The following is a 57671-nucleotide window of genomic DNA, read 5'->3' on the forward strand; positions in this document are numbered from 1 at the left end:
GCCCTTTGGGCGACCATGGGAAATCGCCTTTGAGCGGGTTCATCGCCCTCCCCGCCTTGGGGAGTCCAATGGGATCCCTCGGGCTTCCCGGTTATAAGGATCCACCATGTATGATCAAGGAGGATCCGATCTTTGGAGGGGAACCTGTGTGCCGATGGCTGTATCGTGTCCGGCAATTCGGGTGGGCGATCACAGCCCGGATCGGGGAGGAAGACCGGGCGCTGGTGGCGCGGATCCTGCCTCCGGAAGCCCAGGCGCTGTTCTGGCGGATGGCCCCGGGGGATCAGCGGCACAGTCTGGCGGTTCTGCGCACCCTGCTAGCCTGGGGGGAGACGCACCCAGCCCTCTTGAAGGCGGCGTTGTTGCACGATGTGGGGAAGGCGGCGGCGCCGCTCCCACCGTGGGAGCGAGCGCTGATCGTTCTGGGAGAAGCCGTGGGGATCCAGCCCGATCGTTTCGGGTGTTTCCGATGGCCCATCTTCCGATGCTGGGTGAATCGGGTGTGGCGTTATCGGGCTCACCCTGAGATCGGGGCCGCGTGGGCCATGGAGATCGGGTGTGATCCCCTCACCGTCGCCCTGATCCGCCGGCATCAGGATGCCCTGGGTCCACCGGAACCGGAAGAGGATCTGGAGACACGGCTGCTTCGTCGTCTCCAGCAGGCGGATCGAATCCATTAGCCAGCCCCTGAAAACGGAGAGGGATGCTTTGTCCGCTGGGGGATTCCCGAGGATGGGGGGCTGCCGAAGATGGCTCCTGCCTTTTTGTGGAGGGGGTCGCCGGGAAGGATGTTCCGACAGCCAATCGCGCGGCTATAATTGAAGTTGTGGACAGGGCATCTGTGTTGGGAGGATCGTTGAACCGGCTTCGCCGGCTTATGAAAGCGCTTCGGGGACGAGAGGCTCCTCCCGCTCGGATGAGCGGATCCGCAGTCATCCTCAATCAGGGGGAGGCGCGATGAAAGTCTATCGAACCGAGGACCTCCGCAATGTGGTGCTGGTGGGTCATAACGGTTCAGGCAAGACCACGCTGGTGGAGGCGATGTTGTTCCTGAGCGGGGCGACCACCCGTATGGGCCGTGTGGAGGAGGGCAACACTGTCTCCGACTTCGATGAGGAAGAGATCCGCCGTCGTCTCTCCATTTACGCTTCCCTTGTTCCTGTGGAATGGTCAGGCCACAAGATCAATCTTCTGGATGCGCCGGGCTATCTGGATTTCGTCGGCGAGATGAGGAGCGCGGTTCATGTGGCCGATTGTGCGCTGGTGGTCGTGGATAGTGTGGCGGGCGTGGAGGTGGGCACAGAACAGGCATGGGCGGCGCTGGAGGAACGGGGGGTGCCGCGTATCGCAGTCATCAGCAAGATGGATCGGGATAATGCGAATTTCGAGAACGCCCTGGAAGGTCTGCGCCGCGTTTTTAAGGCCCATTTCGTTCCCATTCAGCTTCCCATCGGCAGCCAGTCCGCGTTTGAGGGGGTAGTGGATCTCATCGCCATGAAGGCCCGGCGGGGGCCGCGCGGCGAGATCGGGGAGATCCCCGCCGGCTTACGGGATGAGGCGGAGGAGGCTCGGATGCGCCTGATGGAAGCCGCGGCGGAGGCGGATGATGAACTGATTGTGAAGTATCTGGAGAGCGGCGAGCTGACCGAAGAGGAGATCCGACGAGGGTTGAAGGCGGGCTTTCTGGCCGGGCGCATCGTCCCAGTGGCATGCGCGGCCGGGTTATCGACCATTGGCGTGGGTCCCTTGCTGGACCTCCTGGTGCAGCTGGCCCCTTCGCCGCTGGAGGCTCGGCCGGTCGAAGCGCTCCCTGTTTCCAACGGACAACCGGAGATTGTCCAGCCAGACCCCATGGGCCCGACCGTGGCTTACGTATTCAAGATCATGGCAGATCCCTTTGTGGGGAAGCTCGCCTACTTCCGGGTCTTCCGGGGCACGGTGCGTTCCAACTCCCACCTGTTCAATGCGAATCGGAATCAGGACGAGCGGCTGGCTCAAATCTTTGTGATGCGGGGGAAGGAGCAGATCCCTGTTCCAGAGCTGGCGGCGGGAGATATCGGGGCGGTGCCGAAGCTGAACGTCACCGGCCACGGGGATACCCTATGCGACCGCAGCCATCCGGTTCGGATCGCCCCACCGATCTATCCGACGCCGCTGTATGCGGTGGCGGTGGAGCCCAAGACCAAGGCGGATTCGGCCAAATTGATCCCCACGCTCCAGCGCCTGTGCGAGGAGGATCCCACCCTTCACCTCCGCCAAGAGCCTTCCACGCATCAGACCATCCTCGAGGGTATGGGAGATACCCACATCGATGTGGCGATCCGGCGGGCCTCCACGAAATTTGGTGTGGAGATCATGACCAGCGTCCCCCGGGTTCCGTATCGGGAGACGATCACCAAAGTGGCGAAGGCCCAGTATCGTCATAAGAAGCAGACCGGGGGCGCAGGGCAGTTTGGGGAGGTTCATTTGCGGATCGAACCCCTCCCACGGGATGGCGGCTTCGAATATGTGTGGGAGGTCTTCGGCGGGGCGATCTCCTCGAACTTCGCCCCCTCGATTGAGAAGGGGATTCGGAGTGTGATGGAGCAGGGGTTGCTGGCCGGGTATCCCATTGTGGATGTGCGGGTGGCGGTTTACGATGGCAAGGAGCATCCGGTGGACTCCAATGATATCTCCTTCCAGATCGCCGGACGCGAGGCCTTCAAGCTGGCATTCCAGCAGGCGGGCCCGGTGCTCCTGGAGCCGATCATGCAATTTACCATTATTGTCCCCGAGCAGTTCACCGGGGATGTGATCAGCGATCTGAACACCCGTCGGGCCCGGGTGCAGGGGATCGAGCAGCAGGGCGATAAGAGCGTCATCATCGCCCTTGCCCCCTTGGCGGAGATGCAGCGTTACGCTACCCAGCTGCGCTCCCTCACCCAGGGGCGCGGGGTGTTCCGCATGACGTTCAGCCACTATGAGGAGGTTCCACCGCATATCGCTCAAATGATCATCGAACAGGCCCGTCGGGAGCGCGAGGCGGCCAGGGAAAAGGCGTAAATTCCGGGGATGGCGCCGTTGGGCTCGACGGTGGGGAAGGGCAAAGGATTCGGCGGGGCTGGAAACCCGCTGCGCAACCCTCCATGGATTTCGGCCACCGCCTCTGGAGGAGGTGATCCAATGGGGATTCTTTTCCCATCCGATGCGTGGATCAAGGCCCTGATGGGGGAAGTCAATCGAAGCCCGGGCTACGCGGAGGCGGCGAAGAACTGGGAAGGGGATTTCTATTTCGTAGTGGAGCCCGAGGGCCCTCTGACGAAGCCGGTGGTGCTGTATATGGATCTCTGGCATGGTCAGTGCCGTGAGGCCTTTGAGGTAACCGACGAATCCATCCGGAACCCGGCTTACCGGATGTCCGCGCCCTATTCCGTATGGAAGCAGGTCATCCAGGGGAAGCTGGACCCGATCCAGGCGCTGGTCACCGGTCGCATCAAGTTGAGGGGAAATATGGTGAACATTATGCGGAACGTGCGGGCAGCCAAGGAGCTGGTGCTCTGTTGCACCCGGGTGCCCACGGATTTCATCGCTTAGAGAAGGCTGGGGGGAAAGATCTTCCCCGGGCCCCTGCGAAGATCCATGAACGAGGTTGAAGTCCATGTGGTTCTTCAAAACCCCGGAGATCGTATTCGGCGAGGATGCCCTCTCTTACCTCGAGCAGCTCGAGGGGCGACGCGCCTTCGTGATCACGGATTCCCAGGTTCGGCGTCTGGGCCTGGTCAAGCCGGTGGAGGATCGGTTGCGCCGCGCTGGATTCGAGGTCCACGTCTTCGACGCGGTGGAGCCAAACCCCACCATCCATTTGGTCCGGATGGGGTCGGATGTGATCCGCGCTTTCAACCCGGATTGGATCGTGGCGGTGGGCGGGGGTTCGGTGATCGACGCGGCCAAGGCGATCTGGGTGTTGTTGGAGCGGCCGGATCTGGATCCGTTGGCCATCAACCCGATGGAGCCCCTGGGCCTGCGGCGGCGTGCCCGTTTGATTGCCATCCCCACCACCAGCGGGACAGGCTCGGAGGCGACCTGGGCGATGGTCCTGACGGACCCGGAGGCACGGCGCAAGCTGGGAGTGGGATCCCGTGAGAGCATGCCGGATATCGCGATTGTGGATCCAGTCATGGTGATGCAGCTGCCGCCCCGTCTGACCGCCGATACGGGGATGGACGCGTTGACCCATGCGGTGGAAGGATATGTGAGCACATGGCGGAGCCCTTTCAGCGATGCGATGTGTCTGCATGCCGCCCGTCTGATCTTCACCTATCTCCCCCGGGCCTATCGAAAAGGGGCGGGGGATTCAGAAGCCCGAGCCCAGATGCACCTGGCGGCCACGATGGCGGGGATCGGTATTGGGAACGCGTTGGTCGGCCTGGCGCACAGCCTGGGTCATGCGCTGGGGGCACGCTTTGACATCCCCCACGGCCGAGCGGTGGGCCTCTTTCTTCCTTATGTGATTGAGTTCAACGCGCGGATTGCGGCAGATCGCTATGCGGATCTCTTGCGGGCCATCGGCTGGCCCAGCCCGAACGGCCCCGAGGCCGCTTTCCAGCTTTCCCGGGCGGTTCTGGAGATGCTCGAAACGCTGGAGCAGCCCCAGACCATCGCCGCCTGCGGGATCCCCCGGGATGATTTCGAGGCGGATCTGCCAACCCTGGTGGAATACGCCTTAGCGGACCCCAGCACGTTGACCAATCCTCGATCCCCGACGGCTGAGGAAATCGAGCACCTGATGATGTATGCTTATGAGGGGAAGATGGTGGACTTTTAGGGCCGCCGGCTTGACGGGACCCTGGCGCCTTACTCTCCGGCATGCGGGGGGATGGGATGCTCACCCATCTGGATGAGCGCGGCCGGGCGCGGATGGTGGATGTGGGAGAGAAACCCGAAACCCATCGGGTGGCCATCGCCCGGGGAGAGGTGTGGATGGCTCCAGAAACCATGGCGGCGATCCGGGAGGGCCGCCTTCCGAAGGGGGATGTGCTAGCGGCCGCCCGCATTGCCGGCATCATGGCCGCCAAGCGCACTCCCGAGCTCATTCCCTTGTGCCATCCTCTGCCCCTCACTCGGGTTCTGGTTGATTTCGCCCTTCGGGAGCCGGATGAAGCGCATCCGCTCCCATGGGTGGAGATCACCGCCCAGGTGGAAACCGTGGCCCGCACTGGGGTGGAGATGGAGGCGCTCACCGCTGTGACTATGGCCGCGCTGACGATCTACGATATGGCCAAGGCTATGGATCGGCGTATGCGATTGACCAACATCCGCCTGATCGAGAAGCACGGCGGGAAAAGCGGCGATCTGGTTCTGGAACCGTGAGGATAAGGATCGTCCCTCCCCTGAGGGCTTTGGGGAAAATGGGCATCCCGCACCCTGGATTCCGGCTCGGCTGCGCGACCCCTAACCATATCTCCGTTGTTTCAGGAATCTGTGAGGAAAGGGCGATGGAGGTGCAGATCCGTCTGTTTGCCACCTTGAAGGACCGTGCCGGCCAGGAGCAGATCTCCGTCTGGCTTCCGGACGGCGCCTCCGTAGCGGATCTTCTGAGGGCCGTCGGGGAGACGTATCCGACCCTTCAGCCCTATCTCTCCTCCGCTGTTGTGGCCATCAACCATGAGTTCGCTTTCCCAGAAGATCGCCTGCGCCCGGGAGATGAGATAGCCCTGTTCCCGCCGGTCAGCGGAGGGGAGGGGGATCCCATGCGGCCGGAGCTTGTGGCTCTCACGAGCGGGCCCATCGATCTGAACGCCCTGGTGCGGGCGGTGACCACTCCCCGCTCCGGAGCCGTGGCGTTGTTCACTGGGGTCGTGCGAGGCGAGGAGGGAGATCGGCGGGTGGAGTTCCTGGAATACGAAGCCTATCGGCCGATGGCCGAGGCCAAGATGCGCCAGATCGCGGCCGAGATCCGGGAGCGCTGGCCGCTGATTCACGGCATCGCCATGGTGCAGCGCGTAGGGCGCATGGAAGTCGGAGAGATCACGGTCGCTGTGGCGGTCTCCTCTGGACATCGCCATGAGGGTGTCTTCGAGGCCGCCCGCTATGGCATCGATCGTCTGAAGGAGATCGTCCCCGTCTGGAAGAAAGAGATCGGCTCTCACGGCGAGGTGTGGATCGAAGGCCACTACCGGCCCTCGCCGGCCGACGTCTCCCCATCCTCCTCGTAGCCGAAGACGGCCTGTGTCATATGAAGAAACAAGGGCAGGGCCAATCCGCCTGGGCGCAACGACCGCTACGATTCCCCGGAGCGATATCGCTAAAATCTTGCGTTTTTCAGAGCAATGAATGCGGCGATATGTTATACTGAATATGGGAATCCTGCGCCCGGAGGTCTTCCATGGCCAGTGTCCTCAAGCAATACAAGGTGCGGGACTGGATGACCCCGAATCCCATTACCATCTCCCCACGCACAACCCTGCCGGAGGCCCATCAGATCATGAAGGAGAAACGCATCCGCCGCCTTCCGGTGGTGGATGAAAACGGCCATCTGGTGGGGATCGTCACCCTGGGGGATGTGCGCGAGGCCTCCCCTTCGGATGCAACCTCCTTGAGCATCTTTGAGCTCAACTATCTCCTGGCCCGCCTCACGGTGGATAAGATCATGACCCGCAAGGTCATCACGGTCACGCCCGATACGCCGATCTACGAGGCGGCGCGCCTGATGCTGGAGCACAAGATCGGCGGCCTGCCCGTGGTGGAGAATGGCCGCGTGGTCGGGATCATCACGGAGTCCGATATCTTCAAGATGGTGGTACGCCTGGCGGCCGAAGAATAGCACCCCGTCCGGTTACGCCTTCAGGATGCGAGCCCCCCGGACCCGGAAGGGTGTGGATGGCTCCAACAGGCTGCCGGGAGGAAGGGCCTGGGGGGCTCGCGGCGTGACGCCAACGGTCACAATGCGCAAGGAAAGCAACGGATAGATCCAGGGGGATCGGCACCCCCCGAACAGGATCCAGTAGCCGGGCGGGCTCTCCGCCCACCGGCAGAAATCCTCAAAACCCGGGCCTCCGGTGAAATTCATTCCCGTTTTGCCTCCAGTACAAAGCCGACCCTCTAGCCCCACAGATTGGACGGATTTGCGACTTGCGGTATAATTTTGGGAAATCTTTCACGGAGCCAGGGGAATGGGGGAGGGGCCGGCGCGCTGGGTTTCGTGCACCCATGTTTTTCTGGATTGCGATGGGACCCTGGTGCGGGTGGAGGGGATCGTGGAGCTGGCTCGACTGCGGGGCCAGGAGGCGATTGTGGCAGCCCTTACGGAAGCCGCGATGGCGGGCCGTCTGCCTCTGGAGGCGGTGTATGAGCAGCGCCTCGCCCTGATCCGTCCCACCCGGGCGGAGATCCGCCACCTGGTCCGGATTTACCGGGAGAACCTGATCCCCGATGCCCCTCAGGTCCTTCAGGCCCTCCACGCCGGTGGGATCGCCGTTCATCTCTTGAGCAGTGGACTGGAGGAGGCGGTGCGAGGGCTGGGATGGCTTCTGGGGATCCCACCCCAGCGCGTCCACGCAGTTCGCGTCCGCTATGATCCGTTCGCCGGCGCATGGTGGCAGGGGGAGGAAGGACCGGTGGCCGGAGTGGAGCCCTCTCCGCTTCTCTATCAGGATGGCAAAGCGCGCCTCCTATCGGGTTTTCGAGCCCCGGGCCGACGGTTGATGCTGGTGGGGGATGGCGCGACCGATCTCCTCGCCCGTCCCGCGGTCCATCTCTTCGTCGGGTTCGGTGGCGTGTTCCATCGGCCCGCCATCGCCGAAGCCGCCGATGTCTATATCGCCTGCGATCGCCTCGCGCCGGTTCTCCCGCTGGCCCTCTCGCCGGAGCGGGCGCGCCGGCTGCAGGGCACGCCGGCCGAGGCCGTGCTCCGAGAGGGATTGCAGGCGTTCCGGGATGGCCTGGCGCGCTTTCGGGATCCCGAGCGCCACGAGCGGTTTCTGCGGGCATGGGCGAGCATGCCCTGAGGCCGTTGGCCGTCTAGGTTCCCCTTTAACCTCGCGGGAGGCGTATGCGATGGAGCAGGCTCCCATGCTGTTCATTCCAGGCCCCACCTACGTTCCCGAGGAGATCGCGCGGGCTCAGGCCCGGCCGATGATCGGCCATCGGAGCCGGGAGTTCACGGCGCTCTTTGAGCGGATCCTCCCTCGCCTGCAGGCCATCTTCCGCACTCGCGGCCGCGTCTTCTTCATCGCCGCTTCGGGAACCGGTCTGTGGGAGGCCGCCGTGCGCAACCTGGTGCGCCGTAAGGTGCTGTGCCTGATCAATGGTGCCTTCGGAGAGCGCTGGTATCAGGTCGCCCTGGCCAACGGCAAAGAGGCCGTTCCCGTCTCCGTCGAATGGGGAAAGGGGATTCGTCCCGAGCAGGTGGTGGCAGCCCTGGAGGAGCATCGGGATGTCGAGGCCATCACCTTGGTACACAATGAGACCTCCACCGGGGTGATGAACCCGCTCCGGGAGATCGCCGGGGCGGTGCACCAGACCTTCCCGGGGGTGCTGATCCTGGTGGATGCGGTCTCCTCGCTGGGCGGGGCTCCGCTAGAGACGGATGCATGGGGGCTGGACTTCGTGCTCACGTCTTCCCAGAAATGCTTGGCCCTGCCGCCCGGGCTGGCCTTCTGCGCGGTCTCTGAGCGGGCGCTGGAGAAAGCGAAGGAAGTCCCCCATCGAGGCTATTACTTCGACTTGCTCACTCTGGCCCGCTATGCAGATCGGGGGGAGACGCCGGCCACGCCGGCCATCTCCCTGCTTTACGCAGCCGATCTCCAGCTCGCGCGCATCCTGGAGGAAGGGCTGGAGGCCCGCTGGGAGCGCCATCGCCGGATGGCCGAGCGCCTCCAAGCGTGGGCGATGGAACGCTTCGGCCTCTTCGCCGAGGACGGCTATCGTTCGTGGACGTTGACATGCGTGGCCAATACCCGGGGCATCGATGTGGGCGCGTTGAATGAATTCCTGCGGTCCCGGGGGAAGGTGATTTCCTCCGGATATGGCCCTTTGAAGGGGAAGACCTTTCGCATCGCCCATATGGGGGAGATCCAGCCTCACCACCTTGAGGAGCTCCTCGCCGACATCGAGGAGTGGCTCGACGCCCAGCCATGAGACGCGAAGATCGGACAGGCAACCTCGCTCACATCCGCTGGGAGGTTCACCCATGGCCTGGCGGATCGGGCTGACCGATCCTTTGGATGAAGAGGGGTTCGCCCTGCTGCAGGAGGATCCGGAAGTGGAGGTGGTGGAAGCCCGGCGCCCCTCCCCGGAAAAGTTGCGGGAGCTGGTTCGGACGTGCGATGCCCTGATCGTTCGCAGCGGCGTGCGGTTGGATTCCGGGATCCTGGAGCAGGCGGAGCGGCTGCGGGTGATCGCCCGTGCCGGCATCGGGGTGGACAACATCGACCTGGAGGCTGCCACCCGGCGGGGGATCCTGGTGATGAACACCCCGGGGGCCAGCACGATCGCGGTGGCCGAGCATACCTTCGCCCTGCTCCTGGCCCTCGTGCGGAAGATCCCGCCAGCCTGGCTCTCCTTGCGGGAGGGACAATGGGAACGGGAGCGTTTCCTCGGCGTCCAGCTCGCGGGCAAAACCCTCGGCCTGGTGGGCCTGGGGCGGATCGGGGTGGAGGTGGCCCGCCGGGCCCGGGCCTTTGAGATGCAGGTGATCGCCTTCGATCCCTATATCCCGGAGGAGCGGGCCGCAGCCCTACAGATTGAGCTGGTCCCGGACCTGGAGGAACTCTTTGCCCGGGCGGACGTGATCAGCCTCCACGTTCCCCTGACCCGTGAAACGCAGCACTTGATCAACCGCCAGGCCTTTGCGAAGATGAAGCCCGGGGTTTACCTGGTGAACACCGCGCGGGGCGCGGTGGTGGATGAGGAAGCTCTCCTGGAGGCGCTGAACAGCGGCCGGGTGGCCGGCGCCGCCCTGGATACCTTCAGCGAGGAGCCGCCCCGTTCTCCGATCCTGCAGGCCCTGATCGCCCATGAACGGGTGGTGGCTGTGCCCCATCTGGGGGGCAGCACCCGGGAGGCCCAGCGCCTGATCAGCCGTCAGATCGTCCAGCAGGTGCTGGATGCGCTGCGAGGGCGGGATTACCGGAATGTGGTGAACCTGCCTTTCCCCGAGGGGGCCGATTATCGCGCTCTGGCGCCGTTCATGCGCCTCGCCGAGGTGATCGGGCGCCTGCAGATGCAGCTGATCCGCGGGCGCATCCATCGGGCCGAGATCGATGTGCGCGGAGAGGAGCTGCGGGCAGCCCTTCGTCCTCTGGGGGTGGCCTTTCTCAAAGGTCTCCTCACGCCGATCCTGGGGGATGAGGTCACCTTTGTAAACGCGCCCCTCCTGGCCCAGGAGCGAGGGATACAGATCGCGGAGGCCGCCCAGCCGATCCTGGGAGCCTACGCGCAGGCCATCGCATGTCGGGTTTTTTCCACCCGGGAAACCCGACTGGTCGTGGGCGCGCTGTTCGCGGGGGAACCGCGCATCGTCCAGGTGGATGATTTCCCGATGGAAGCCCTGCCCCGCGGGGCGGTGCTCTTCATGCGCAGCCGGGATGTGCCCGGTGTGATCGGCCGCGTGGGGACGCTGCTGGGGCAGCATGGGATCAATATCGCGGAATGGCGCCTGGGTCGAGATCGGCCAGGGGGCACTGCCCTTTCTTTTATTAATCTGGACACTCCCGCTCCTCCCGAGGTTCTGGAAGCCCTACGGGCGATGTCGGAGGTCGAGGACGTGCGCCAGGCGTTTTTGCCGGAAATCATCTGATTCTCCTCAGGATCGAACGCTGCAAGCCCCCATCTCAGAAGGCGGTGTCTGCGATGGTGAAACCAGAAGACCGCATTCTGATCACGGACCTTTATGAGCTGACCATGGCTCAGGCCTACTGGGTCCATGGCGTCACGGGTCAGGCCACGTTCAGCCTGTTCGTGCGCGATCTCCCCCCGGAACGGGGATTTCTGGTGGCCGCCGGGCTGGAGGATGTGCTGCGCTTTCTGGAGGATTTCCATTTCCCTCCAGAGGCCCTGGCCTATCTGGAATCCACCGGGATCTTCTCCCGCCCCTTCCTGGATTTCCTGGCCACCCTTCGCTTCACCGGGGAGGTGTGGGCGGTCCCCGAGGGGACGCTGGTGTTCGCCCATGAGCCCATCCTGGAGATCACTGCTCCCATCATCCAGGCCCAGATCGTCGAGACCTATGTGATCAATCAGATTCACCTGCAGACGATGATCGCCACCAAGGCCGCCCGCTGCATCGTCGCCGCGCGAGGTCGCGGCGTGGTGGATTTCGCCCTGCGCCGGACCCATGGGATCGACGCCGGCTTGAAGGTGGCCCGCTGCTCTTACATGGTCGGATTCCAGGCCACCAGCAATGTCCTGGCCGGCAAGCTCTATGGCATACCGATCACCGGGACGATGGCCCACTCGTTCGTCATGGCCTTTCCGGGGGAGGAGGAAGCCTTCCGAGCCTTTGCCGAGACGTTCCCGGAGCGCTCGATCTTCCTGATCGACACCTACGACACCCTGGAGGGCGCCCGCCGGGCGGCGCGGGTGGCGCTGGAGATGAAACAGAAGGGCTGGCGCTTGAGCGGCGTCCGTTTGGACAGCGGGGATCTGCTCGCCCTGAGCCGCGAGGTGCGTCGCATCCTGGATGAGGCCGGGCTACCGGAGGTTCGGATCCTGGCCAGTGGAGGCCTGGATGAATATCGCATAGATGAGCTGGTGCGCGCCGGGGCGCCCATTGACGCCTTCGGCGTGGGAACCCGGATGGGGGTCTCGGAGGATTGGCCGTGGCTGGATATGGCTTACAAGCTGGTGGCCTACGAGGATCGCCCGGCGTTGAAACTCAGCCCCGGCAAGGCGTCTCTCCCCGGCCCGAAGCAGATCTTCCGGTTCTATGAGGAAAACGGCCAGATGCGGGAGGACGTCCTGGCCCTTCGGGAGGAGCAGGTGGAGGGAGGCGTTCCGCTGCTGGAGAAGGTGATGGGGGGAGGACGCTTGCTTCGGCCTCATCCTGCCCTGGTGGAGATCCGCGAGCGGTTCCAGGAGGCATTCCGGCGGCTGCCCGAGCGGTATAAAGCGCTGCGGGACGCCCCTCGCTATCCGGTGCGCCTCAGCCCGGCCCTGGAGACCCTGGCCCATACCCTGGCCGCTCGGAAAGGAGAATTGGGGGAGAGCTGAGAGGCAATGCCCCACCGGGGTGGAAGTCTTAAGTTCAGCGCAACTTCCGTTCCCGCCATCGCTCGATATCCGCCCGGTGTTCGGCGTCATGCTCAAAGGTGTCGGCAGCGATGAGCTTCCAGAGCGGCTCGGGGACGCCCGGGAATCGGCCGGGGCGAGTGAGGTCCTCGTCGGAGAAGCGCTCCAGGCGCTTCAGCAATTGCTGATAGGTTCCATGGAAATCAGCCAGCACCCGCTCCAAAGGGCGATCCTTCTGTTCCCGGTAAAAACGCGCGTTCAGGGCATCCACCTCTTCTTCGGAGAGGTCTTTAGGGCGTCGCCCCTGTTCCAGCTGGAAAAGGGCGGTGATCAGACGGCCCTGCCACACGGAGATGTGGGCCAGGATGTCTTTGACAGTCCACTCCCCGAACACCGGCTCCTGAGTCATCTCCTCCGGGGTGAGCCCCTCGAGGGCTTTCAGAAGGCGTTCCCGCTCTTCCCGGATTCGCTGGATCAGGGCGACCTTGTTCATGGAAGCTTCCCCCATAGCGAACGATTCAGAGCGAACATGCCGGGCCTTCCCCTTGAGCAGCGTTGTTGGATTCTCCTTGCGAGGATCCCTCTTCATTTTTCCGGGCCTCGGCCTCTTTTCGTTCCGGGCGCTCCTCGCGGCCGAAGCGCTGCAGCGTTTCCGCCATCTCCCGCAGCCGCTGATCCACCCGCGCGTTGATCGTCCCCTCCGGATACTTCCCGTCGGGCCCCCGCTCTCCGGCGGGCACGCCGGTCAGGATCTCGATGGCTTCGTCCACAGTGCGGGCGGCCCAGATGTGGAACTTCCCCTCGCGGACGGCCTCCACGACTTCCTCCCGGAGCATCAGGTTGCGGACGTTGGCCTCGGGGATGATCACGCCCTGCTCGCCGGTGAGCCCTTTGACCTTGCACGTGTAGTAAAAGCCTTCGATTTTCTCGTTGACCCCGCCGATGGCCTGCAGCTCTCCCTTCTGGTTGATAGAGCCGGTGATGGCGATGCCCTGGCGGATGGGGACATCGGCCAAGGCGGAGAGCAGGGCGCAGAGCTCCGCGCACGAGGCGCTATCCCCTTCCACGCCCGAGTAGGACTGCTCGAAAACGAGGCGGGCAGAGAGGGTAAGGGGCTTATCCTGGGCGTATTTGGAGGCGAGGTAGCCGCTCAGGATCAGCACGCCCTTCGTGTGAATAGGGCCGCCCAGCCGGGCTTCCCGCTCGATGTCGATCACCCCTTCCCGCCCCAGGGCGATCGTGGCCGTGATCCGGTTCGGCCGCCCGAAGCGGTAGTCGCCGAGATCGAGGACGGAGAGGCCATTGACCTGCCCGACCCGGGCTCCCTCCACATCGATCAACAGGGTGCCCTCGGCGATCAGCTGGCGGATGCGCTCCTCGATGAGGTTGGAGCGATAGATCTTGGCCTCCAGGGCCTGCCGGACGTGCTCGGCCGTCACCATGGGGGAGCCGGCCTTGCGGGCCCAGAAGGTTGCTTCCCGCACCAGATCGGCGATCTCCGCGAACCGGGTGGAGAGCCGGGTCTGGTCCTCCGCCAGCCGGCCTCCGTATTCGATGACCCGAGCCACTGCCTCCGCGTCCAGATGGCATAGCCCTTCCTTGCGGCACAGGGTGCCGATCAGGGCGATGTAACCCCGCATCCCGTTCTCGTCCCACGGCATCTCGATATCGAAATCGGCCTTCACCTTGAAGAGCTCGCTGAACTCCTCATCGTAGAGATAGAGCAGGTGATAAAGCAGGGGGCTGCCGATGAGGATGACCTTGGCGTTCAGGGGGATGGGCTCCGGATCCAGGGTGCGGGTGGTGATCAGGCCCATCCGCTCCCCGGGCTCCTCGATCTCGATGGCCCGCTGGCGCAGGGCGCGCTTCAGGCCTTCCCAGACGAAGGGATTGAGGAGCACGCCCTCCACGGGCATCACCAGGTAGCCGCCGTTGGCCCGGTGAAGGGCCCCTGCGCGGATCAGCGTGAAATCGGTGTGCAGCACCCCCAGCAGGCTCTCTTTCTCTAGGCGGCCGAAGACGTTGGGAAAGGTCGGGTTCCACTCGATGATGACCGGCGCGCCCTGTTGCTCGGCATTATCTACCAGGACGTTCACCGTATATTTGCGCAGCGCCAGGTCCGCGAAAGCCGGCAGAGGAAGCGGGAAGGGAAGGGCCTGGCCCTCCTCCCGGCCGCGGAACTGATCCACGTTCTCTACAACATCATCCCGGACCGCCTGGAGATAAGCGAGCACCTCCGGGAGATCCCGGTATTTCTCGAAGAGATCGTCCATCAGCCCTTCCACGACGAAGAGGGCAACCTCCCGATTCAGCTGGCGCAGCCGCTCCTGGGCCGTTCGCTCCAGCTGGCGGATCTCCTTGATCGCCTGTTTCACCTCCTCCTCAAAGGCCTCTCGACGCCGGCGGAGCAGCTCCTGCATGGCCGGGGGCAGGGCGGTGAACTGCTGGTCTGTGATCGGACGGCCGCCCAGTAGGGGGATCACGGCGATCCCCATAGGGGTCACCTCCACCATCATCTCCTGGGCCCTGGCGCGCTGGTTCAGCCGCTGGAGGATCTCCTCGCGCTGCTGGTTGACTTCCTTGAGGATCGCCTCCCGACGGGCGTTGTATTCATCGCTCTCGAACACCCGGGGGATCTCGCGGCGGATCCCCTCGATGAGTCGTTGCATATCGCGGCGCAGCTCGCGCCCTTTCCCGGGGGGCAAGCGGAGGGCGCGGGGGCGGGAAGGATCCTGGAAGTTATACACATAGCACCAGTCCGGAGGCGTAGGCTGGGCTTTGGCCCGGGCTTCCAGGAACATCTGAACGCCGGTCATCCGGCCAACCCCTGGGGGGCCGGCCACATAGATATTGAAGCCCTGATCGGGGATATCGAGGCCGAACTCCAGGGCGGCCACTGCCCGGGGCTGCCCGATCAGGCCGGCGAGGGGCGGCAGCTCCTCGGTGGAGCGCAGAGGAAGAAGGAGGGGATCCACCGTGCGACGCAGGGCCTCAGGGGGAAGGGAGCGCGCCATCGATGGCCTCCTTCGCGCCAAGGTTGGGATTGCATCCGGTTGCCATCCGGGCATCTCAAAGGGAAGACGGGGAGGGCGCAGATGGCCATCCTCCCCTGGGTTCTATCGCCTGGAGTCTATCTTTAAAACATAGGGAGGGCAAGCCGGGGCCTAGCTGGGCCTTTCAATGAGCGGTGGATCCGCGTCTCCGGGGGCCAGCGCAGTCCGTTTTTTGATCCGCGAGAGGGCGATATAAGGAGCCGGGCGGCCCACGGCATAGCCTTCTCCCCTAAAGAACCGGCTCCCGGGGGATGGCCGTCCGGCGGCGGGCCGCTTCCATGGCGGGGAGATACATCTCGTGGAGATATTCCTTCATCATCCGGCGTGTGTTAAAGAAGGGGGCTAGGGAGCGAATGGATTCCTTCACCATGCGCAGCCAGCGATGGGGAATGCCATCGGTTTCCACATCGTAATAAAGGGGCACCACGGCGTTCTCCAGCAGCTCGTAGAGCGAGGCGGCGTCGGCTACATCCTGGGCCTCTGGGTCCTCATAATCCCGATCTTCCCCGATGGCCCAGCCGTTGGCTCCGTTGTATCCTTCCCGCCACCAGCCGTCGAGCACGCTCAGGTTCAACACGCCGTTGAGAGCGGCCTTCTGGCCGCTGGTGCCGCTGGCCTCCAGCGGCCGGCGTGGGGTGTTCAGCCAGACATCCACTCCCTGCACCAGATAGCGAGCCACTTCCATATCGTAGTCCTCAATGAAAACAATCCGCCCGCCGAAGGAAGGATCTTTGATCAGGCGATAGATCTCCTGGATCATCCGCTTGGCCGGCTCATCGGCCGGATGCGCTTTCCCCGCCAGGATGATTTGGACAGGGCGGTGCGGATCGTTCACCAGCCGCCGTAGGCGGTCGGGATCTCGAAACAGCAGGTAAGCCCGCTTATAGAGGGCGAACCGTCGGGCGAAGCCAATGGTGAGGGCGTAGGGATCCAGGAGCACCCCCGAGGCCACGATCTGGATGGGAGGAACATGGTTGCGTTGCCAACGCCGTCGTGCCCGCTCGCGCATGAAGGCGACCAGCTTGCGCTTGAGATGGCGCCGGACCGCCCACAGCTCCTCATCCGGGATCTCCAGAACCCGTTCCCAGAGGGCGGGATCGTCCACCCGTTCCATCCAGTCCGGCCCCAGGTAGCGCTGATACAACGCTCGCATCCGGCGCGCCAGCCAGGTTCCAATGTGCACACCGTTGGTGATGTGACGGATGGGAACCTCCTCCACCGCGCGGTCCGGCCACAGGTGCGCCCACATCCGACGGGTCACCCGGCCATGCAGCTCGCTCACCGCGTTCCGGTGGTTCGAGAAGCGAAGGGCCAGGGCGGTCATGTTGAACGTCGGCCCCCATGGTTCGTCCTGGCGGGCTAGCTCGCAGAATTCCTCGAAGGAGAGCTTGAGCTGCTCCCAGTAGCCTGCGAACGCCTTCTCGATCAGCGTCAAGGAGAATCGATCGTGGCCCGCGGGGACGGGGGTATGGGTGGTGAACACCGTGGTCTCCCGGACCCATGCGGCGGCTTCCTCGAAGGGGAGCCCTTCGGCGATATGCTCCCGCAATCGTTCCAGGATGGAGAACGCGGAATGTCCTTCGTTCAGATGCCAGACGCCAGGGCGTATCCCCAAAGCGCGCAGCGCCCGCACCCCTCCGATCCCCAGGATCATCTCCTGAGCGATGCGTCGTTCGGGATCCCCATCGTAGAGCCGGGCGGAAAGCTCCCGGTCCGTAGGGAGGTTCTCCGGAAGGGCAGTGTCCAGGAGATAAAGGGGGATCCGCCCGATCTGCAGGCGCCAGATCTGAGCCCGAACCAGGCGACCTGCGATAGAGACTTCCACCTGCAGGGGCTGTCCATCAGGACCGGTCACCCGTGCAAGGGGGAGGTTTTCGAGATCCAGGTCTTCATACAGCGCCTCCTGCCAGCCGTCCTCGGTGATGCGCTGGGTGAAATAGCCATGCTGATACAGCAAGCCAATCCCCACCATGGGGAGCCCGAGATCGCTGGCTTCCTTCAGGGAATCTCCGGCCAGCACTCCCAGGCCGCCCGCGTAAGCGGGGAACGCTTCGTGGATGCCGAACTCGGTGGAGAAATACGCAATGGTAGTCCCCGCGTGCTCCGGGAAGGACCGTTCGAACCAGGTCTCCCCAGCGACCGCCCGATCGAACTCCGCCAGAATCCGATCGTAAAGCTCCAGGTAAACCGGGCTCTGGGCCGCCGCGTTGAGGCGGATCCGCTCGATCCGTCGGAGCAGGGCCACCGGGTTATGCCGCACCTCCTCCCAGAGCACCGGATCCAGGCGTTGAAACAACCGCTGGGCGTCCGGCTGCCAGGTCCACCAGAGATTGCTGGCCAGATCCCTCAGACGGGCAAGGCGCTTGGGAATCATCCCCTCCTTCGGAAGAGCGCTCATCCCTCCCTCCTGAAAGAATGGAGATCAGGGGCCTGGTTCCCTATCCAACTTCTCCAGACGGCTGTTTCCTCCAGGGATTCGCCAGGACACCCATGCTGGATTTCCAGTCCCCTTAAGTAAAGCGCTTCATCATTTTATCGGGAACGGGTATGCGTGCAAAACCTTCGAAGGCCCTCCAATCACCGGACCGCGAGCATGCTATAATGCGACTGCTTTCGCTCCGCGCCTCCGGGTTGAGCCGGATGCGGGGATCGATGGACCGGTTTGGCCCGGACGGTGATTTCGTTCCCTGCAGGAGGGATCCAGATGCGTCATCTGGACGATGTGGCGCGCCTGCGGGCGCTGGATACCAGCCGGATGCTGGATCGGGTGGCGGATCTCCCACGACAGTTGCGGGCCGGTTGGGAGCTGGCGATGGCCACGCCGCTGCCCCGCGAATGGGAGGCTTCGACTTTCCACGCCGTTGTGATCGCCGGGATGGGCGGGTCGGCCATTGGGGCCTCTTTGGTCGCTGCCCTGACGGAGGGGGAATGCTCGATCCCGCTCGTGGTGGTGCGGGATTATACCCTGCCGGCCTTTGCGCGGGGACCGCGGGTTCTGGTGGTTGCCTCCAGTTATTCGGGGGAAACGGAGGAGACGCTGGAGGTCTTCGAAACCGCCCGGAAGCGCGGGTGCGCCCTGGCGGCGGTGGCCACGGGAGGCCGGCTGGCGGAATGGGCCCGAACGTGGGGGGTCCCGCTGTTCCTGTTCGAGCCGGTCGGACAACCCCGGGCCGCTCTGGGTTATTCCTTCGCCATCCTCCTCGGCCTGCTCCACCGGCTGGGGCTGATCCCGGATCAGCGGCCGGCGATCGATGAGGCGGTCGCCATCATGCAAGCGGATCTCCCCCGCATGGCCCCCGAGGTCCCGGCTGTCCGGAATCCGGCTAAACGGATGGCCGGGCAGCTGGTCGGGCGCCTTCCGGTGATCTTCGGAGCGGGGCTCCTGGCCGAGGTGGCCCGCCGCTGGAAGACGCAGATCAACGAGAACGCGAAGGCGGCGGCGGTCTTCGAGGCCCTGCCGGAAGCCGATCACAACACAGTGGTCGGCACGGAATTTCCTCCAGAGCTGTTGCCCCATCTGATGGCCCTTTTCCTGACTGCCCCTTCGGATCATCCGCGCAACGCCTTGCGGGTGCGGATCACCCGCGAGCTGTTCATGCGTCAGGGGGTGAACACCGATCTCTTCATCGGGCGTGGGGAAAGTCCGATCGCTCAGGCGTTCTCCCTGATCTTCCTGGGCGATTTCATCAGCGTATATCTGGCGCTGGCGTATGAAATCGATCCCACGCCGGTTCAGGTGATCGCGGAGTTAAAGGCCCGCCTGAGCGGGTGAGGCGGGCTGTCCGCCGAGGGAGGGGGAATCCATGGCCTGATTGCGCGAGCTCTGCTGGCAGACTCAGCTATTGCCCTTGTCGGATCCAGAAAGCCGGGCGGAGTTCCACATAGGAGGATCCCATGCCCCAGTATGACGTGGTCATCATTGGAGGCGGGCCGGGCGGGTATGTAGCGGCTATCCGGGCGGCCCAGCTGGGCCTGAAGACGGCCCTGGTCGAGCGGGAGCATCTGGGTGGGGTGTGTCTGAACTGGGGTTGCATCCCCACCAAGGCGTTGCTGCGCAATGCTGAAGTGATCGAGCTCCTGCGCCGGGGGGAGGAGTTCGGGTTCTCCTTCGAAAATCTGAAAGTCGATTACGAGGCGGCCTACCGCCGTAGCCGTCAGGTGGCCGATCGGCTGGTGCGGGGCGTTCAGTTCTTGATGCGCAAGAACCGGATTGATGTCTACGAGGGGGAAGGGCACCTTCGCTCGGCCCGGGAGGTCGAGGTGCATCCGACGCAGGGGGCGGCCGTCGGCGGCCAGAAGTTCGAGGGGGTGCTGGAGGCGAAATACATCATCCTGGCCACCGGCGCCCGGCCGCGGCTGCTGCCGGGCCTCTCCCTGGATCCACCCCGCGTGATCACCTACCGCCAGGCTCTGGAGCTGAAACAAGTCCCCCCTTCCATTGTCATCATCGGCGCGGGGCCGATCGGACTGGAGTTCGCCTATCTCTTCCGGGTTTATGGCGCGGAGGTGACGCTGATCGAGATGCTTCCCCATCTGGCGCCGCTGGAGGATGAGGAGATCAGCGTCGAGCTAGAGAAGCAGTTCACCCGCCTGGGGATCCGCTTCATGACAAACACCCGGGTGGAGGCGGTGCGGGCGGCGGGCAATGGGGTGGCTGTGGAAGCCGGTGGGCAGACCCTTCAGGCGGAGACCGTGCTGGTGGCCATCGGTGTCCAGCCCAACATCGAGAACCTGGGCCTGGAGGCTGTGGGGGTGCAGACGGAGCGGGGGGCGATTGTTGTGAATGAATTCCTTCAGACCTCGGTGCCCAGCATCTATGCCATCGGCGATGTCACCGGGAAGCTGGCCCTGGCCCATGTGGCCTCGGCCCAGGGGATTGTGGCGGTGGAACACATCGCTGCCCGCGAGGGGAAGGGCCCGATGCCCCCGACCCTGGACTACCTGGCCATGCCGCGCTGCACCTACTGCCGCCCTCAGATCGCCTCCATGGGGTTGACCGAGAAGCAGGCGAAGGAACAGGGATACACCGTGAAAGTAGGGAAGTTCCCCTTCCAGGCCAACGGGAAGGCTCTGGCCTTCGGCGAGCACGCGGGGTTCGTCAAGCTGGTGGTGGACGCTACATACGGCGAGATCCTGGGGGTCCATATGATCGGCCCCGAGGTCACCGAGCTGTTGCCGGAGCTGGTCCTGGCCCGGGTGGCGGAGCTCACCCCCGAGGAGATCGTCCGCGCCGTCCATGCTCACCCCACCCTCAGCGAGGTCCTGGCCGAGGCCGCCCATGCCGCCTTGGGGGCGGCTCTCCATATCTGATCGCTCCGGATGCTCGCGGGCCTTTATTCGGGGGGATAGCAGAGGCCTGAAGCTCTTGAATCGAGATCCAGAGGAGTTGGTTCGACGCGTTCCGCGAGGGAGGGGATCCTCGTTGCAGAGTCAGATAGCGGCGGATAGAGCCGAACCTTCCCTCGGGATTCCCACACAGAGTTGCGGACGGATTGGGCTTTTCCGCTGGCAGGATCTTCCGGAGACGTTGAAAGGGTAGCAGACAGAAGGCAGGGGACAGGCGATGTGACTCGCCTGTCCCCTTTGGCCGTCGTCAGGGGATGTCGACGACCACCCGCCCATCGAGATCCACCGGCTATGCTCCGGTGTTCTTCATGGTGAGGCGGGCGCAGCCGACGTTCCCGCCTCCCTGAGGCCCTTTCCGCCAGGCTAAGGCGCTGGAGCAACGTTTCCCGCCTCGATCCACCGCTCGCATGTTTGGTCCGGATTGGAAATCGGCGCAGAACCCGTTATTCATACCGTAACGCGATAATCGGGTCCAGGCGGGCAGCCCTCCAGGCAGGGTAAAGCCCGAAGAAGAGACCAACGGCCGAACTGAGGCCCACCGCCAGCATCACCGCCCCCGGGGTCACCATCGCCCGAAACGTGCCTCCCGCCAGGGCGGAAATCAACTGCGCCACCCCGATCCCCAGCAGGATGCCCAGCGCGCCCCCGGTGAGCGAAAGCAGCACCGTCTCGACCAGAAACTGGAGCATGATATCCCGCCACCGGGCCCCTACCGCTTTGCGCAGGCCGATCTCCCGGGTGCGCTCCCGCACCGAGACCAGGGTGATGTTCATGATCCCGATCCCGCCGACCAGCAGAGAGATGCCGGCGATCGCGGAAAGAAAGGCAGTGAGGATCGCAGTGAGATTGCCGAAGAGGCTCAGGATCTCTTCCTGGGAGACAATGGTGAAATCCTCATCTTCCTGAAAGCGGATCCCATGGCGTTCCCGCAGGATCGTGATCGCCTGCTCTTGGGCGATTCGGATTCGCTCATGGGAGCGGGCGACCAGCACAATGGCGGTGAGGCCTGGCTCCCCCCCACGCCCCCGCACGCTGTAAAGATACTGATGCATGGTGCTGAGAGGGATCAGCACCACCTCGTCCTCGTTCCCGAAGGAGGTCCCACCTTTCCGGCTCAACAGGCCGATCACCCGGAAGGGGACATCCCGGATCCGGATCAGCTCCCCGACCGGGTCCCTTTCCCCGAAAAGGGTCCGAGCGATCTCCGTGCCCAGCAGGGCGACCCGGGCGCGGGTTCGTTCGTCTTCAGGTTCAATGAACCGCCCGCGATCCACCTGCCAGTTCCGGGCGATGCGATACTCGGGGGTCACCCCGCGCACGGTCGCAATGGCACGCTCTTTTTCTGAGGCGACCGGGAAGGTTTGGGCCACCACGGGGGCGACCATGAGGATATCGGGCGCCCGGGCCGGATCCTGCAGGGCCCGGGCATCGCCCAGTGTCAGGGTAGGACGCATCGAACCGGATTGCTGGGCGGCGGCCCGTGTGAACCCGCTCTGAGAGAATCCCCCGGGGAAGACGAACAGGACGTTGGGTCCAATCGCCTGGACCTGGCGCTGGATGTAATCCTGCACCCCTTGGCCCGCCGCCAGCAGGGCGATCACCGCGCCGACCCCGATCAGGATCCCCAGGAGACTGAGGGCCGTGCGAAGTTTGTTAGCCATTAAGCTCTGGATAGCCGTCTGCAAGTTCTCCTGTAGACGGGCCAGCATCCGGAACGACCTCCGCGGATCTCACGGCTCTGCATCATGATGGATGCCCTTCTATTCTACCTTTCTGCCTTTTGTTCCAACCAGGGGTGCCGCCGAAGCGGCTCCTACGAAGGCATTCGAGGTCTCTACGCCGTCATGCCATTCGGGCCCCGCCGATATGTTCGAAGGAAACTCGAGGGCTTTGCAAGAGGTTTCAACGTCTAACAACCTCCATCGAGGGATACAATCGCGCCTGTCGATCGGCTGCATTGACAGCTCTGGAGGATTGTATTATTCTAACATCGCTGAGATCGGCGCGCCCATTGCGCGGAAGGCTTGCACTCCTCACGCATTTGGGGCGGAGCGGCTCAAAAACTGAAGAACCCGCTACGGAACTCCGGCCAAACGAAAGGATTCGATGGGATGGCCCTATGGGGTGGGATTTTGGGACTGGCAGGCCTGATCCTCGCCTATGTAGGCGGGCGGCGAACGCGAACCCCGGAGGCTCGCCTGTGGACGCTGGCCCTAGCGGCGCTGGCCTGGTGGGGAATCAGCGAGAGCCTCATCGTCGCGCCGGTGGATCCGAAGATCCGGCTCCTCGGGGTCCGGGCTCATGTAATAGGGGTGGTGGGGATTGCCCCGTTCTTCCTGCTGGGCGCTATTCAGTATTCCGGCGCGGTCCTGCGCTTCCATCTCCGCTATCGAATTGGGATTTTCATCATCCCCGTCCTGACCATCCTCCTCGCTTTCTCGAACGATCACCATCATCTGATCTGGTCCACGCTGGAGTTACGCCCCGATGGAGTGCTGCAGATCGCTTACGGGCCATGGTTCTGGCTCCATACGTTGTTTGCGATCATGGTCTTTCTGGTCGCTCTGGCGCTCATGTTTCATGTCCTCATCCATGTCTCCCGCGAATCGCTTCCGGTGATCGCGGGATTGTTCCTGGCCACGGCCCTGATCTTTGCTGCTCTCCTCCTGAGCCTCTATGATCCCTCCTATGCGTATCGATCCGCTCCATGGCGAGGGGCAAGCGCCTTGATACTGGGGCTGGCGGCGGTACTGCTGGGCTTGGTATTCCAGACCCTCCCCTCTTTCCACCCGATCCCGATTGCCCGAAGTTTGATCGTGGAGACCATGTCGGAAGGCATGATGGTTCTCGATCTGCAGGGGCGGGTGGTCGATGTCAATCCTCCGATGGCGCGCTGGCTCCACCGAGCTCCCACTGCGCTGGTCAGGGCATCGATGGAAGAGGCGCTGGCTGCGTGGCCGGATCTCCGCGAGGCGCTACGGTTATGGTCGCGGGAGGGACAAGGAGGGATCGGGGAATTCCGCCATCCGGAGGAGGATCGTTGGTTTCTGATCTCCTTCCAGCCAATTCTGCAATTCCAGGAGCGAGCGGGATGGTTGGTGCGGGCCAGCGATATCACAGAATACAAGCGGCAATCCCTTCGGCGCGTCCGACAGCAGGAAGCCCTGATCCGCCTGGCAACCGATCCCCGCGTCCAGGCCGGGGATCTGGAGGAAGCGCTGTCGCGGATCGCCTGGGTGGCGGCGGAAACCCTTCAGGTCAGCCGGGTGAATATCTGGCGCCTGAATGAACGGAGCGGATGGCTCGAATGCCTGGCCCATGTCGAATGGCCGTCCGGTACATTCCACAAGGGGGCGGTCCTGCGGGCTGCGGACTATCCGGCTTACTTCGAGGCGCTGCGGCAGGGCCGGGCGGTGGATGCGACGGACGCGCGTCAGGATCCCCGAACCCGGGAGCTGCGGGAGTCGTATCTGGAGCCCCTGGGGATTTTCTCCATGCTGGACGCGCCGATCCGTCGGGAAGGACAGGTTGTGGGGGTCATCTGCCATGAGCAGGTAGGTGAGATCCGTCACTGGACCCCCGAGGAGATCGCTTTTGCCGCTGAGCTGGCAGACCTGATCGCCTCGGTTTGGACGAACGCCGAGCGTCGGGCGGCTGAGGCGCGGGCCCAGCGGTATGCCGGGCAGCTCCAGCTGCTCCAGCAGCTCACCCAGGAGCTCTTTCAGACGGTTGATCTGGAGCGCTTCTACGATTGGGTTCTCCAGGGGATCTTGGAGATCGTGGGAGCGGATCGCGCGGCCATCCTGCTGCGGGATCGGGATGGGGTGGTCCGGTTCAAGGCATGGCGAAATCTCTCCGAGCCATACCGTCAGGCCGTCGAGGGACACTGGCCCTGGGATCCCTCAAATCCGGATCTGCAGATCCTGTGGATCTCGAATGTCGAGCAAGCGCCGGAACTGGAAGGGGTCCGCGAGGCCGTGCTTCAAGAAGGGATCCACGCCCTGGCCTTCGTCCCGATCCAGAGTAGGGGGCAGGCCCTGGGCAAGCTGATGCTGGCTTATGATCGGTCCTTAGATCCGGATGAGGAAACGTTGCGCCTAACGAAGACCCTGGCGGATGTCGTGGCGGCGGCGCTGCGGCGGCGTTGGGAAGCCTGGATATGGGAGGCCATGGCCGGAGCGTTGCAGGAGATTCTGGCCAGTCCGCCGGAGTTCCAGGCCCGGGTGCAAACCATCCTGCGGGCGGCGCGGCGGCTGCTGCGGGGCGATCGGGCGGGCCTGTGGTTTTATGAGCCGATCCGGAAGCAGGTGGCCTGCGCCGGTGTGGAAGGGCTCTCGGAGGCCTACGTTCGGTGGCTACTGGAAAGCTACCAGCAGGTTCCCGGGGTCCGTGCCATTGAGATCCCCACGGTGATCCACGTATCGGATGTCCTGCGCGATCCCCGCACTGAGGGCGTTCGGGACCGGTTGATTCAGGAGGGGTTCCGCGCCTACGTGGTGTTCCCTCTATGGGCGCCCGTGATGACCTCCGGCCAGTTCCCCTTTCGGGGCGTATTGACCGTCTACTGGGACACTGTGTGGAAGCTGGAGGCGGAGGAATTGCTGGTCGGGCAGGCGTTCGCCAACGCGGCTGCCCAGGCGCTGGCGAACGCCTATCTCTTCGAGGAAACCCAGCGGCGGGCCCGCCATGAGGCCGCCATGAATCAGGTGGTGGTCGCGATCCTCCAGGGGGAGGATCTGGAGGATGTTCTGCGAATCGCTCTAGAACAAGCGCTCACGGGATTCCGGATGGGAATGGTCCACCTGTGGGATGAAAGTCAGAAGGTCCTGCGCCTTCGGGCGGCAATCGGGATCCCCGAGGACGCGCGGGGGCTGCTGGAGGAGTACCACCCGGGAGAGGAAGCAGCCGGCCTGCTGATCGAGCAGCCGGTTGTTTACAGCGATCTCCCCCGTGAAGCGCCGGAGCTCTATCGGCGGATCCCCTTTCTATCCGCACGCGCCTGGGTGAGCGTCCCGCTCCGGGCGGGCTCCCGCTGGATGGGCGTTCTCAGCCTCTGTGATCCGGCGCCTCATCTGTTCACAGAGGATGAGCTGACCCGTATCCGGACGCTGGCCGATCATCTCGCGCTGGCCGTGGAGCGCGCGATGTTGGTGGAGCAAATGGCTGAGCAAATCCGCGAGGTCTCGCTTCTATACGAAGCCAGCGCCAATTTACTGGCCGCCCGTGATGTTGGATCCGTGGTCAAGTTCCTGGGGCGGTTCCTCTCGGAGATCACGGGAGGCATCTACGCGCGCTTTTACTGGTATCGATGGGAAGCGGATACGCTGGAGCTGCTTTCCGAGTATGTCGCCCCGGAAGCCGCTTCCGGGCAGTGGCTCTCCTGGCTTGAGCAGGTCCGCGGTGCTTCTCTCTCCATCCGGAACGCGGTGCTCCGGGAGCGCAAGCCGTATGTTCTGTGGATCCCCAAGTCGGGCCGTTTCGAGGGAACGCCGCTGCCGCCAGGAATCCAGAAGGAGGATGGGCAGGTGCTGGAGCGGCTGGGGGTGCGGCGTCTGATGATTCTGCCGCTGGCTATGGGGGGCCAGGTGCTGGGCCTGGCAGAAGTGTGGGACCCGCGCGGCGATCACGGCTTTTTGTTGAATCAGATCGCCCTGAGCCAGGCCATTGTCAACCATGCGGCTGTGGCGCTGGGGCATATCCGGCTGTTAGAGCTCCTGGAGGAGGAACGTCACCGTCTGCGGACGCTGATCAGCGCCGCGGTGGATGGCATCATCCTGATCGGCACCGATGGTCGGATCATGGAGCTCAATCCAGCCGCTGTGAACCTCCTCGATCTGAAAGAGGAGCCTGGGGCGTGGATCGGCCGGCCGGTCGCTGATGGGATCCGCAATCTGCGAAAGGTCCGGCCGGCGCTGGCCCGCGCGCTGATCCGCCAGCTCAGGAAGGGGCGCCGGGATCCCTCGGGCGCCTGGACAATGGAGCTCGAGACGGAGACGCGGAGCCTGCGCATGCAGATCGTTGGAATCCAGAGCGAGGGCGCGGCGATGGGCTGGCTGGTGATGATCTACGATATGACTCCTGCCCGGACCCTGGAACGGTTGCGGGAGGAGTTGTTCCATATGGTGGTCCACGATCTGCGCAACCCGGCGGCTTCCGTTCAGACGGCGCTGGACTTCTTGCTGAGCGAGGGCCTGGGCGTGCTTTCCCAGGAGCAACGGGAGGTGCTGACCATCGCCCGGGACAACATCGGGCGTATGCTGCGGATGGTCAATACGATCCTGGAGTTGCGTCGCCTGCAATCCGGGGAGGTGGTTCTTCATCGGAGGGCGATCTCCCTCCCGGAGCTGGTGGCCGGCATTCTCCGGGAGCTTTCCCCATTAATTCGCGAAAAATCGCTGAAGGTGCGTGTGGACCTCTCATGGCCCAGCGAGGAGCGGGGAGCAGAGGAGTTGCCCAAGGTATGGGGCGATGAGCTGTTCATCATGCGGATCTTTCAGAATCTGTTGGACAACGCCATCAAGTTCACGCCCTCCGGAGGCGAGATCCAAATTCGAGCGGCTCCGGAGCGGACGGATGGAACGCCGTGGGTGAAAGTGATGGTGGCGGATTCCGGGCCGGGGGTGCCTCCGGAGCTGCAGGAGGCGATCTTCAAGCCCTTTGTCACCGGGATGGCGAAAGGGCGCGGCGTGGGCCTGGGGCTGGCGTTCTGCAAGCTGGCGGTGGAGGCCCATGGCGGCCGCATCTGGGTGGAGGATCGCCCGGGGGGCGGAGCGGTTTTTGTGTTTACGCTGCCCGCGGTATCTGGGGAGGAAGCGCCTGAGGTCCAACCGTCGGAACCATCGCCTCCCTGATGGCTGGGGAGGGCCGGCCCAGCTTCGAAGAATGCTCCCTCCAGAGGCCACCGCTCGCCCGGCAGGTTCCCCTGTTCCTCAATGGATCCCCAAAGGATGCCCCTGCCGTTCCGCCTCATCCGCCACTGGCGCTCCCGCTTCTGCGCGTGTAAAATTTTTCTGGAATTTTCGGAAAATCCGTTCATCACCGGATAGGCAGCGGCAATGCGCGCGCTGACCCGACGTCAACGGGAGTTCCTGGCCGCCTTCCTCCGGTTGTATCGGCGGTGGCGGAAGCCCCTTCATTACGGGGCAGTCGCTCGCGCGTTGCGCATCGGACAGGCCACCGCCTATGAGATGCTGGCGCTGCTCGAGCGCGTCGGCCTGGTGGAACGGCAATATGCCCACCGAGCCGGCCCGGGCCGGCCGCGGGTGATGTTCCGCCCGACCGTTCAAGCCCACCGTGTTCTCAGCGGCCTTTGGGAGGCCCGGATCTGGCGGGCTACGCGGATCCGGTTGTGGGGTGAGCTGCAGGGACTGCAGGCCCGTATGGATCCCGCCACGCTGCTCCAGTGGTTGCTTTCCATTCCGATGGAGGGGCCGGTGTCTGAAGGGATGGCCCGTATGGCCGCCGGGTTGATGCTGGTCTTCCGCCTGCTGCAGCAAGGAAGGCATGAGGGGCGGATTTTCCTTCGGGGCCGGGCACTGGACCTGGGGGCTCTGGCCGGTCTCAGCGCCGCCCTGGTCGCCCTGAGCCGTGCAGAGCCTCATCAGGTCCAGGCGCTGATGGCGCGGATCCGATGGTTCCAGGAACAGTGGGATCGCCTCGATCCCCTCGATCGACGCCGGTTATCCCAGTTCGCGCATCAGATCCTGCGAGAGACAGCGGGAATCGGATGAAGTGTCGGGGTGCACGGCGGTGTGCCTCTATGGGAGGTGGCGCATGATGATCAGTGTGATCATCCCGACCCTGAACGAGGCGGCCTATCTTCCGCATCTGCTGGAAGCGCTGGCGCGCCAGACGCGACAGCCGGACGAAGTGATCGTGGCCGACGCAGGCTCGAGGGATGGGACGCTGGAGATCGCCCGGGCCTGGGGCGCCCGGGTGGTCCTTGGGGGACGGCCGGCGGTCGGCCGGAACGCCGGGGCGCGCGTCGCCCGGGGAACATGGCTGGTGTTTCTGGATGCGGATGTCGTTCCCCGGCCGGATTTCCTGGAGAAGGCCATGCGGGAGATCGAGGCCCGGCGTCTGGACATCGCCACCTGCCTGATGGAGCCCCTGAGTCCCCGGCCGACGGATCGGGTGTTCCATGAAGTGGCCAACGGATACCTCCTGGCGTTACAGTGGATCTCCCCCCGCGCCCCCGGGTTCTGCCTTCTGATCCGCCGGGATCTGCACGAGACCATCGGTGGGTTCGATGAAACGCTGCTCCTGGCGGAAGATCACGATTACGTGCGACGGGCATCCCGTTACGGCCGGTTCGGAGTCCTCACCACAGTTCGGATCCCGGTATCCACCCGGCGGCTGGAGGAGGAGGGTGTCTTCCCCTTGCTGTTGAAATATCTCTGGGCGGAAGCCCAGGTGTGGGCTGGGCGCCCCATCCGATCGCTTCCCTTCGATTACGCGTTCGGGCATCACCGCCCATCCTCGCGTCCAGGTGGAAGGGTAGAAGAAGGGAAGGGGACATGGCTGGCCTGGCCGTCCATCCTCCATCCTCGATCCGTGATGCGAAGGATCGGAAGCCGCTCTGAAGCCCTTCCAGTGCCCTGGAGGTGGAGGCTTCTTTCGGGAAAGCGGCCTCTGTGGGCCTCCCGGCCGAAGGCCACGAGGGACGACCCGAGTCCGCCGCCAGGGGCCGCCCTTCACCCCCATCCTCTGGAAACCGGTAAGAGGGGCTCTCGCTCTAACCTGTAGTCGCCCCGGAAGCGACTCCTACCGATGCGGTCTACATCCTCTGTGCTCTCCAGCTTGGACGCCGCAACCCCTTGACAAAATCAGCCATCCCCGATATCATCGGAAGCAAATTGCAAACGTGTGCAAATCCCTCGATGGGTCGACGCGCTTCCCGGCGGGTTTCGATCAAGGATATCGCTCGAAAGGCCGGCGTCTCCCATTCCACGGTCTCGCGGGCGTTGCGGGGGAGCCCCCTGGTCAATCCGCGCACCGCCGAGCGGATCCGTCGGCTGGCGGCGCGGATGGGCTATGTGCCCAACGCCGCCGCGCGGAGCCTGGTCACCACCCGCACTTCCATCATCGGCCTGGTCATTACCACCCTGGCGGATCCTTTCCTGGCGGAGATCGTCCGCGGGGTAGAGGAGGTGGCCCTGGAGGCGGGCTATCGCCTGTTCCTGGCCACCTCCAATGCGGATCCCGAGCGGGAGATGGCGGCGGTGCGGGCCCTGGCCGAGAGCCGGGTGGAGGGGGTGATCGTGGCTTCCTCCCGAGTGGGAGATCTTTACCTTCCCCACCTGGAGGCCCTGGGCGTTCCCATTGTGCTGATCAACAACCAGCGGGAGGAGCCCTTTATCTATTCAGTGGCCTCGGATAGCCGTCAGGGGGCCGTTGAGGCGGTTTCCTACCTGGTGCGGCTGGGCCACACCCGCATCGCCTACATCGCCGGCCCGCCGACAGCGCGCTCCAATCGGGAGCGTTTGGCCGGCTATCAGGAAGCGATGGCGCAGGCCGGCCTCTCCGTGGATCCCGCCTGGATGGTGGAGGGGAACGGCCGGCCGGAAGGGGGGGAATGGGGGATCCGGCGCCTGCTGGAGGTCCCGCGCCAGCCGACCGCCGTGTTCTGCTACAACGATATGACGGCCATTGGGGCTCTGCGGGCTGCCCGCGCGGCTGGCCTGCGTGTCCCTGAGGATCTTTCTATCATCGGCTTCGATGACATCCTCTTCGCTGCCTACACGGAGCCCCCTTTGACCACTGTTGCTCAGCCCAAGTATGAGATGGGGCGGACTGCTATGAGCGTGTTGTTGCGGTTGCTTCAGGGGGAGCGAACGCCGGCCCATCTGCGGCTGCCCTGCCGCCTTGTGGAGCGCGCCTCCTGCGGCCCGCCCCCGGAAAGCTTCATTTCGGGCGTTCCCTATCTTCTGGCTGAAAGGAGGTTGCCATGATTGAGGTCGTCCGCCGATGGATTCCTCTCTTCCTGACTCTGGGTCTCCTGCTGGGCGCTTGTGCCCCGGCCACACCCGCTGCTACTCCTCCGAAGAAAGAGTTCACGTTCTATATCGTCTCCCACGGCGGCCCCGCGGATCCCTTCTGGGGGGTTGTGATCAAAGGGATGAACGACGCCGCCAAGGTCTACCCGGTGGAGGCCAAATATTTCGGACCGGAGAAGTTCTCCATTCAGGAACTGGTGAACCTCCTCAACAGCGCCATCGCCGCCAAGCCGGACGGACTGGCGGTGACGATCACAGACCCCAAGGCTCTCGATGAGCCGCTGCGCCGGGCAATCCAGCAGGGCATCCCGGTGGTAGCCATCAACGTTGCGGATCCGCGTCCGGAGGGCGAGCGCATCCCCTATTTGTTTTACATCGGCATGGATGAGTATCTAGGGGGGCTCCGGGCGGCCCAGCGGATGCTGACTGTGCGCACACCCAAGCGGGCCGTTTGCGCCATCCATGAGGTTGGCCACGTGGGCCTGGAGGCCCGCTGCCAGGGCTTCCTGGATGGGATGAAAGGGAAGAATGTGCCGGTGGAGAAGCTGGATATCGGCACGGATCCCACCAAGGCGGTGGAGGCCCTGAAGGCTTACTTCACCCGCAACCCGGATACGGATGCCCTCCTCACCCTCGGCCCCCTGGGCACGGACCCGGCGGTGAAGTTCCTGAAGGAAAACAACCTAGTGGGCAAGGTGCTCCACGGAACATTTGATCTGCACCCCGGGACGCTGTCGGCGATCAAGGAGGGGGTGACATTGTTCGCCATCGATCAGCAGCAATACCTGCAGGGCTACATGGCCATCACCTGGCTCTATCTCTACAAGAAATACGGGCTGCGGCCGGCCAACGATGTGCTGACCGGGCCGGGCTTTGTGGATAAGGACAATGTGGGCCTGGTGGAGGCGCTGATCCAGCAGGGCATCCGTTAAACCTCGGTCCTGGGTGTGGGGCGAAGGGCTCGCACCTGTCGGACCTCTCGAAGGGCTTGTTGGGCCGGGCCGGTGTCCGAAGGCGGGCGGCCCGGCCCGCAGAGGAGGAGAGGGTGGGGAGATCGGAGCCTGAGGGCGCAGATCCGGCGGAGGGCTTTCGCAATGGACCTGCAAGCTGTTGAGGCGCGTGGGCAGGCGCGGACCCGTCCGTGGGCGCGAGGGATGGCGCTGGCGGAGCTGCGGCGATACCCGGAGGTGGGGGCGCTAGCCGGTTTCCTCGCGGTCTTTCTCGGCTTTGCCATCGTGGCCCCTCACTTCCTCACCCTGGGCTCCCTGGCCGGGATCATGACCATCGCCGCTGAGCTGGGGCTGGTGGCAGTGGGGGTTACGCTGTTGATGATCGCCGGGGAGTTCGATCTCTCGGTGGGATCCGTGCTGGGGGTCTCGGCAATGGCGTTCGCGTTGATGGCCCGGGCGGGGATCCCGCATCTCCTCGCGTTCCTTGCGGCCCTGGTTCTGGCGGCGGCGATCGGCGCGCTGAACGGCTGGGTGGTGACCCGAGGTCGGCTACCTTCGTTCATCGTCACCCTGGGATCCATGATGTTCTGGCGGGGGGTGCTGCTGGCGGTGACCGGGGGATTCCCCATTGCCTACGAAGAGCAATCCCTGCTTATGTTTGTCCTCTCCGGCCGGCTCCCCGGCGGTTTCCATGCCTCGGCCCTCTGGTTCCTGGGTGTGGCCCTGATCGCCACCCTGGTTCTCACCCGCACGCCCTTCGGCAACGCGCTCTTCGCTTCGGGAGGCAACCCCCAGGCGGCCCGGGCCCTGGGGGTGGAGGTGGCCAGGGTGAAACAGGTCGGGTTCATTCTGACGGCGGTTCTGGCAGGCCTGACGGGCATTATCCAGTTCAGCCGCTTCGGGTCGGTAGATCCTCTGCGGGGGGAAGGAGTGGAGTTGGAAGCCATCGCGGCCACGGTGACCGGCGGGACCCTGCTCACGGGGGGCTATGGCAGTGTGATCGGTACGGTGCTCGGGGCGCTGATCGTAGGGATGGTCCGCAACGGCCTGGTGCTGGCGGGCGCGCCGGCCTACTGGTATCGGGCGTTCATCGGGCTGGTCCTGGTCGGAGCGGTGATCATCAATCTGCGGATCCGGCGATGGGGGTGATGGCGCGGATGAGCGAAGGACGCTGGTTGGTGGAGATGCAAGGGATTGTCAAGCGGTTCGACGGTGTGGAGGCCCTGTCCGGGGTGGATTTCGCGGTGGGCTATCAGGAGGTGGTGGGCCTCCTGGGGGATAACGGGGCCGGGAAATCCACGCTGATCAAGGTCCTCACCGGAGTCTATCCGCCGGATGCCGGCGAGATCTATTTTGAGGGCCGTCCGGTGCGCTTCCGTTCGCCTCGTGAGGCACGGGCGCTGGGCATTGAGACGGTTTACCAGGATCTGGCCCTGGTGGAGATGATGAGCATCGCCCGGAATTTCTTCCTGGGCCGGGAGCCCGTGCAGCGGGTCGGGCCTTTCTCGTTCCTGAATATGCGGGAGATGGAAACAGTCACCCGTCGGGTGCTGGAGGAGATCGGCATCCAGGTCCGTTCGGTGTGGGAGCCCGTCTCCGTGCTATCGGGCGGGGAACGGCAATCGATCGCCATTGGCCGCGCTCTTCACTTCGGCGTGCGCCTGCTGATCCTCGATGAACCTACTTCTGCTCTCTCGATTAAAGAGACCCGTAAGGTGCTGGGATATGTGGAGGAGGTCCGCCGGCGGGGCCTCTCGGTGATCTTCATTACCCATAACATCTATCACGTCTATCCCGTGGCGGATCGCCTGGTCGTCTTAAGCCACGGCCGCAAGATCGGGGATTTCCGCAAAACCGATATCTCGCCGGAGATGGTCGCCGAGCTCATCGCCGGCGGGATCACCCTTCCTGAGGGGGGGAAGCCATGAAAGCAGTGGTGGTGGAGGCCCAGTGGGACCCGCGTCCGGATTATCCGCTCTCGGACTGGGAGCGGGAGACCGGCAAGGCGATCACCGGGGCCAGCGTCTGGCGGCATCCTCGTTTCTCGATCCAGGAGGTTCCGGACCCCACGCCGGGCCCGGAGGAGGTGGTGATCCGGGTGAAGGCCTGCGGGGTGTGCGGGTCGGATCTCCATTTCTATGAGACCGATGCGGAGGGCTATATTCTGTATCCCGGCCTGGTGAAGTTCCCTGTGATCCCGGGCCACGAGTTCTCCGGCGAAGTGGTCGCCGTCGGGAAGGCAGTACGGGATTTGCGGCCGGGAGATATGGTGACTTCCGAAGAGATGTTGTGGTGCGGGATATGCACGCCATGCCGCAGCGGCTTCTTCAACCACTGTACAAATCTGGAGGAGCTCGGCTTCACTGTCCCCGGAGCCATGGCGGAATATGTGGTGGTCCACGCCAAATACTGCTGGAAGATCGACGCCATCGCCGAGCGCTATGGAGATGTCGATAAAGCTTACGAGGCGGGTTCCCTGGTGGAGCCCACCAGTGTGGCCTACAACGGGATCTTCGTCCGCGCGGGCGGGTTCCGCCCTGGAGCCTATGTGGCGGTCTTCGGGGCAGGGCCCATTGGCCTGGCGGCGATTGCCCTCTCCCGGGCGGCGGGCGCTGGGAGGGTGATCGCGTTTGATGTGAGCCCTTCGCGACGGGAGATGGCGCTGCGGATGGGTGCGGATGTGGCCTTTGACCCCCGGGAGGTGGTGCCCAGCCAGGCGATCCGGGAGGTGACCCGCGGGGAAGGAGCGGATGTGCTGGTGGAGGCGGCGGGGGCACCTCTACGGACGTTGCCAGAGATGGAGAAGGCCATGGCCGTCAACGGGCGGATCGTGATCATCGGTCGGGCCGCCGAACGGGTGCCCCTCTATCTGGAAGTTCTGCAGGTGCGACGGGGGCAGATCTTCGGCGCCCAGGGCCATTCGGGCGACGCCATCTTCCCCAGTGTGATCCGGATGATGGCCGCCGGGTTGATCGATATGACTCGCATCATCACCGCCCGCTATCCCCTGGGTCGGGCGGTGGAAGCGGTAGAGCGGCTGAGCCAGCGGATTGACGCGAAGATCACGATCAAGCCGGATATGCGGGCGGTGCCAGAAGCCGAGCCGGCGGCCGCCGCAATCGCCTGATCGGAGGATACCGGCATGGCCGAGCGAATGCCGGCGGTGGTGTTCCTCGGAGAAGGGCGGTGGGCGCTGGAGGAGCGGCCGGTCCCTTCCCTGCGCAACCCGGATGATGTCCTCCTCCAGGTGGAGGCCTGCGGGATCTGCGGCACCGATCTGCACATCCTGGAGGTGCCGCCAGGACATCCGGCCACCCCCGGGGTGATCCTGGGCCACGAGGTGATCGGCCGGGTCGTGGAGGTCGGTCCGGCGGCGACCCATCTGCGGCCGGGGGATCGGGTGGCGGTGGCGCCGAATCTGTATTGCGGGGTCTGCCCTTTCTGCCAGCGAGGGCTCTTCAACCATTGCGAGCGGTTCACCACCTTAGGGATTTTCCTGGATGGCGGCCTAGCCCCTTATGAGGTGGCCCCCGCGCGGGCCCTCTTCCCGATCTCCCCGGAGGTCCCCCTGGAGCGAGCGATCTTTACCGAAGTGCTTTCCACGGTGGTAGGCGGAACCCTTCAGGCCCGTTTGCATCCGGGGGAGCATGCGGTGGTGCTGGGTTGCGGGCCGGTTGGGCTACTGTTCATTCAGATCCTCCGCGCCAGCGGGGCCGCGAGCGTGGTCGCGGCGGACATCGCGCCGTTCCGCCGGGAGTTCGCACGGCGGGCGGGGGCAGATTGGGCGGTGGACCCCCGGGAGCAGGATCTGGAGGGGCTGGTTCGGGAGGTCACCGGGGTTGGGGCGGATGTGGTGGTGGATGCGGTGGGATCGTTGATCGGGACTGCCCTGCGCTTGGCGCGCCCGGGGGGGACAGTGATCCTCTTCGGGATGAACGCCCGGGCTCGGGCGGAGATCGCCCAGTATGAGATCACCCGTCGGGAGATCCGGGTGGTGGGCAGCTATGTCGGCCGCCATACCTTCCCTCTGGCCGTCCAGATGCTGGAGCGCGGGGTGATCCGTCCCGAGGAGCTCGTCACCCATCGCCTGCCGTTGTCCCGGTTCGGGGAGGGGCTGGAGCATTTGCGCCGGGGAGAGGCGGTGAAAGTGATGATGGTGCCCGGGTGAGGGGTGGCCATCCTGCCCTCCTGAATGGAGCGAGCGGCGGATATCCCCACACCAACATGCGGAGGTTCTCGCGATGAGCAAATGGCAGATCCCACCGGAAGGTGGCCATATGGATCGGCCGACGGGAATTTACTTCCAGAACATGACCGGCAAGCAGGTCATGGAACGTCTGAAACAGAACGACCTGATCATCATCCCGGTGGGCGCCACGGAAGCCCATGGCCCTCACGCGCCTTATGGGGAGGACGTCTTTCTGGTCACCCGGATGGCCGAACAGGTGGCCTTGCGGACCGGATGCACGGTCAGCCAGCCGCTGTGGTTTGGCTCCCACCCTTATCACCATATGGGAATGCCGGGGACCATCGTGGTGCCTGAGGATGTGTTCGTCGGGATGCTGACGGCGATCATCGCCGGGTTCTGGAACGCGGGCTTCCGCAAGCAGATCATCCTGAACGGCCACGGACAGGAGTACGTGATCCCCATCGCCATCCACCGTTTCGCTAAGATCTACAAAGTGCCGGCGATCATCGTCAACGTCAACTGGTATCACGCCATCCCCGAGCACTTCAAACTGAAAGCCGAGGGCGGTCCCTATGAGACCCATTTCATTCACGGGGATGAGGTGGAGACCAGTTGGAGCCTGGCCCTGTTCCCCGAGTTCATCCGCATGGAGGATGCGGTGGACACGGAGCCTTACAGCTTCCTGCCCACGGACAGCGAGCACATTGACAAGGCGGGGAACCTGTTGCGCAAGCCCATCGCCTGGTATGCCCAGGTGGGCCTTCGGCCGATCGAGGTCAAGGCCTACCCGCCGGGCGTGGTGGGCAAGGCCACCCTGGCCCGCGCGGAGAAGGCCAAACCTGGGGTGGAACAGCTCCTGGACTACCTGGAGAAACTGGTGCGGGACATCCTGGAGGCGTTCCCACCGGGGAAGCTGCCGCCGCTGGAGGGGGTGACCGAGCGGGAACGGGAGATGCTGGAGCCCTATCTCAAGATGCCCTTCGAGCCTGGCTGGCGGAGCCTGTATGAGCTGCATTATCCGATGTGAAGGCAGCTTGCGCTGAGTGGATCGAAATGGGGAGATGGCTGCCCGACCCAGGTCGTTGTATGGAGGATGGGTGAACCTCAATGCGGAGATGCTCAGCGACGCGCTGCGGGAGCACGGGTTTCAGCTCCTGCCCGGCTCGCTTCGGGAGATCCCCGGACGGGGCTGGGTATTTGCCGCGCGCGGTCCCGGGAGGAGGGTGGTAGGGTGGGCAGGCGAGGCGGGATTTCCGCCCTTGATCGCCCCGCTGCTCCATGAGTCGATCCCCATAGGCCGCTATCGGGTGAATCTCTATCCCTGGATCTGGGACAACTATCTCACGCTTCGGCCTGTGCTGTCGCTGACCCCCCGGCGCTGCGACTGGCCAGCGTCCTTCGGGGCTGGGGATCGCTTGGGGATGGCGAGTGCTGCTCAGATCGCGGCCATGCGACGATACCCGGTCTTTCCCGTGCTGGCCCAGCAGTCGCCCCGGGAGCTGGCCCGCACCGGCCGGGATTTCCAGTCCGTCCTGCTGGATGCCGCATGGGGAGTACTGGAGGCCGGCTACACGGGTCCTTTCGGAGCGGATGCCGATCATCTGCAGGAGGAGGAGCAACTCCGCGCGGCGGCCGCCGCCGGTTACTCCCTTTACACCTTCGACCTCCGCCGGGCTCTGGCTCGAGGTCCCTACCCCTGGGAGGAGCTCCCCGCCCTCGCCCGATCCGTGGTTGCCGAGCTGGCCGGACGCCGGATCGAGACGGCGGGGGGCTCCTGGATCCTCCAGGAATCCGCCCTGCAGGAGGCGGCCTGCCGGTATGCGCCGGCCCTGGAGGACGTGGTTCGCTGGGCTGGGATTCTCCGCGATCAGGGGATCGACGCCGACTTGGAGGTGTCGGTGGACGAGACGGAGGAGGAAACCTCTCCGGAAGCCCATGCCTTCATCGCCGTGTATCTGCAACGGCGAGGAGTCGCTCTCTGGAGCCTGGCCCCCCGGTTCCCGGGGATTTTCGAGAAGGCGGTCGATTATGAGGGAGATGTGACGGGCTTTGCCCGCGCCGTGACCCTGCATGCAGCCGTGGCCCGAGCCTTCGGTGGCCATCGCTTGAGCCTCCACTCCGGAAGCGAGAAGTTCCGCATCCTGTCCATCTTCCGGGAAGCGACCGTTGGATGTTTCCATGTGAAAACCTCGGGGACCACGTGGCTGCAGGCGGTGCGGGTCATCGCCCGTGTGCACCCCGGGCTCTTCGCTGAGCTCTACGCCATCGCCCGCGCGCATCTGGAGGAAAGCCGCCGGGATTACCCCATCGCGTTGCGGCCGGAGGATCTGCCCACCGCGCTTCCCGGCCATCCGGAAGCCGCGCTGGCCGATCGCGCGGTACGACAGCTCTTCCACATCTCTTATGGTGTATTGCTGCGTGAGCGAGGGGCTGCGATCCGCGAGCTCCTGGAGCGCCATGAAAGGGAACACCATGCCGCCGTCTGGGGGAACCTGGAGCGCCATCTGGAAGCCCTGCTGAAATAGCCTGGAGGCAAAGGGAGCGTTTTATCGCCTGCCTTCGCCCGGGTGTGCATCGGCAGAAGACACCAGACCTCCATCCTCTGTGAGGAGAGCGCCCGCGGTGCGACCGCGCATCGCCATTGTGAACTCCAGCAGCTTCGGTCGGCACTTCCCGGAACACCTGGAGCGCCTGGCCGCCCTGGGAGAGGTTCATCGGTTGGACTTCCCCACGCCGATCGACGGCCGGTCCCTGGCGGCGGGGCTCCGCGGCTTCCAGATCCTCATTGTGAGCGTCACCCCACGGTTTGGGCCCGAGTTCTTCGCCCATAAGGATGAGACCTGGCTGATCGCCCGCCACGGCATCGGGGTGGATAACATCCACCTTCCTTCCGCAACCGCCCATGGGGTGCTGGTGACCCGGGTCACCCCCTGGATGGAGCGAGAGGCAGTGGCGGAGATGACGGTCGCCCTGCTGCTGGCCCTCCTCCGTCGGATCCCGGAGGCCGCCGCCGCCGTGCGGGAGGGGCGCTGGGCTGAACGGGCAGCCTTTGTCGGATGGGAGCTTCGGGGCAAGACCGTAGGGCTCATCGGCTTTGGGAACATCGGAAGCCGGGTGGGGGAGATCCTGGCGCGGGGCTTCCGCGCTCGGGTTCTGGCCTTCGATCCCAGCGTGCCCTCCGAAGCGATTCGAGAGGTGGGGGCAGAGCCTGTGGCTCTGGAGAAACTGCTCCAGGAGGCCGACATCATCTCGCTACATGCGGCCCTCACCGAGGAAAACTTCCATATGCTCTCCCACGAGGCCTTCGCAGCAATGAAGCCGGGGGTGATCCTGGTGAATACAGCGCGGGGAGAGCTCATCGATGAGACCGCGCTGATGGCGGCCCTGGAATCCGGGCGTGTGGCCGGGGCCGCCCTGGATGTGGTGGAAGGGGAACCCATCGGCCCGGATCACCCCCTTCTCCGTTTCCCCAATGTGCTGATCGTCCCCCACATCGCCGCCTATACTCACGAGACGCTCCGGCGTATGGGGGAGAAGGTGATCGACGATGTGGAGCGAGTGCTGCGTGGGGAGATCCCGGAAGAAGTGGTGAACCCCGAAGTCCTTCCCCATGCCCGGGCGTTTCAAAAGTAATCCCCCCGGATCATGAGGGGACCGAAGATGGCCCAGATTCTCGCCGTGGATATCGGCACCACCCATCTGAAGGCCGGGCGCTTCGGATGGGATGGACAGCTTTATCAGGTGGTCGTCCGGGAGCTCCCGCTGATCCGGGACGAGACCGGACGGGCAGAGCATGACCCGGAGATCCTATGGGATCAATGGGTGGAGGTCGTGCGGGAGGCTGTTGGAGAGGCCTCGGATGAGATCCGGTGGCTGGTCCTTTCCGGTTATCAGCTCGGCCTGATGCCGGTCGATGCGGCGGGTCGTCCCCTGATGGGGATGATGACCCTCCTGGACACCCGGCCCCAGGAGACGTTCCCGGGGTTGCTGGCCCGTATGGATATCGGAAGGATCTACCAGCGGACCGGGTGCCCCCCTCTCTTTCAATATCCGCTGGCCAAGCTGGAATGGCTTCGGGTTCGCCGGCCGGAGATCTTCCACCAGGCCCGCTGGTTTGTGGGGGCGAAAGATTACATCCTCTTCCATCTTCTAGGAAGGTTCCTGACGGAGCCCTCCCTGGCTACGGCGACGCAGCTGATGAATGTGCACACTCTTCGATGGGATCCGGAGATCCTCTCCCTCGTGGGGCTGACGGAAGATTGCCTGCCAGAGGTGGTCCCTCCGGAAACCCGGATCGGTCCCCTGCGTCCCGAAGCCGCCAGGGCTCTTGGCCTCCGCCCGGACGTGGAGGTGATCGCCGGGGTCTATGATGGAGGGGCGGTGGGCCTGGGACTGGGGGCTGCGGCGTCCGGGGTCGGGGCGATGAACCTGGGGACCACGGCCATGATCCGTCTGGTCGCCGATCGCCCGATCCTGGATCGCTTTCCCCAGATGCGCTTGCAGACGTATTATCTGGCAGGAGGTCGCTGGTTTCCGGGTGGGGCCATTAACAACGCGGGAGGCGTCCTGCGGTGGTTGCGGGAGGCGTTGCTGGGCCTGGAGTATGCGGAGCAAGATGCTCGGGCCGAGGCCGTGGGGAGGCCGACCGAGCTTCTGTTTCTTCCTTTTCTAACCGGCGAACGGTATCCGGGGATCAGCCATCTGGCCTCCGGGGTGATCTTCGGCTTGCGGACCTATCACAGTCAAGGGCATCTGATCCGGGCCGCTATGGAAGGCGTGGCCTTCGCTCTCCGATTGATCCTGGAGGCGCTGCGGGCCAGCGGTTTGCCCCCATTTCGGCTTCGGGCGGGCGGCGGGGGAACCCGCTCGGCCCTCTGGATGCGCATCCTAGCTTCCGTGCTCCAGATTCCTGTGGAAGTCCCTGAGGTTCTGGAGCCGGCTCTGGCAGGAAGCGCTGTCCTGGCCCGGGTCGCCATCGGCGCGGCCCCGGATCTGCTATCCGCGGTCCGGGAGATGCCCGTGCGGATCTACGAACCGGTAGCGGATTGGGTGCCGATATATGAGCGACAGTTCGAGCGCTTTCAGGCTTTGATGGAGGATCTGGAGGCGGCGTTCCGCCGCCATCAGGAGGCCCTGGACCTCCGGTGAGGCCCGGGTTGCCTTCCGCTCGAGCTCCGATGTGTAAGTGGGTGGTATATTTGGCAGCCGGATGGAGCGTCTATAGGTGGGGTTTCCGGTAGTCTTGCTCTATGGGATGAGCATCCAAGATTCGCCCCCCACGGAGCAGGCGATCATGCGGAACAGTGGCGAGATCGGGATCGTCGGCATGGCCGTGATGGGCCAGAACCTGGCCCTGAATTTCGCGCGGCATGGATTCCGGGTGTGTGTCTATAACCGGACCCGGGAGCGGACGGAGGCGTTCCTGCGGGATCGTGTGCGGGATGAGCCGATCGTCCCTGCCTACACCTTGGAGGAATTCGTGCGATGTCTGGAACGTCCCCGACGGATCCTGCTGATGGTCCAGGCGGGGTCGGCGGTGGATCAGATGATCGAGGCGTTGCTTCCTCTCCTGGAGCCGGGGGATCTGGTGATGGATGGCGGCAACTCCCATTACGCGGATACCGAACGTCGCATGCAGGAGCTGGCCGCCCATGGGATCCGGTTCCTGGGGGTGGGGATCAGCGGGGGTGAGAAAGGGGCCTTGCTGGGCCCGTCGATCATGCCGGGTGGATCTCTGGAAGCCTACGCCATGGTCGAGGGGATGCTCATCGATATCGCCGCACAGAGCGAGGAGGGCCCCTGCTGCGCCTATATGGGTCGGGGCGGGGCCGGTCATTACGTGAAGATGGTGCATAACGCCATCGAATACGCTTTCATGCAGGGCATCGCTGAAGTCTACGACTTTATGAAGACGGCCATGGGGATGCCCGTCGAAGCGATCGCAGAAACCTTCGAGCGGTGGAATGAGGGGACGTTGAATGCCTTCCTCACGGAACTGGCTGCCCGCGTCCTGCGCTACCGGGATCCCGAGAGCGGGGATCCGCTGGTGGAGCGGATCATGGATCGCGCGGAGCAGAAAGGGACGGGGCGGTGGGCGGCCCAGAGCGCGCTGGAGCTGGGCGTGCCCGCCCCTACCCTCACCGCGGCGGTGATCGCGCGGACCCTCTCTCATTTCAAGGCGGATCGGGAGCGAATCGGGGCTGGCTTCCCATGGCCGGATCCACGTTGTTCGGAGCCTGATTCAGCAGGCATCCTGGCGGATCTGGAAGCGGCCCTGAATCTGGTGTTGCTGACGGCCTTCTCGCAGGGTCTCTGGCTGCTGAAAGAGGCCTCGCAGGCCTATCACTATGGGACAGATCGAGCGGAGGTCCTGCGGGTCTGGCGGGCCGGCTGCATCATCCGCGCCCGCTGGCTGGGCTTCCTGCGGGAGATCGTGCGGGAGGATCCGGAGGATCCCCATCTTCTGTTCAGCACGCGCTTCCGGGCTGAGCTACAGCAGCGCCTGCCGGCGGCCGGGCGGATCTTGCGTTGGGCTTTCGAAGCGGGGATTCCGATGCCCGCGCTGAGCACGGCTGTGGATTATGTGCTCGCCATGCGCCGCTCTCGGTTGCCGGCCAACCTCATCCAGGCCCAGCGGGATGCCTTCGGGGCCCATACTTATGAGCGGGTCGATCGGCCCGGCGTTTTCCATACAGAGTGGCTGGATTGAGAAGGTGTCTCAGGGGATGGGAAGGGAAAGAGCCCCTCTTCCAAAGGCGAGGCGTTCAGGAGGCATCCGATGAGCTATCTGGAAGCTTTGTTTTCCCTGAAGGGGAAAGTCGCCTTGCTGACGGGGGGCGCCGGCGTTTTGGCCGGCGCGATCGCTCGTGGCCTGGGCCGAGCGGGAGCCCGTCTGGTGCTCACCGATATCCATCCCCTGGAGGGCCGCTTGGCCGAGTTGCAGGCGGAGGGCCTGGAGGCTTACGGCTACCGGATGGATGTGCTCAACCGGGCGGAGATCGAAGCGGTCGCGGAACGGGTCCGGCAGGAGGCGGGTCCGGTGAGCATCCTGATTAACCTGGCCGGGGGAAATATGCCGGAGGCCACTGTCGGGCCGGAACGATCGTTCTTCGATCTGCCCCTGGAGGCCCTGGAGAAAGTGGTGGCCCTCAACCTCTTCGGTGGGGCGATCCTCCCCAGCCAGGTCTTCGCCCGACAGATGGTCGAGGCGGGCGAGGGGGTCATCATCAACATCTCCTCCATGGCGGCCTTCCGCCCCTTAACCCGCGTGGTGGGATATGCCGCGGCCAAGGCGGCGGTGAGCAATTTCACCCAGTGGCTGGCGGTGCATCTGGCCCAGGAATACTCCCCGAAGATCCGGGTGAACGCCATCGCCCCGGGGTTCTTCCTCACCCGGCAGAATCGATATCTGCTCCTGGATGAGCATGGAAACCTGACCCCTCGAGGCCGGGCGATCCTGGACCATACGCCCATGGGCCGGTTCGGGGATCCAGAGGATCTGATCGGCACGGTGATCTGGCTGGCTTCTCCGGCCAGCGCCTTTGTGACCGGGGTGGTGGTGCCGATCGACGGGGGATTCAATGCGTACGCAGGGGTTTGAAGGGATGGGATGGCCGCTGGCGTTTGTGCTTTCCTGGCAACCTACTCGCTTCGAAGCCGCTGCCGCCATCGAGGACCTGGAGCCCACCCTGGCGCAGCTGCGAGCGCTGGGATACGCCGGTGTGGAACTGGCCATCCGGGATCCGGCGACCGTCCCGGCTTCAAAGTTACGGGCCCTCCTGGAACGCTATGGACTGCGGGTCCCGGCCATTGGCACCGGTCAGGCGTGGGTCGAGGAAGGGTTATCCCTCACCCATTCGGATGCCGTTGTGCGCCGGGCCGCCCTCGCCCGGCTGGAAGCCCACCTGGAGCTGGCGGCGGAATGGGGAAGCCTGGTGATCATCGGATTGATCCGCGGGCGCCTGATGGCGGGTGTCGATCGAGCCCAGGCGCTCGAATGGCTGAGCGAAGCCATCGCCCGCCTGGCGGACCGGGCCGCCGCCTACTCCGTTCGACTGGCGCTGGAGCCTTTAAACCGCTACGAAACGGACCTATTGAACACGGTGGAGGAGGCGCTGGCTATGATCGAGCGGGTGGGGCGATCCCAGGTGGGAGTGCTGCTGGACACGTTCCACGCCAACATAGAGGAGGCTTCCCTGGAGAGGGCCATCGCGCGCGCGGGGGAGCGACTGCTCCATGTGCATATCGCGGACTCCAACCGGTGGGCGCCCGGGTGGGGGCATCTGGATTTTGAGTCTGTCCTGAAGGCGCTTCGAGAGGTGGGCTACCGGGGGTGGCTCTCCGCCGAGGTGCTGCCTCGGCCTTCGCTGGAGGAGGCGATGGCGCAGGTCGCCCGATGGGCGGCGTATCGCGCCGAACCGGGCCCTCCGTCGCGCTGTCGTCTCACGCTCCCTCCCACGGCCGGCGGATTTGCATCGGGATCCTCCGACACCCTTGGAGCCTGAAGCAGCCTTCGGCGCGGATCTGTGCTCGGGCAAGCACGGCCTTCAACGCAGTTCAAAGAGCCCAGGGCGGATCCGAGGCCTGCTGGATCTCTCCGCATGGGAGGCTGGCATGGAACGCATCGGTTTCATCGGCCTGGGTGTGATGGGCAAGCCCATGGCCCGCAATCTCATGAAGGCCGGATACCCGCTGGTGGTTTACAACCGCAGCCGCGCACCGGTGGAAGAGCTGGCCGCGGAAGGGGCAGAGGCGGCGGGCTCCCCGAAAGAGGTCGCGCAATGCAGCGATGTGGTGATCACGATGCTTCCCGATACCCCAGATGTGGAGCAGGTGCTGGCCGGGCCCAACGGGGTCTTCGAGGGCGGACGACCCGGGCTGATCGTGATCGACATGAGCACCATCGACCCGATCGCCGCGCGGCGCCTCGCCGCCCAGGCGGCGGAGCGGGGAATCGCCATGCTGGACGCTCCGGTCTCGGGAGGGGAAATCGGGGCGATCCAGGGGACGCTTTCCATCATGGTCGGGGGGGACGTATCGGTCTTCGAGCGTTGTCTTCCGATCCTCCAGGCGATGGGCCGGAATATCATCCATATGGGCGGCCCGGGCGCGGGCCAAGTCGCCAAGGCGGCCAATCAGATTGTGGTAGCGCTCACCATCGCTGCCGTCAGCGAGGCGCTGGCCCTGGCGGCCAAAGCGGGTGTGGATCCGGCAAGGGTGCGCCAGGCGCTTCTTGGAGGCTTCGCCAGCAGCCGCGTCCTGGAAGTTCACGGCCAGCGGATCCTGGAGCGAAACTTTCGACCGGGGTTCCGGATCCGCCTGCACCATAAGGATCTTCGGATCGCCCTGGGGCTGGGCCGCGCGGTCGGGGCCAGCCTTCCCCTCACGGCCCTGATCCACGAATGGTTAGGGGCCCTGGTCACGCGGGGGCAGGGGGAGCTGGATCACTCCGCCCTGGTGACGCTGTTTGAGGAGTGGGCTCAAACAGAAGTGCGCCCGATATAAAAAGGTCAGGGCCGGGGCGGACACCCCGGCCCTGAAAGCCCTCCGAAAGAGGGCCCCTGCCGGTCTCTCGGCTCAACGCCCGCCGGATATCCGCTTCACGATTTTCACTCGGCCGGCCAGGGGGCGTTCCTCACCTGGCTTGCCTTTGCCTTTGGGCGCCGCCTTGCTGGAAAGCAGGCGGTCTCGCTGTTGTGCCTCTTCCACTGAGAGCCCCTCCAAGACCGCCTGGCGGGAGAGGCGGATTTTGCCGTCCTCATCGATGTGGGTGACCATCACCAGGATCTGGTCTCCCACCCGCACCACGTCCTCGATGCGGTTCACCTTCTGATCGGCGATCTGAGAGATGTGAACCATTCCCACTTCGCCGGGCAGGATCTCCACAAAGGCCCCGAAGTCGGTGATCCGGATAACTTTCCCCAGGTAGATCTTGCCCACCTGAGGCTCCTCGGCGTAGGCTTCGATCTTCAGACGGGCGCTTTCGGCGTCTGCCAGGCTGGTGGCAGCGATATGAACGGTCCCATCCTCCTCGATATCGATCTGAGTGTTCGTCTCCTCCTGGATCTTGCGGATGGTCTTGCCACCCGGGCCGATCAAGGCGCCGATTTTCTCCACCGGGATGTGGACAGTGAAGATCCGCGGGGCGTGCGGCTTGAGCTCAGGTCGAGGCGCGGGCAGGACCTCCAGCATCTTCTCCAAGATATAGAGGCGAGCCTCGCGGGCCTGGTGCAGCGCCTCGGCCAGCACGTGATAAGGCAGCCCCCGGATCTTCACATCCATTTGCAGGGCGGTGATCCCATCCGCCGTGCCGGCCACTTTGAAGTCCATATCGCCCAGGTGGTCTTCCATTCCCTGGATGTCGGTGAGGATCACGTATTTCTGCCAGGTCTCATCGGCTGTTACCAAGCCCATGGCCACACCGGATACCGGCTTGCGGATCGGCACGCCGGCGTCCATCAGGGCCAGGGTGGAGCCGCACACGCTGGCCATGGAGGTGGATCCGTTAGAGGAGAGAACCTCGCTCACCACCCGGATAGTGTAGGGGAATTCCTCTTCTGGCGGGATCACTGGGAGCAGCGCCCGTTCGGCCAGGGCCCCGTGGCCGATCTCCCGCCGTGAGGCGCCGCGGAGCACTCGAACCTCGCCAGTGGAGAACGGCGGGAAGTTGTAGTGATGGATATAGCGCTTGGTCTCCTCCGGGGCGAGGGTGTCCAGCTCCTGTTGCTCCGCCAGCGTGGCCAGGGTGGCCACAGAGAGGACCTGGGTATCGCCACGGGTGAAGATAGCAGAGCCATGGGCGCGGGGCGCCACATCGACCTCGCACCAGATCGGCCGGATGTCCTTCGGCCCTCGTCCGTCCGGCCGGCGTCCCTCCTCCAGGATTCGGCGGCGAACCTCCTCCCGCAGCGCCTCGTGGAAGCTTTCCTTTACCTGGGCCTGCTCATACTCCGAGAGCGCATGTAAGATTTCCTCCTCCAGCTCGTCCAGCGCCTCATTCCTCCGGTCTTTATCAAAGTAGGTGTCCAGGATCTCGACGATCTGATGATCGAGACGGGCACGGACCGCCTGGCGGACCTCTTCCGAGATGGCGAAGGAGCGGTAGGGAGCCTTGGGCTTGCCGATCGCCGCCCGCATCTCCTCCTGGAGAGCGATCAGCGGCTGCATGGCCTCATGGCCCAACCGGATCGCCTCCACCATCAGGTCCTCCGGGATCTCATTCGCTCCTGCCTCCACCATGATCACCGCATCCGCTGTCCCCGCGAGGCGCAGGTCCAGCCGGCTGTGTTCCATCTGGCTGACCGTCGGGTTGATCACCAATTGCCCATCGATGTATCCCACTCGGACGGCGCCGATGGGCCCGGACCAGGGGATATCTGAGATGGTCAGGGCCGCGGAGGCAGCGATAATGGAAGGGATATCCAGGTGATATTCGGGATCGGCGGAGAGGCTGGTCAGGATGATCTGGACGTCGTTGCGGAGATCTTTCGGGAACAGCGGGCGGAGGGGTCGATCCACCAAGCGGGCGGTGAGGATGGCGTTCTCGGAGGGCTTGCCTTCTCGGCGCTGGAAACTGCCGGGGATCCGGCCGGCGGCGTAGAGCCGTTCCTCGAAATCCACGCTTAGGGGGAAGAAATCGATGCCCTCTCGCGGCTCCTTCGCCATCGTGGCCGTGGCCAGGATCATCGTGTCTCCGATCCGGACGATCACGGCCCCGTTGGCCTGCCAGGCGAAGTAGCCCGTTTCAATTGTAATCTCTTTATCGCCTACAACTGTTTTGAAAACATGCTTTTCTCGCCTCACGTTTCGTCTCACTCCCTCGGACAAAGGATTAGGACTTGCGCTGTTTGGCTTCCATTCAGAAGGCAATAAGGCCTTTTCTCCAATTGGGAAGCTGCGCAGGGCGCTAAAGATGCCCTGCGCGGCGCTCTACACCCTCCCATCAGGAAGCCAATCCTGGGATCGCTGGCTGAATCATGGCGGAGAATCCAACAGGCTGCCTCCCTCCTTTGAGGGCCTATGAGGGAAGGATCTTTTTTTCCCCTAAGGCCCAGAGGGCTGCTTTACTTCCGCAGGCCCAGCCGTTCCAGCACCATGCGATAGCGTTGAGGATCCACCCGGGCGAGATATTCCAGCTGTCGTCGGCGTTTACCGACCAGCTTGAGCAGTCCCACCCGGGAGTGCTCATCATGCTTATGCTGCTTCAGATGTTCAGTCAGACGATGGATCCGCTCAGTTAAAATCGCGATCTGCACTTCCGGAGAGCCCGTATCGGCCTCGTGGCGTCGGAACATCTCGATCAGCTGCTGTTTCTCTTCCTTCGAAAGGCTCACTGCGCCTTCCTCCTTGCCAGGATCATGGGATTTGGGAAGCTGACTTCCAAGTTTTGTATTGTAACAAATCTGGGTGGGTTCCGCAAACCATCTGAGAAAGATGGGCATGCCGATCTACTGCCGGTGCTGGCATCCCGGGATCTGTTCCGGTAGAATTTTGTCGGAGAGATCCGGTGGGCCTTTTTCCGAGGTAGTGAGGTGAGCCGCTCCGCCGATCACGCCGCCGCTGAGGTTTTGCAAAGCGATCGAGCGCGGGATCTCCTCGTCACCTAGGGGAGCGAAGCGGATGACCCGCACTGGTTTTGCAGATCTGCCTCTGCATACCGGACGGGCCCCGCGCTGGTTGTTCGTGCGGATGACCGCCCTGGCCCGTGAGATCGTAACCGTCCTGGTGGATGAATTCGGGACAGCGGAGGTGCTCCGTCGCCTGAGCGATCCCTACTGGTTCCAGGCCTTCGGATGCCTCCTGGGCTATGACTGGCACTCCAGTGGGGTGACCACCGTGGTCTGCGGGGCCCTCAAGGAAGCCCTGAAAGACGTAGGGCGGGATCTGGGCCTCTTCGTAGCCGGGGGGAAAGGGAAAGCCTCCCGTCGAACCCCGGAGGAGATCGAGGCCGCCTCCCGATATCTCCATGCCGATCCGGCGGCTTTGATCTATGCCAGCCGCATGGCGGCGAAGGTGGATAATCATGCGCTCCAGGACGGTTATACGATTTATCATCACGTGATGGTTTTCGATCGGGAGGGGCGATGGGCGGTCATCCAACAGGGGATGAATCTGAACAACCGCTACGCGCGCCGCTATCACTGGCTGAGCGAGGTGATAACGGATTTTGTCCATGAGCCCCACGCCGCTGTTTGCTGTGACGAACAGACGCGCCCCCTCAATATGGTAGCCGCGGAAGCGGAGGCCGTCCGCCATGCGGTAGCGGAACTCTCCCGCGAGAAGCCGTGGCGTTTGCTCCATGAGCTGAAGCGTCTCCGGCGATTGCGCCTTCCGCCCCACCATGAGATCCTGATTCAAGACATTCACCCAGACCATCTGGCCTCGATCTTCGTCAAAACCTATGAGGCTCAGCCTTCCTCCTTCTCGGAGCTTCTGGGACTCCCCCAGGTTGGCGCCAAAACCATCCGCGCGCTGGCTCTTCTGGCGGAATTGCTCTACGGGACACCCCTATCCTTCCGGGATCCAGCGCGTTTCGCCTTCGCCCATGGTGGAAAGGACCACCATCCCTTCCCGGTGGATCGCACGTTGTATGATCGTTCCATCCACATCCTCCGCGAGGCGGTGGAGCAGGCTCGTTTGGGGGATCGGGAGCGGCTGGAAGCCCTGCGGCGCCTCGCCGAATGGCAGCGACGGCTATTGAACCTTCCCGAAGATCTACCGGCAGCCCATTGACGGTTGGCTCTCCGACTCGCTCTGCCTTGAGGTGGCCCATGTCTCGCCTTCTTCATCCGATCGGGATTCCCCTTCTGGTGCTGTTCTATCAGGGCCTGGTGGTGTTCGCGAACTTCGGATTCAAGCGGTCCGCGGAGAGCACAACTGCTCTGGCCTTTCTGGCATGGCAGATCCTGGGCAATCTCTCCGGGTTCCTCAGCGTGCTGACCTATACCGCTCTGCTCCGCTGGCTGCCTGTTCATATCGCAGTGAGCCTCACGATGGGATTGGGGTTTGTCAGCGTTCAGGTCTTCACGGCATGGCTGATTTTCCGGGAGCCGATCGGGATCTGGAAATGGATCGGGGCCGGGCTGGTGGTGCTGGGCGTCGCCCTGATCGTGAGGGGGCGCTGAGCGATGCAGCTCATCATCGAAGCATTTGTCCATCAGCTGGACCCTATCCTTCGGAGGGCTCATCGGGTTCGGGAGTTCACGGAGGACCCACAATGCTTGCTTCGGGTGGCGCTGGGCTTCTCCGATCGGGATCTCCAGCTGTCCGATGGAACATGGATCCGACGGAGGGATCCGATCGTGGAATTGCATCTGTGGAACGAACGGATCCCGCGGATGCCTCCAGAGGGGCCGGATCTGGCCTGGAGCCTTCGGTTTTATCGACGTCTGGTGGCCTCGCTCCGGCTGGTCGCCCGGTGGATGGCGCAACATCCCGAAGCTCGACAAGCCCAAGCGCTGCGGGGAGAAACCTCGATGGTGGATCCTGCCCGAAGGCTGATCCAGGCGCTCGGGTTTGATCTCATCCGGCTGGAGCAGGAAGCCCGGGGATGGCGGCGGCTGCGTTATCGAATGGATGACTTCTATGTGTGGCTATTGATTCGCGCATATAACCCCGTTAGCTTGCGGAATCGACATCTCCATCAGCTAGAGCGTGTTCAATTCTGGATCTCGCGGGAGGCTTTCCTCAGACGCTACAGCGACTTTTCATTCATAGCGTAACGCAACAATGGGATCCAATCGGGCGGCGCGCCAGGCCGGGTAGAGGCCAAAGAAGATCCCCACGGCTGTGCTCACCCCAACCGCCAGGAGCACCGTGTCCACCCCGATGACGGCCTGAACTTCCCCACGGCTGAGGATGCCGATCAGGGAAGCGAGGGCCACCCCTACAGCGGTGCCCATCCCGCCTCCCAGCAGGGTGATCAGCGTGGCTTCGGCGAGGAACTGAATCATGATGTCCCGACGCCGGGCGCCCACGGCTTTTCGCAGACCGATCTCCCGCGTCCGCTCCGTGACGGAAACCAGCATGATGTTCATAATTCCGATGCCGCCTACCAGCAGCGAAATGGCCCCTAACGCCCCCAGGAAAACGGTCAGCACGCTGGAGATCTGCCCAAAGGTCGAGACCAGCTCGAACTGGGTCAGGACGGAGAAATCATCCTCGTCCTGGAAGCGGATCCGATGCTGTTCTCGCAGGGTTTCCGTGATCGCTCGAACCACCCCGTCGGTGTATTCCGCCCGCGCTACCTGGAGCATGATGCCGGTCACCAGCGGCTCGCCGGTGCGTGGATCCCGGGCATCATAAAGCATTTCCTGGGCCACGGTGAGCGGGATGAAGGCCAGATCGTTGTAATCGCCGAAGGCACTGCCCCCTTTATCCGACATCACCCCGATCACCCGGAAGGGGATGCCGTTGATGCGGACGGTCCGCCCGATCGGGTTTGGCACATCGGGGAACAGACGACGGGCCGGGGTCAGGCCCAGCACGATCACTCGGGATCGGTTCAGAATATGGCTTTCCTCCAGGAAGCTCCCATAAAGGGGGCGCCAGTTGCGGGCCGGGGCATAGCCAGGGGTGGTGCCTAGAATGACGGTCACCGCCTCACGGCCTTCGCTTTCCACCGGACCGAAGCGCTGGATGATCGGAACCACCGCGACGGCTCGTCCTCGCACCGCCTGTTCGATGGCCCGGACGTCCCGCATGGTCAGCGATGAGACGTCCTGAAGGGCGGCTCCGGCGGAATTCCTCTCCACAGCTGCTCGGGGGATCACGAAAACGAGATTGGTGCCGATGGCTGCGAACTGGGCGTTGATGTAATGCTGCACGCCCCGGCCGATGGCCACCATGGCGATGACTGCGGCGACGCCGATCAGGATGCCCAGCAACGTTAGGGCGGCCCGCAGCCGGTTCGAGGCTAAGGTATCCAGGGCCTGGCGGATGTTCTCCATCCAGAAATCGGCTCGCATGTAACTCTCCATACTTCCTGAGGTTGAGTTCGAATCGGGAAGACCGGGCGGCTCCCTTCCCCTTTTCTATGAGGGCTCGGTAGGTGACCTTCGCCGACCTACTGAGGGCAGAAGCTGCCGGTAGGAGCCGCTTCAGCTGTCTATTCTACGGACCCAGGGTTCCTTTCGTGGAGGGAACATCGTGTCGGCGGGGATCCAGGCGCACCGCCATATCCAGGGCCCGACCCATGGCTTTGAAAAGCGCCTCCGCCCGATGGTGATCGTCCCGTCCATAGAGCAATCGGGCATGCAGGTTCATCCGGGCGTGGACCGCCAGAGTTTCGAGAAAGTGGGGGATCAGGGAGGTGGGCATGGCGCCAATGGAGGGGCCGCTGAAGGCCAGGTCCAGCACGGCATAGGGCCGTCCAGAGAGATCCACGGCCACGAAGGCCAGGGCCTCATCCATAGGCACCCAAGCATGTCCCATCCGCGTGATCCCCCGTCGATCCCCCAGCGCCTCATCCAGAGCTTGCCCCAGCACAATGGCGACATCTTCCACAGTATGATGGGGATCGATATGCAGGTCCCCTCGGGCCTGGACCTCCAGATCGAACAACCCGTGGACAGCCAGATGGTGGAGCAGGTGGTCCAGGAAGCCAATGCCGGTTGCTACCCGGGCCTCCCCATGTCCGTCCAGTCGCAGGAAAATTGCGACCTCGGTTTCCGCGGTGCGTCGCTGACGGCGAGCTTCACGAGGGGCCATGAGGAACCTCCCCGGCGATCTCGGTTAGGGCCTGAAGCAGCGCCTCAGTGTGCTCTGGACGCCCGACGGAGATGCGGAGGTAATTCCGCAGCTCCGGTGATGTATAACGGCGAACCAGGATCCCGCGGCGCAGGAGCTCTTCCCAGAGGCGATGGGCGTCTGGATTCACCACCTGGCACAGGATGAAGTTGGTCCGGCTGGGGAACGGCCGAAGGAAAGGGAACTCCTGCAGCGCCTGATAAAGCCGCTCCCGTTCCGCCACCAGCCGCGCCACGTTCGCCAGGAGATACGCTCGATCCTCCAGCGACACCAGGGCGGCTTGCTGGGCGGCCAGATTCACATTGAACGGCGGCCGAACCTCATCATACGCTCGGACCAGCTCCGGGTGCATCAGCGCGTAGCCCAGGCGGAGGGCGGCCAGCCCTGCCCACTTGCTGAAGGTTCGCACAATGACCAAATTGGAGTGTTTCGGAAGCCAGCTTGCAAAAGTGTGACCCGAAAACTCGAAGTAGGCTTCGTCCACGATGACCATCACATCCTCTGCGAGCAGGGCGTGGAGGATCTCTTCAGAGAGTAGGGTGCCATCCGGGTTGTTGGGGGAAGCGAGAAAGATCGCGGCGGGGCGATGGCGATGAACGGCTTCGAGAAGTTCCGCGAGTGGGATGTGGAAGGCCTCATCCCGCTGGAGTGTGAGAACCTTTCCGCCGTGCCAGCGGACGGAGAGGGCATACATTTCGAACGTGGGCTCCACGATCAGGGCGGTGCGCCCGGGCCCGATCAGGAGGCGAGCCAGGAGGTCGATGACGTCATCGGCGCCGTTGCCCAGGGCGATCCACTCCGGGCCGAGCCCGGTGTATTCCGCCAGCGCCCGCCGCAGGGCCCTCCCCTGTGGGTCCGGATACTGGTGCCAAGCGCCTTGAGCCAGGGCGGCATATACCCGCGGGGAGGGACCGTAGACGTTCTCATTGGCATGGAGCCGGATCAATCGATCCGGTGATATCCCATAGGCGGCGGCCACATCCTCCGGCGATGCCAACATGCTGTAGCCGAACAGGTCCCGAAGGTCAGGGCGCAGCCAGCGTTCGATCACGGAAGTGCCTCCTAAGACGAATTCCCCGAGGAGAAGCGGCCCGATATCCGTTCACACAGCCCAAGCCCCCTATGATAGCTGCTCCAGCACCCGTTGCCAGCGGAGAGGCTCTTCCTCAAAAATATAGGTCACCGGGGCGACCACCACCCCGCTGCCTCCGATGGTCCGCAATTGCTGGATGGCCTCGTTCAGACGATCCTTGCGCACGATGATATGGATAGCGAACCAGCCGGGGTCCGCCTCACGAACATAGACGCGGGAGATGGTAGGCCCCTGGAGGCCGCCCAGATCGGTCTGGGTGAAGAGGCGACGGGCGATCGCCTCTGCGGATTCCCCCCGCATATTGGCAAAGAGCATGTAGTGACCTTCTGCCCGCAGGTGGGCTTCGAAGAACTCCACCAGCTGGCGGGCCACCGCCAGGACCTCCGGTCGGGCCTTCAGGGCCTCGCGGTTGGCGATCAGGCAGGCCTGAGCGTGGAGGATCACTCCATCGCGCAGCGGCTTCAGCCGGTTGTCGTGCAGCGTCGTCCCCGTCGTGGTCAGATCGGCGATGAGGTCTGCATATCCAATGCTCGGAGCCACCTCCAGGGTTCCCTCTGAGACCACCAGATGGAATTCGGCGATCCCCCGTTCCTTCAGGAAGCGACTCACCAGATGGGTGAAGCGGGTGGCGATCCGGAGGGGATGTCCTTCCCGAGCGCGGGATTGGGCCAGAGCGGCCAGCTCCTCGACCGTCTCAATCGGCCAGGCTTCCGGGACTGCTAGGACGAGATCGCAATGGCCGTAATTGAGCGCCTCGTGCAAGATCAGCACCTGCGGGTCATGATCCAGCCGTTCCATCACCACGTCGTAGCCGGTGATGCCGAAATCCACCCCGCCGTCCCGCACGCTCAGCGGGATATCCCCTGCTCGCTGGAAGAGAACCGTGACCCCGGGCAACGCCGGGATGCGGGCCACATACTGCCGTGGATTGGCCTTCTCCACCGCGAGGCCGCAGGCGGCCAGGAAGGCCAGGGTGGGCTCCTCCAGGCGCCCTTTGCTGGGGAGCGCCAGCCGGATCTCTTCCGGGCTCCTTCCGGTGGGTCGCAAGGGATTCGAAGCGGACAATCCTTACCTCCTCGTTTCCGAGATTTGGGCGATGGCCGAAGTCCAGCGAAAATCGAAACCAGAGCATGGTCGTTTTAATTTTACCTGACCGACGGTATAACCCCTGAGGGAGATCCCGTAAGAGACCGGGTGATGCGCACGTTGCTGGAGACGATCCGATCGGTTCCTCTGTTCAGCGGTCTGGATGAGGAGACCTATCGTGAGATCGGCCGCGGGATGGAGCTTCTTTCCTTCCCGGCGGAGCATTACATTTTCCATCAGGGCGATGAGGCGGATGCCGTCTGGATCGTGGCGGAGGGACGGGTGCGCATGCTCCGGCATGCATCCCCGGGGAAGGAGGTGATCCTGGAGCTCCTGGGGCCAGGCGAGGTGTTTGGGGGAGCGGCGCTCTTGCTGAGCCGTAATCCGGCTACTGCTCAGGCTGCCACCCCGGTTACTCTCCTGCGCATCCCCCGGGCTGCCTATCTGGAGCTCCTCGAGCGGTATCCGCGGGTCGCCGTTCGCCTGCTGCAGATGCTCGGCCGACGTCTGGAGCACGCGATGTCGATCCGGGCCCTGATCCTGGAGAAAGTGGAGAACCGCATCGCCTACGTGCTGCTGACCCTGGCCGAGCGGGCCGGGCGCTCGGATCCCCAGGGCGTCTGGATCACCATCCCCCTCTCCCGGGAGGATATCGCCCGGATGGCCGGCACCACCCTGGAGACGGCCATCCGGATCCTGAGCCGGTGGACCCGGATGGGATGGATCCGCACGGAGCGGGGCGGTTACATCCTGATTCGGGAGCGGAAGGCCTTGCAGGATCTCGCCTGTTCGGAGGGGAGGGAGGGATGGGAGTGAGATCTCTGGTGATCCCATATAGGAGGTTTTCATGCGAGAGCGGGCATATTGCCGGAAGACCCTTGTAGGCGGGGTCTTGCTGGTGTGGCTGGCGGCTTGTGGCTCGAGCATCCTTCGAGGCCCAGCGCCGGGTGTGAGCCCTGCGCCTTCCGCTCCAGTGCCCTCTCCCACGAAGCCTGTGTCTTCAGCGATGGAGCCCTCAGAGACCCCCACGCCATCCGGGACGGCCGTGCCTCTGGCTTCCCCGCCATCCGGCGCTTCGCCGGGGGCTTCGGATCTGGCCATCCGGTTCTTTCGTGCGGATCGGGAAGCCATCATGCCGGGAGAGACGTTTACGCTCACCTGGGAATCGGCAGGGGCCGTTCAGGCCTGGCTGTATCCGGTTGTGGATGGACGGTCGACCCAGGGGATGCCGGTCTCTCCCACTGGATCCTGGATCCTGACGGCCCCTGTGGATCTGCGCCAGCCGCTGGAATATATGCTGCTTGTGTTCGATTCATCGGGCGCGCGGATCTCCCGACGCCTTCGTTTACCCCTTCGACAATGCCCGGCGGGATGGTTCTTCGCGAACCCTCCGGCGGAATGTCCATCGGGCCCCCCCGTGGTCTCCTTCGCCGCTTATCAACCTTTCGAGCGCGGGCATATGATCTGGATTCTAGCCCGCGATGAGGTCTTCGTTCTCTTTGAAGACGAGCCGGTCCATCGGTGGCGCGTGTTTGTGGACCTGTTTGAGGAGGGGATGCCGGAATCCGATCCCGCTCTAACGCCACCTCCCGGGCGTTTTCAGCCGGTTCGGGGATTTGGGCTTGTCTGGCGGAGCGACCCCGAGGTCCAGTCTCATCTGGGATGGGCACTCCGGCCGGAACAGGGGTTCACCACGCGGATTCAGGCCACGGCGCGGATACGTTACAATGTTTTGTTCATTGAGGCGCCGGATGGCGGGATCTGGCAGCTGGAGTCAGAGGGCTCAAGGTGGCTGTATCGCCCTCCAGAATCCAGGTAGGACGTTCTCCCGTTATCTGCTCTTGGGGAGTATCCAAAGATGGCGAGCTCTGAAGACCGGGCGCATCCTGGCTCCGCGCTGGAGGTGTTGAAATTTTTCCTGGGGCTGGGCTTCACCGCCTTCGGCGGGCCGGCGGCGCATATCGCTCTGATGCACCGCGAGCTGGTCCGTCGCCGACGGTGGGTGACGGAGGAGCAGTTCTTGGATCTCCTGAGCGCCACCTATTTAATCCCAGGACCCAACTCGACCGAGATGGCGATTCATTTGGGCTTTGTGCGGGCCGGATGGGTAGGGCTGGTTCTGGGGGGCGTGGCGTTCATCGCGCCAGCTATGATCCTCATGATGGCCCTGGCCGCTCTCTATGTTCACTTTCGAGCCACGCCGGCTCTGACGGGGATCCTTTACGGGGTGAAACCGGTGGTGCTGGCCCTGATCGCCCAGGCGCTGTGGGACCTGGGGCGTCGGACGGTGCGGAGCATCCCTTTGGCGCTAACTGGCCTGGCGGTTTTCGGACTCTACCTGTGGGGCGTCCATGAGCTGCTCCTCCTGCTGATGGCGGGCGCATTCATGATGCTCGCCCGTCGAAGGTTGCGCTCCCGCATTCCCCTAACGGGCGTGGTGGGATTGCCCCTGCTGGCCTCCTCCACCTTCCCGGCTCCCTTCAGCCTTCCCCTGATGTTTCTGCTTTTCCTGAAGATCGGCGCCATCCTGTATGGAAGCGGTTATGTGCTGGTGGCCTTTCTGCGGGCGGATTTTGTAGCCCGTCTGGGCTGGCTGACGGAGGCCCAGTTGCTGGACGCGGTAGCTATTGGCCAGGTCACCCCGGGGCCGGTTCTCACCACCGCCACCTTTATCGGCTACCTCCTAGCCGGGATCCCGGGGGCCCTGCTGGCGACGCTCGGGATCTTCCTACCGTCCTTTGTATTTGTTGCATGGACCGGCCCGCTGATCCCCCGGATGCGGCGCTCTCCTGCGATCAGCGCCTTCCTGGACGGTGTGAACGCGGCTTCCCTCGGGCTGATGGCGGGGGTCCTGGTCCAGCTCGCGCCGGCTTCCCTGGTGGATCCTCTGACGGTAGGGATTGGATTGCTCAGCCTGGCGATCCTCGCCCGTTTCCCGATCAACGCCACATGGGTCGTGTTGGTGGGAGCGGGGGTAGGGCTGCTCCGGGCGCTGATCTGATGGGC

At 64.2% G+C, this 57671-nt stretch carries 47 protein-coding genes; 36 read left to right on the top strand and 11 right to left on the bottom strand.

Going from position 1 to position 57671, the window contains the following annotated elements; translation table 11 throughout:
* Window positions 1-146 precede the first annotated feature (146 nt).
* From ACFMO3_RS02105 to ACFMO3_RS02135, 7 genes are all read left to right on the top strand, one after another.
* Window positions 147-680 carry a hypothetical protein gene (locus tag ACFMO3_RS02105; protein ID WP_376788782.1) on the top strand — a complete coding sequence of 178 codons (534 nt, stop codon included), beginning with the start codon at window positions 147-149 and terminating at the stop codon, window positions 678-680.
* 277 nt (window positions 681-957) lie between these two features.
* Entirely contained in the window at window positions 958-3042 is a 2085-nt protein-coding gene (gene fusA / locus ACFMO3_RS02110) for an elongation factor G (protein ID WP_376788783.1), read from the top strand.
* Window positions 3043-3162: 120 nt separating this feature from the next.
* The gene (locus ACFMO3_RS02115) at window positions 3163-3573 is read left to right on the top strand and encodes an SCP2 sterol-binding domain-containing protein (protein WP_322801899.1); all 411 of its coding nucleotides are present in this window, start codon (window positions 3163-3165) and stop codon (window positions 3571-3573) included.
* Between the two features lie 64 nt (window positions 3574-3637).
* Window positions 3638-4804, top strand: a complete 1167-nt coding sequence (locus ACFMO3_RS02120) for an iron-containing alcohol dehydrogenase (RefSeq protein ID WP_376788784.1) — start codon at window positions 3638-3640, stop codon at window positions 4802-4804.
* Between the two features lie 41 nt (window positions 4805-4845).
* Window positions 4846-5349: a cyclic pyranopterin monophosphate synthase MoaC gene (moaC, locus tag ACFMO3_RS02125; protein ID WP_376788785.1), complete on the top strand. Its 504-nt coding sequence runs from the start codon at window positions 4846-4848 to the stop codon at window positions 5347-5349.
* A gap of 125 nt (window positions 5350-5474) precedes the next feature.
* A complete protein-coding gene (locus tag ACFMO3_RS02130) occupies window positions 5475-6194 on the top strand; it encodes a molybdenum cofactor biosynthesis protein MoaE (RefSeq protein WP_376788786.1) in 720 nt (239 codons plus the stop codon).
* Between the two features lie 170 nt (window positions 6195-6364).
* Entirely contained in the window at window positions 6365-6802 is a 438-nt protein-coding gene (locus ACFMO3_RS02135; protein ID WP_299287624.1) for a CBS domain-containing protein, read from the top strand.
* A gap of 12 nt (window positions 6803-6814) precedes the next feature.
* On the opposite strand, the gene ACFMO3_RS02140 is transcribed toward ACFMO3_RS02135, so the two are convergent.
* The gene (locus ACFMO3_RS02140; RefSeq protein WP_376788787.1) at window positions 6815-7048 is read right to left on the bottom strand and encodes a hypothetical protein; all 234 of its coding nucleotides are present in this window, start codon (window positions 7046-7048) and stop codon (window positions 6815-6817) included.
* 103 nt (window positions 7049-7151) lie between these two features.
* Here ACFMO3_RS02140 and ACFMO3_RS02145 point away from each other — a divergent pair, with 103 nt between their 5' ends.
* From ACFMO3_RS02145 to ACFMO3_RS02160, 4 genes are read left to right on the top strand one after another with little or no spacing between them, the layout of a single operon-like run.
* Complete coding sequence (locus ACFMO3_RS02145; protein ID WP_376788788.1) at window positions 7152-7985, top strand: HAD family hydrolase; 834 nt, start codon at window positions 7152-7154, stop codon at window positions 7983-7985.
* Between the two features lie 49 nt (window positions 7986-8034).
* A complete protein-coding gene (locus ACFMO3_RS02150; RefSeq protein ID WP_376788789.1) occupies window positions 8035-9117 on the top strand; it encodes a pyridoxal-phosphate-dependent aminotransferase family protein in 1083 nt (360 codons plus the stop codon).
* A 52-nt stretch (window positions 9118-9169) separates the two neighbouring features.
* A complete protein-coding gene (gene serA / locus ACFMO3_RS02155; protein WP_376788790.1) occupies window positions 9170-10777 on the top strand; it encodes a phosphoglycerate dehydrogenase in 1608 nt (535 codons plus the stop codon).
* 53 nt (window positions 10778-10830) lie between these two features.
* On the top strand, window positions 10831-12189 hold the full coding sequence (locus tag ACFMO3_RS02160) for a nicotinate phosphoribosyltransferase (RefSeq protein WP_376788791.1): 1359 nt from the start codon (window positions 10831-10833) through the stop codon (window positions 12187-12189).
* Window positions 12190-12223: 34 nt separating this feature from the next.
* On the opposite strand, the gene ACFMO3_RS02165 is transcribed toward ACFMO3_RS02160, so the two are convergent.
* The 3 genes from ACFMO3_RS02165 to glgP form a co-directional block, all read right to left on the bottom strand.
* Window positions 12224-12700: a DinB family protein gene (locus tag ACFMO3_RS02165; protein WP_376788792.1), complete on the bottom strand. Its 477-nt coding sequence runs from the start codon at window positions 12698-12700 to the stop codon at window positions 12224-12226.
* 25 nt (window positions 12701-12725) lie between these two features.
* Window positions 12726-15221 carry a Lon protease family protein gene (locus ACFMO3_RS02170; RefSeq protein ID WP_376788793.1) on the bottom strand — a complete coding sequence of 832 codons (2496 nt, stop codon included), beginning with the start codon at window positions 15219-15221 and terminating at the stop codon, window positions 12726-12728.
* A gap of 268 nt (window positions 15222-15489) precedes the next feature.
* A complete protein-coding gene (glgP, locus tag ACFMO3_RS02175; protein WP_376788794.1) occupies window positions 15490-17658 on the bottom strand; it encodes an alpha-glucan family phosphorylase in 2169 nt (722 codons plus the stop codon).
* A 306-nt stretch (window positions 17659-17964) separates the two neighbouring features.
* Here glgP and ACFMO3_RS02180 point away from each other — a divergent pair, with 306 nt between their 5' ends.
* On the top strand, window positions 17965-19032 hold the full coding sequence (locus ACFMO3_RS02180; protein ID WP_376788795.1) for a bifunctional phosphoglucose/phosphomannose isomerase: 1068 nt from the start codon (window positions 17965-17967) through the stop codon (window positions 19030-19032).
* A gap of 122 nt (window positions 19033-19154) precedes the next feature.
* Window positions 19155-20570, top strand: a complete 1416-nt coding sequence (lpdA, locus tag ACFMO3_RS02185) for a dihydrolipoyl dehydrogenase (RefSeq protein WP_376788796.1) — start codon at window positions 19155-19157, stop codon at window positions 20568-20570.
* 479 nt (window positions 20571-21049) lie between these two features.
* On the opposite strand, the gene ACFMO3_RS02190 is transcribed toward lpdA, so the two are convergent.
* Window positions 21050-22315, bottom strand: a complete 1266-nt coding sequence (locus ACFMO3_RS02190) for an ABC transporter permease (protein WP_376788797.1) — start codon at window positions 22313-22315, stop codon at window positions 21050-21052.
* A 402-nt stretch (window positions 22316-22717) separates the two neighbouring features.
* Between ACFMO3_RS02190 and ACFMO3_RS02195 the strand changes: the two genes are divergently transcribed.
* From ACFMO3_RS02195 to ACFMO3_RS02275, 17 genes are all read left to right on the top strand, one after another.
* On the top strand, window positions 22718-27457 hold the full coding sequence (locus tag ACFMO3_RS02195) for a GAF domain-containing protein (RefSeq protein ID WP_376788798.1): 4740 nt from the start codon (window positions 22718-22720) through the stop codon (window positions 27455-27457).
* A gap of 204 nt (window positions 27458-27661) precedes the next feature.
* Entirely contained in the window at window positions 27662-28336 is a 675-nt protein-coding gene (locus tag ACFMO3_RS02200; protein ID WP_376788799.1) for a hypothetical protein, read from the top strand.
* A 43-nt stretch (window positions 28337-28379) separates the two neighbouring features.
* On the top strand, window positions 28380-29351 hold the full coding sequence (locus ACFMO3_RS02205; RefSeq protein WP_376788800.1) for a glycosyltransferase: 972 nt from the start codon (window positions 28380-28382) through the stop codon (window positions 29349-29351).
* A 134-nt stretch (window positions 29352-29485) separates the two neighbouring features.
* Window positions 29486-30556, top strand: coding sequence for a LacI family DNA-binding transcriptional regulator (locus tag ACFMO3_RS02210; RefSeq protein WP_376788801.1), 1071 nt, complete (start codon window positions 29486-29488; stop codon window positions 30554-30556).
* Window positions 30553-31533 (top strand): sugar ABC transporter substrate-binding protein, encoded by a 981-nt coding sequence (locus tag ACFMO3_RS02215; protein ID WP_376788802.1) that lies wholly within the window; start codon window positions 30553-30555, stop codon window positions 31531-31533. Before ACFMO3_RS02210 ends, ACFMO3_RS02215 begins: the two co-directional genes overlap by 4 nt.
* A 162-nt stretch (window positions 31534-31695) precedes the next feature.
* Window positions 31696-32700, top strand: coding sequence for an ABC transporter permease (locus ACFMO3_RS02220; protein WP_376788803.1), 1005 nt, complete (start codon window positions 31696-31698; stop codon window positions 32698-32700).
* Window positions 32691-33479: an ATP-binding cassette domain-containing protein gene (locus ACFMO3_RS02225; RefSeq protein WP_376788804.1), complete on the top strand. Its 789-nt coding sequence runs from the start codon at window positions 32691-32693 to the stop codon at window positions 33477-33479. Before ACFMO3_RS02220 ends, ACFMO3_RS02225 begins: the two co-directional genes overlap by 10 nt.
* Window positions 33476-34678 carry a scyllo-inosose 3-dehydrogenase gene (gene iolM, locus ACFMO3_RS02230; protein ID WP_376788805.1) on the top strand — a complete coding sequence of 401 codons (1203 nt, stop codon included), beginning with the start codon at window positions 33476-33478 and terminating at the stop codon, window positions 34676-34678. The genes ACFMO3_RS02225 and iolM overlap by 4 nt, the downstream gene beginning before the upstream one ends.
* Before the next feature lie 15 nt (window positions 34679-34693).
* A complete protein-coding gene (locus tag ACFMO3_RS02235; protein ID WP_376788806.1) occupies window positions 34694-35719 on the top strand; it encodes an alcohol dehydrogenase catalytic domain-containing protein in 1026 nt (341 codons plus the stop codon).
* 73 nt (window positions 35720-35792) lie between these two features.
* On the top strand, window positions 35793-36767 hold the full coding sequence (iolN, locus tag ACFMO3_RS02240; RefSeq protein ID WP_376788807.1) for a 3-dehydro-scyllo-inosose hydrolase: 975 nt from the start codon (window positions 35793-35795) through the stop codon (window positions 36765-36767).
* Between the two features lie 70 nt (window positions 36768-36837).
* Complete coding sequence (locus tag ACFMO3_RS02245; protein ID WP_376788808.1) at window positions 36838-38265, top strand: tagaturonate epimerase family protein; 1428 nt, start codon at window positions 36838-36840, stop codon at window positions 38263-38265.
* A 97-nt stretch (window positions 38266-38362) separates the two neighbouring features.
* On the top strand, window positions 38363-39373 hold the full coding sequence (locus ACFMO3_RS02250) for a D-isomer specific 2-hydroxyacid dehydrogenase family protein (RefSeq protein WP_376788809.1): 1011 nt from the start codon (window positions 38363-38365) through the stop codon (window positions 39371-39373).
* 27 nt (window positions 39374-39400) lie between these two features.
* Complete coding sequence (locus tag ACFMO3_RS02255; protein WP_376788810.1) at window positions 39401-40888, top strand: gluconokinase; 1488 nt, start codon at window positions 39401-39403, stop codon at window positions 40886-40888.
* 145 nt (window positions 40889-41033) lie between these two features.
* On the top strand, window positions 41034-42449 hold the full coding sequence (gndA, locus tag ACFMO3_RS02260; protein WP_376788811.1) for an NADP-dependent phosphogluconate dehydrogenase: 1416 nt from the start codon (window positions 41034-41036) through the stop codon (window positions 42447-42449).
* A gap of 69 nt (window positions 42450-42518) precedes the next feature.
* A complete protein-coding gene (locus tag ACFMO3_RS02265; protein WP_376788812.1) occupies window positions 42519-43340 on the top strand; it encodes an SDR family oxidoreductase in 822 nt (273 codons plus the stop codon).
* Window positions 43321-44244 carry a 5-keto-L-gluconate epimerase gene (iolO, locus tag ACFMO3_RS02270; protein ID WP_376788813.1) on the top strand — a complete coding sequence of 308 codons (924 nt, stop codon included), beginning with the start codon at window positions 43321-43323 and terminating at the stop codon, window positions 44242-44244. Before ACFMO3_RS02265 ends, iolO begins: the two co-directional genes overlap by 20 nt.
* A 109-nt stretch (window positions 44245-44353) precedes the next feature.
* Window positions 44354-45244, top strand: coding sequence for a 2-hydroxy-3-oxopropionate reductase (locus ACFMO3_RS02275; RefSeq protein WP_376788814.1), 891 nt, complete (start codon window positions 44354-44356; stop codon window positions 45242-45244).
* Between the two features lie 72 nt (window positions 45245-45316).
* On the opposite strand, the gene ACFMO3_RS02280 is transcribed toward ACFMO3_RS02275, so the two are convergent.
* Both ACFMO3_RS02280 and rpsO read right to left on the bottom strand, forming a co-directional pair.
* Window positions 45317-47542: a polyribonucleotide nucleotidyltransferase gene (locus ACFMO3_RS02280; protein ID WP_376788815.1), complete on the bottom strand. Its 2226-nt coding sequence runs from the start codon at window positions 47540-47542 to the stop codon at window positions 45317-45319.
* 260 nt (window positions 47543-47802) lie between these two features.
* Window positions 47803-48072, bottom strand: coding sequence for a 30S ribosomal protein S15 (gene rpsO / locus ACFMO3_RS02285; protein WP_322801430.1), 270 nt, complete (start codon window positions 48070-48072; stop codon window positions 47803-47805).
* A 286-nt stretch (window positions 48073-48358) separates the two neighbouring features.
* On the opposite strand from rpsO, the gene ACFMO3_RS02290 reads away from it, so the two are divergent.
* The 3 genes from ACFMO3_RS02290 to ACFMO3_RS02300 are packed head-to-tail and all read left to right on the top strand — an operon-like array spanning window position 48359 to window position 50460.
* Window positions 48359-49471 (top strand): DUF763 domain-containing protein, encoded by a 1113-nt coding sequence (locus ACFMO3_RS02290; protein WP_376788816.1) that lies wholly within the window; start codon window positions 48359-48361, stop codon window positions 49469-49471.
* A 38-nt stretch (window positions 49472-49509) separates the two neighbouring features.
* Window positions 49510-49863: a hypothetical protein gene (locus tag ACFMO3_RS02295; protein WP_376788817.1), complete on the top strand. Its 354-nt coding sequence runs from the start codon at window positions 49510-49512 to the stop codon at window positions 49861-49863.
* A gap of 3 nt (window positions 49864-49866) precedes the next feature.
* Window positions 49867-50460, top strand: coding sequence for a hypothetical protein (locus tag ACFMO3_RS02300; protein WP_376788818.1), 594 nt, complete (start codon window positions 49867-49869; stop codon window positions 50458-50460).
* Here the strand turns inward: ACFMO3_RS02300 and ACFMO3_RS02305 are convergent.
* From ACFMO3_RS02305 to hisG, 4 genes are all read right to left on the bottom strand, one after another.
* Window positions 50446-51705, bottom strand: a complete 1260-nt coding sequence (locus ACFMO3_RS02305; protein ID WP_376788819.1) for an ABC transporter permease — start codon at window positions 51703-51705, stop codon at window positions 50446-50448. The genes ACFMO3_RS02300 and ACFMO3_RS02305 overlap by 15 nt on opposite strands.
* 145 nt (window positions 51706-51850) lie before the next feature.
* Window positions 51851-52447 (bottom strand): imidazoleglycerol-phosphate dehydratase HisB, encoded by a 597-nt coding sequence (gene hisB / locus ACFMO3_RS02310; RefSeq protein ID WP_376788820.1) that lies wholly within the window; start codon window positions 52445-52447, stop codon window positions 51851-51853.
* Window positions 52434-53537: a histidinol-phosphate transaminase gene (gene hisC / locus ACFMO3_RS02315; protein ID WP_376788821.1), complete on the bottom strand. Its 1104-nt coding sequence runs from the start codon at window positions 53535-53537 to the stop codon at window positions 52434-52436. The genes hisB and hisC overlap by 14 nt, the downstream gene beginning before the upstream one ends.
* A gap of 69 nt (window positions 53538-53606) precedes the next feature.
* Complete coding sequence (hisG, locus tag ACFMO3_RS02320) at window positions 53607-54644, bottom strand: ATP phosphoribosyltransferase (protein WP_376788822.1); 1038 nt, start codon at window positions 54642-54644, stop codon at window positions 53607-53609.
* Window positions 54645-54776: 132 nt separating this feature from the next.
* On the opposite strand from hisG, the gene ACFMO3_RS02325 reads away from it, so the two are divergent.
* Genes ACFMO3_RS02325 through chrA form a run of 3 tightly spaced genes read left to right on the top strand, consistent with a single transcriptional unit; the run spans window position 54777 to window position 57666 of the window.
* On the top strand, window positions 54777-55481 hold the full coding sequence (locus ACFMO3_RS02325; RefSeq protein WP_376788823.1) for a Crp/Fnr family transcriptional regulator: 705 nt from the start codon (window positions 54777-54779) through the stop codon (window positions 55479-55481).
* 31 nt (window positions 55482-55512) lie between these two features.
* Window positions 55513-56484, top strand: coding sequence for a hypothetical protein (locus tag ACFMO3_RS02330; protein WP_376788824.1), 972 nt, complete (start codon window positions 55513-55515; stop codon window positions 56482-56484).
* Between the two features lie 39 nt (window positions 56485-56523).
* A complete protein-coding gene (gene chrA, locus ACFMO3_RS02335) occupies window positions 56524-57666 on the top strand; it encodes a chromate efflux transporter (RefSeq protein ID WP_376788825.1) in 1143 nt (380 codons plus the stop codon).
* Window positions 57667-57671 lie beyond the last annotated feature (5 nt).

Origin of the sequence: Thermoflexus sp. (assembly GCF_042408815.1) — a bacterium.
GTDB lineage: Bacteria > Chloroflexota > Anaerolineae > Thermoflexales > Thermoflexaceae > Thermoflexus.

Bases quoted from the DNA above. Each gene is read 5' to 3' on its own strand.
- fusA (WP_376788783.1), top strand. From the start codon at position 958: ATGAAAGTCTATCGAACCGAGGACCTCCGCAATGTGGTGCTGGTGGGT.
- ACFMO3_RS02115 (WP_322801899.1), top strand. From the start codon at position 3,163: ATGGGGATTCTTTTCCCATCCGATGCGTGGATCAAGGCCCTGATGGGG.
- ACFMO3_RS02120 (WP_376788784.1), top strand. From the start codon at position 3,638: ATGTGGTTCTTCAAAACCCCGGAGATCGTATTCGGCGAGGATGCCCTC.
- moaC (WP_376788785.1), top strand. From the start codon at position 4,846: ATGCGGGGGGATGGGATGCTCACCCATCTGGATGAGCGCGGCCGGGCG.
- ACFMO3_RS02130 (WP_376788786.1), top strand. From the start codon at position 5,475: ATGGAGGTGCAGATCCGTCTGTTTGCCACCTTGAAGGACCGTGCCGGC.
- ACFMO3_RS02135 (WP_299287624.1), top strand. From the start codon at position 6,365: ATGGCCAGTGTCCTCAAGCAATACAAGGTGCGGGACTGGATGACCCCG.
- ACFMO3_RS02140 (WP_376788787.1), bottom strand. From the start codon at position 7,048: ATGAATTTCACCGGAGGCCCGGGTTTTGAGGATTTCTGCCGGTGGGCG.
- ACFMO3_RS02145 (WP_376788788.1), top strand. From the start codon at position 7,152: ATGGGGGAGGGGCCGGCGCGCTGGGTTTCGTGCACCCATGTTTTTCTG.
- ACFMO3_RS02150 (WP_376788789.1), top strand. From the start codon at position 8,035: ATGGAGCAGGCTCCCATGCTGTTCATTCCAGGCCCCACCTACGTTCCC.
- serA (WP_376788790.1), top strand. From the start codon at position 9,170: ATGGCCTGGCGGATCGGGCTGACCGATCCTTTGGATGAAGAGGGGTTC.
- ACFMO3_RS02160 (WP_376788791.1), top strand. From the start codon at position 10,831: ATGGTGAAACCAGAAGACCGCATTCTGATCACGGACCTTTATGAGCTG.
- ACFMO3_RS02165 (WP_376788792.1), bottom strand. From the start codon at position 12,700: ATGAACAAGGTCGCCCTGATCCAGCGAATCCGGGAAGAGCGGGAACGC.
- ACFMO3_RS02170 (WP_376788793.1), bottom strand. From the start codon at position 15,221: ATGGCGCGCTCCCTTCCCCCTGAGGCCCTGCGTCGCACGGTGGATCCC.
- glgP (WP_376788794.1), bottom strand. From the start codon at position 17,658: ATGAGCGCTCTTCCGAAGGAGGGGATGATTCCCAAGCGCCTTGCCCGT.
- ACFMO3_RS02180 (WP_376788795.1), top strand. From the start codon at position 17,965: ATGCGTCATCTGGACGATGTGGCGCGCCTGCGGGCGCTGGATACCAGC.
- lpdA (WP_376788796.1), top strand. From the start codon at position 19,155: ATGCCCCAGTATGACGTGGTCATCATTGGAGGCGGGCCGGGCGGGTAT.
- ACFMO3_RS02190 (WP_376788797.1), bottom strand. From the start codon at position 22,315: ATGCTGGCCCGTCTACAGGAGAACTTGCAGACGGCTATCCAGAGCTTA.
- ACFMO3_RS02195 (WP_376788798.1), top strand. From the start codon at position 22,718: ATGGCCCTATGGGGTGGGATTTTGGGACTGGCAGGCCTGATCCTCGCC.
- ACFMO3_RS02200 (WP_376788799.1), top strand. From the start codon at position 27,662: ATGCGCGCGCTGACCCGACGTCAACGGGAGTTCCTGGCCGCCTTCCTC.
- ACFMO3_RS02205 (WP_376788800.1), top strand. From the start codon at position 28,380: ATGATGATCAGTGTGATCATCCCGACCCTGAACGAGGCGGCCTATCTT.
- ACFMO3_RS02210 (WP_376788801.1), top strand. From the start codon at position 29,486: ATGGGTCGACGCGCTTCCCGGCGGGTTTCGATCAAGGATATCGCTCGA.
- ACFMO3_RS02215 (WP_376788802.1), top strand. From the start codon at position 30,553: ATGATTGAGGTCGTCCGCCGATGGATTCCTCTCTTCCTGACTCTGGGT.
- ACFMO3_RS02220 (WP_376788803.1), top strand. From the start codon at position 31,696: ATGGACCTGCAAGCTGTTGAGGCGCGTGGGCAGGCGCGGACCCGTCCG.
- ACFMO3_RS02225 (WP_376788804.1), top strand. From the start codon at position 32,691: ATGGGGGTGATGGCGCGGATGAGCGAAGGACGCTGGTTGGTGGAGATG.
- iolM (WP_376788805.1), top strand. From the start codon at position 33,476: ATGAAAGCAGTGGTGGTGGAGGCCCAGTGGGACCCGCGTCCGGATTAT.
- ACFMO3_RS02235 (WP_376788806.1), top strand. From the start codon at position 34,694: ATGGCCGAGCGAATGCCGGCGGTGGTGTTCCTCGGAGAAGGGCGGTGG.
- iolN (WP_376788807.1), top strand. From the start codon at position 35,793: ATGAGCAAATGGCAGATCCCACCGGAAGGTGGCCATATGGATCGGCCG.
- ACFMO3_RS02255 (WP_376788810.1), top strand. From the start codon at position 39,401: ATGGCCCAGATTCTCGCCGTGGATATCGGCACCACCCATCTGAAGGCC.
- gndA (WP_376788811.1), top strand. From the start codon at position 41,034: ATGCGGAACAGTGGCGAGATCGGGATCGTCGGCATGGCCGTGATGGGC.
- ACFMO3_RS02265 (WP_376788812.1), top strand. From the start codon at position 42,519: ATGAGCTATCTGGAAGCTTTGTTTTCCCTGAAGGGGAAAGTCGCCTTG.
- iolO (WP_376788813.1), top strand. From the start codon at position 43,321: ATGCGTACGCAGGGGTTTGAAGGGATGGGATGGCCGCTGGCGTTTGTG.
- ACFMO3_RS02275 (WP_376788814.1), top strand. From the start codon at position 44,354: ATGGAACGCATCGGTTTCATCGGCCTGGGTGTGATGGGCAAGCCCATG.
- ACFMO3_RS02290 (WP_376788816.1), top strand. From the start codon at position 48,359: ATGACCCGCACTGGTTTTGCAGATCTGCCTCTGCATACCGGACGGGCC.
- ACFMO3_RS02295 (WP_376788817.1), top strand. From the start codon at position 49,510: ATGTCTCGCCTTCTTCATCCGATCGGGATTCCCCTTCTGGTGCTGTTC.
- ACFMO3_RS02300 (WP_376788818.1), top strand. From the start codon at position 49,867: ATGCAGCTCATCATCGAAGCATTTGTCCATCAGCTGGACCCTATCCTT.
- ACFMO3_RS02305 (WP_376788819.1), bottom strand. From the start codon at position 51,705: ATGCGAGCCGATTTCTGGATGGAGAACATCCGCCAGGCCCTGGATACC.
- hisB (WP_376788820.1), bottom strand. From the start codon at position 52,447: ATGGCCCCTCGTGAAGCTCGCCGTCAGCGACGCACCGCGGAAACCGAG.
- ACFMO3_RS02325 (WP_376788823.1), top strand. From the start codon at position 54,777: ATGCGCACGTTGCTGGAGACGATCCGATCGGTTCCTCTGTTCAGCGGT.
- ACFMO3_RS02330 (WP_376788824.1), top strand. From the start codon at position 55,513: ATGCGAGAGCGGGCATATTGCCGGAAGACCCTTGTAGGCGGGGTCTTG.
- chrA (WP_376788825.1), top strand. From the start codon at position 56,524: ATGGCGAGCTCTGAAGACCGGGCGCATCCTGGCTCCGCGCTGGAGGTG.